Origin of the sequence: Sphingomonas horti, assembly GCF_009753715.1 — a bacterium.
Classification (GTDB): domain Bacteria; phylum Pseudomonadota; class Alphaproteobacteria; order Sphingomonadales; family Sphingomonadaceae; genus Sphingomonas_B; species Sphingomonas_B horti.
In genome coordinates this window covers 113765-169673 of record NZ_WQMS01000009.1, presented here as the reverse complement: position 1 = coordinate 169673, position 55909 = coordinate 113765, and the positions used below count along the sequence as shown (strand labels likewise).

The following is a 55909-nucleotide window of genomic DNA, read 5'->3' as shown; positions in this document are numbered from 1 at the left end:
CGTCGTGTGCGCGAACGAAGGCCTGGCCGAGGCGGAGCGGGCGCTCGGCTGGCCGGCGCGGTCCGGCAAATTGGTGCTCGGCCTCGCGCTCGACCGGCTGGCCGATTTCTACCGCATCCGCTGAGCGGCCCCATGCGTTGAGCAGGCGAGGAGAATGGACATGGCCGAACATCCCCGCACCGAATCCGCCCGCGCGCACGACGACCGCGACCTTATCGAAGGCGGCGAGCCGATGCCGTCGCAGAGCGGCACGTCGGGGGCAGGGCCGGCCGAGAATATCGGCACCCGCGACGAGCTGAAGCAGGCGACCGGCGGCGAGCCGACCAACACCCGCGTCAGGAAAAGCGACAAGGCGGATACGTTCGTGCCGACGCGGTCGGACCATGATGGAGGCTGATTTGGTGCGACCTTTGGTGAACTTTCGGCTCAGCACTCGACCACGTTGACGGCCAGGCCGCCCAGCGCGGTTTCCTTGTATTTGGCGCTCATGTCCGCGCCGGTCTTGCGCATCGTCTCGATGACCTGATCGAGGCTGACGCGATGGGTGCCGTCGCCGAGCAGTGACAGCCGCGCCGCCTCGATGGCCTTGACCGCGCCGACCGCGTTGCGCTCGATGCACGGCACCTGGACGAGGCCGCCGACGGGATCGCAGGTGAGGCCGAGATTATGCTCCATGCCGATCTCGGCGGCATTCTCGACCTGCGCGTTGGTGCCACCCAGCGCCGCGGTCAGCCCGGCCGCCGCCATCGAGCAGGCGACGCCGACCTCGCCCTGGCAGCCGACCTCGGCGCCCGAGATCGACGCATTCTCCTTGAACAGCGATCCGATCGCCGCCGCGGTCAGCAGGAAGCGGTCGGCGCCTTCGTCCGAAGCGCCCGCTACGAACCGCTCGTAATAGCGCAGCACCGCCGGCACGATGCCGGCCGCGCCATTGGTCGGGGCCGTGACCACGCGGCCGCCCGCCGCATTCTCCTCGTTGACGGCCAGCGCCCACAAATTGACCCAGTCGATCACCGTCAGCGGATCGGACAGCGCACGCTCCTGCCGTTCGACCAGCTTGCGGTGCACGTCGGGCGCGCGGCGGCGCACGTTCAGGCCGCCGGGAAGGATGCCGTGCTGCCCCATGCCGCGGTCGATGCAGGCGGACATGGTCTGGCGGATCGCCGCCAGCCGCTGGCGCACTTCTTCCTCGGGCATGCGCGCCAGCTCGTTGCGAAGCGCCAGGTCGGCGATGGAGAGCCCGGCCGCGGCGGCCCGCTCCAGCAATTGCTCGCCCGAATGAAACGGGTGCGGCACGTCCGCGACCAGCCCTTCGGGCGGCGCGTTGCCGGACACTTCGCTCTCCGCGAGGATCGCCCCGCCACCCACCGAATACCAGACGCCGGACGAGAGCTCCGCGCCGTCTGCGTCGAATGCCGTGAACCGCATGCCGTTCGAGTGGAAGGACAGCCGCTCGCGCTGGTGGAACAGCAGGTCGCGGTCTTCCTCGAATGCGATCTCGTGCGTGCCGCCCAGCATCAGCCGGTGGCTGGCGCGGATGCCGGTGACGATGCGGTCGGCCTCGTCGGGGCAGATGCCGTCCGGTCGCTTGCCCGCCAGGCCGAGCAGCACCGCCCGGTCGCTCGCATGGCCTTTGCCGGTCAGCGCGAGCGATCCGTACAGCTCCGCCAGCACCCGGCCGGTGCGGTCGAGCAGCCCGCGCGCGCGCAGCTGCTCGCCAAAGGCGCAGGCGGCCGACATCGGCCCCATCGTGTGAGACGAAGAGGGGCCGACGCCGATCTTGAACAGGTCGAAAACGCTATGAGGCATGGCTGGGCATCTAGGACCTGCGGAGCGAAAGCGCCACCGCGCCGTTGCGCCTTGATGCGCCCGACGCTGCACCCGCGCCTCGTCAACGGCCGCTTCGGCGACCCGGCGCTGTTCGTCGAGGCGCTGCACCGGCGCGAGGCCATCCTGTTCGACCTTGGCGACCTTTCGCCGCTGTCCGCGCGCGACCTGCTGCGTGTCGAGACCGTCTGTATCAGCCACATGCACATCGACCATTTCATCGGCTTCGACGCGCTGCTGCGCGTGAACGTCGGGCGCGAGAAGCGCATCGGGATGATCGGACCCGAAGGGCTGATCGAGGCCGTGGGTCACAAGCTCCACGGCTATACCTGGGATCTGACGCACAAATATGCCGAGGATCTGTGTTTTGACGTGCGGGAGACAAGCGGCGCCGCTGCGCGCTTCCGCTTCAAGGCGTCATTCGTGGCGGAGCCGTTTCACGAGCCATTCGCGCTTCCGGGGCTGACGCTCGATTGGGCCGTGCTGGAGCATCACGGGCCAAGCATCGGCTATGCGCTCGCCGAGCCCATGCACGTCAATGTCTGGCGCAACCGGCTGGAGGAGCGCGGCCTCGCTCCGGGGCAGTGGCTGCAGGCGTTGAAGGCGGCGGTGCGCGACGGGGCAGGGGACGAAACGCCGATCGCACTGCCGGGTGGGGAGGCGCCGCTCGGCAGCTTGCGCGATCTGGTCAGCGTCGAGCCGGGACAGAAGCTCGCTTATGTGACCGACGTCGCCGACACGTCCGCCAACCGTGCGGCGATCGCGAGCCTCGCCAGCGGCGCCGACCTGTTCTTCCTCGAATCCCGCTTTGCCGCGGCCGACGGAGCGCTTGCCCGGGAACGCGCGCATCTGACGACGCGAGCGGCAGGCGAGATCGGCTGCGCCGCCGGCGTCAGACGGCTGGAGCCGTTCCACTTCTCGCCGCGCTACGAAGGCGCGGAGGAGCGGATGCTCGCTGAAGTCCGTGAGGCTTTTCAACATCTTCCAAGCGCTGCCGGGCGCGGCTAAGAAGGGGCTCAACCGGGGGAGCATATGCGGGCATCGTTGATCGCTTTGGGGCTTGGGCTGGCATCGCCGGTGCTTGCGCAGACGCCGGTGGGCACAATCCAGCAACGGTTCGACGCCGCGCGGGCGAAGCTGGACGCGCACGACGCGGCAGGGGCGCTTGCGGAGCTGAAGTCGCTCGAAGCCTTCCTGGAGACGCAGACACCGGTCAATCCGACCAACCTCGCCGTCACGCGCGCGCAACAGGCCGAAGCGCTGGTGAAGCTGGGTCGCGGCGCGGAGGCGAAGCCGCTCCTTCGCGAGGCGCTGAACGGACCGGGCCTCGCCAAGCCTGCGCTCGCGCCGGTCCGGGACAATAGCCGGCTGATGCTTGCGAACGTGCTGGAGGCCGAGCTCGACCACGCCAGCGCCGACGCCGAATATCTGCGGCTCGCGACGCAGACCAACGAGCCGATCGCGCGCACGGTGGCGCTGATGGGTGCGGCACGCTCCGAGGTGTTCACGGACGCGGACGCGGCGCTCCGCCACGTCGACGAGGCGCTGGCGATTGCGGAGAAGGACCCGAGCGTCGGCAAGGAAGAGCTCGCCAACGTGCTGGGGTTGAAAGGGCGTATCCTGATCAATGGCGGGCGCTACGACGATGCGCGCGCACTGCTGGTCCGGGCAGTCTCATTGCGCGGAGGGCTGACGCAAAAGGTCGATCACCAGGATATCGCGCTACGCGCCGACGCTGCGATCGCGATGCTGAAGCTCGGCCAAAGCGAGAGCGCGCGCAAATATCTCGCCTATACCGGGGCGGGCCGCACAGAAGAACAGCTGAAGCCGCCGATCGAGATGCCGCTGCCGGCCTGCGGCGGGCTGGAAGGGCTGGAACCCGACGATTCGGCCGTCATCGAGTTCACGATCCTCAGCGACGGCCGGGTTGTGGCGCCGCGGCCGGTCTATGCCTCGAAGCAGGGCGAGATGGCGTACGCCTTCGCCCGCTCGGTCGGCGAGTGGTCATGGGACCCCGAGAATGCGGCAAAGGTGAAGCCGTTCTTCCGGATGGCGACGCGCGTGGAGCTGCGCTGCTCGAACAAGGCCAACCGGCCGCCGATGACCGTGCAGCTCGAAAGGACGGCCGGCGACTGGTTCAACGCGAAAGGCGTGAGGCCGCCGGCGGCAAAAAGCGATGCCGGTCGCGCGGCGGAGCTCAGGCCGCGGCTGGCGGCAGCGAACGCAGCGACGCCGGAGCGGCTTGCCATGCTGTGGCAGCTGGGGCGAAACGCGACCGTCGAGCGGCGCCTGCAGCTCGACTACGAGGCGGAGGCGATGAAGCTCGCCCGAACCCTCGACGCGCCGAAAGCGCTCCGTTTCCTGATCGCACTCGACCATGCCGCGACCTGGGCGGATGAAAACAGCGCGAGCTGGCGGGGTGAGGGAGCGAAGCGGGTGGAAGCCTACCGGGCCGTTCTTGCCGATGCCGATTTTGCCGATCCGCTGATGCAAGCCATTCTGCACCTGCAGATCGCGCAGGCGGCCGGCATTGCCGGCCAGCGCGACGAGGAGCGAGCGGCGCTCACGGCGCTGGCGCAGGACACGCGGTTGTCGGACAAGGATCCGCTGAAAGTCGCGGCTCTGGTCCAGCTCGCGAACATCTACGCCGCTTCGAAACGGGAGGAGGATGCCGCCGCGATGTACAAGCGGACCGGGCTTTCCGCCCAGCAATGCGCCCTGGTCGACGGCGGTCCCGTGTTGCTGAGCGCCGGAACCGGGACGTTCCCCGAAGAGGCGTTCAATTGGGGATTCGAAGGCTGGACCTCGCTGGAATATGACGTTGCGGCGGACGGAACGGCCCGCAACGCGCGCACGGTGGCGGCCTTTCCGCCGCAAGTCTTCGCCAAGGCCAGCCAGCAGATCGCCCGCACCGTGCGCTACCGGGTAAGCTACCGCCCCGAAGGCGACCTGGCGTGCACGGCGATGAGCCGCAAGGTCCGCTACTCTATTCCGTCCCGCTGAGCCGCTCGACCAGCTCCGCCGCGAACTGGCTGAGCGTGTCGTCACGCGCGCCCATCACGACGATCCGATCGCCGGGGCGGGCGAGGGCGGTCAGGCGATCCGCGATCGCGGGGCGGGCCGCAATGTGCTCGGCGTTGCGGCCGGCGGCGCGCACGCCCTCGACGATCGTCTCGCTGCCAATCGACCGGTCGACGGTGCCGCCGAAATAGACGGGGTCGCTCAGGATCAGCACGTCGTCGGGCGCCAGCTTCTCGGCCAAGGTCATGACCAGCTCGCGCCCCATCACGCGGAGCGGACCATAGCCGTGCGGCTGGAAGAAGATCAGCAGCCGGCCGGCAAAGGCGTGGAGCGCGTCGAGCGTGGCGGCGATCTTGTCCGGATTGTGCCCGAAATCGTCATAGACAGTGACGCCGTTACGTTCGCCGACCCGCTCCAGCCGGCGGCGCAGGCCCGCAAAGCCGGTGAGCGCTTCCGCGGCCTCGGCGAACGGCACGCCGGCGGCGACCGCAGCGCCGATCGCGGAGAGCGCATTCACCGCGTTGTGCCGGCCGAGCAACTGCAGCCGCACCTCCGCGGTGTCGCCGCTGGATCGCTCGGTGGCATGGAAGCTCACGCCTTCGGCGCGCTCCTCGATATCATGGCCGATCAGCTGCGCTTCCTGCTCGAAGCCGAAAGTGAGCAGCCGGTCCTGGTGCAGCTCGCCGGCGATCGCGGCGACTTCGGGGTGATCGATATTGACCACGGCCGTACGGGCCTTGAGCACGAAATCGGTGAACAGCGCGCGCAGCTCGTCCATCTCTTTGTGGTCGAGGCTGATATTGCCCAGCACCGCGACGGTCGGCTCGAACAGCGCGATCGAGCCGTCGCTCTCGTCGACTTCGCTGACGAACACATCGCCGCTGCCGATCAGCGCGCTCGCGAATGGGGTGTCGTCGCCGACGAAATTCTTCATCACCGCGCCGTTCATTACCGTCGGCGCGCGGCCGCAGGCGTGGAGAATCCAGCCGATCATGCCGGTGACGGTCGATTTGCCGCTGGTGCCTCCGATCGCGATCCGTTCGGACGCGGCGTTGAACAGCTCGGCGAGCAGGCCTGCCCGGCTCATCCGCGCGCAACCCAGCGCGTTCGCGGCCTGAACGTCAGGCACTGTCTCCTCGACCGCGGCGGAGGCGACCAGCACCTGATCGTGCGTGGTGACGCCGCTGCCGTCCTGCGGGAACAGATCGATGCCCTGGGCGCGGAGGAAGTCGAACTTGGGCGCGGTACGGCCCTGGTCGAGCGCACGGTCGGAGCCTGAGACCTCAGCCCCTTGCGCGCGCACGATACAAGCGAGCGGCAGCATGCCGCTGCCACCGATCCCGCAGAAGAAATAGGATTTGGAACCCGTCATCCGCGCGTTACTAGCCGGTTCCGGGCCGCCGACAAGGAGAAGAGGCATGCGGATCGGCATCGTCGCGCCGAGCTGCCGGATCGATGAGGACGTGGTGCAGCGCGTCGCCGCGCTGGCTGAGGGTCGGGCGGAGCTGGCGTGGCACCCGCAATGCCTCCTCTCCGACGGGCATTTTGCGGGGCCGGATGCCGTGCGGGCCGAAGCGCTGATCGCCTACGCCAATGATCCTGCAATCGATGCGATCTGGTTCGCGCGCGGCGGCTATGGCGCGTGCCGGATCGTGGCGCAGGTGATCGACGCGCTGCGGCCGATCGCGCGGGAGAAGACCTATCTCGGCTATTCCGACCCGGGCACTTTGCTCGGCGCACTCTACGCGCGCGGGATCGGCCGGGTCGCGCATGGGCCGATGCCGGCGGATGTCCGGCGCGCGGGCGGCGAAGCGGCAGTGAGCCGCGCGCTCGATTGGCTGGTGGACGGTTCGACGACGGCGCTGGAGCCTTCGCTCGGCGAAGTGCCGGCGGCGGCGTTCAACATCGTCATTCTCGCCCACCTGATCGGCACGCGTCACTTGCCGGACCTGTCCGGCCATGTGCTGATGATCGAGGAAGTTGCCGAGTATCTCTACCGCACCGACCGCGACCTCGCCCAGATCATCCAGCATCCCTCGATCCGCGGCGTTGCCGGAATCCGGATGGGCCGGATCAGCCAGGTGCCGGGCAACGACCCGGATTTCGGCGCCGAACCGGAAGCGGTGGTCCGCCACTGGTGCGCGCGTGCGGGCATCCCGTTCCTGGGCGCTGCCGATATCGGCCACGATGCCGGCAACAAGATCGTACCGTTCGGACCATCGTCATCCGGGGCTTGACCCGGGACCTGCCTGCGTTGCGCGGCAAGAAGGCGGGCCGGCTCAAGGCGGGGTGACGAAGTGGTTGTCCCAACGACAGGGACTCCTTACTTCGGGCCCGCATGGCGCGTTCTTCTCGATCCCTGGACTGGGGTTTTCCCCGCTGGCGTTCCTACGGCTCCGAGCGGGGGGCGGCGAAGGTGCGCATGTGCGACCGCGACGGCTGCGACCAGCCGGGCGACTGCCCCGCGCCCAAATCGCCGAACAGCCGCGAGCGCTGGCATTTCTGCGAAACGCATGCCGCCGAATACAATAAGGGCTGGAATTACTTCGAAGGGCTGAGCGCCGAGGAAGCGGCCGCTCGCGAGGCCGAGGAGCAGCGCGGCGCCGATGGCTACCGCAAGGCCTCGCATTACGCCTGGGGCGGCCCGGGCGACGGCAGCCGCTCGCGAGACGAGATGCGCGCCCTCGACGTGCTCGATCTGGAAGCGGATTCCGACTTCAACGCGGTGAAGGCAGCCTATCGCCGCCTCGCCAAGGCCAATCACCCGGACGTGAAGCCGGGTGACAAGGAAGCCGCCGAACGCTTCCGCCAGGTGCAGGCAGCCTATGACGTGCTGCGCCGGGCCGAGGAACGGCGCGCGGCCGTCTAGGCGTAACGCTCCGCCGTCGCGCGGATCAGGGCGATCATGTTCGGAATGCCCTGGGTGCGGTTCGAGCTGAGCTGGTTGCGCAGGTTGAAGGGCGCAAGCGCGCCTTCGATGTCGGTCGCGAGGATGTCGGCGGGCGTCCGGTCCTGCACGGTCAGCAACACCAGCGCGATGATGCCCTTGGTGATCGCGGCGTTGGAATCTGCGAGGAAATGGAGCCGATCGCCCTCCCGCGTCGGATAGACCCAGACCGCCGCCGAGCACCCGCGCACCAGCGTCGCGTCGGTCTTCAGCGCGTCGGGCATCAGTTCCAGGCCGCGGCCCAGGTCGATCAGCAGCCGGTAGCGGTCGTCTGAATCGAGCAGCTCGTAATCGGAGAGAACGTCGGAAAGGATGGGCATGAAGGCCAGATAGGGGGCTTGTACAGCTTCGTCATCCCGGCCTTGACCCGGGGCCTACCTTCTTCGGGAAGTGAAGGCAGGTCCGGCTCAAGGCCGGGATGACGAGTCTAATATCCACCCCGGCGGCGATCGCTTCCAGCTTCCGGATGCGTTCCTTCAGATCGGCAAGCTCGATGCGCGAGCTCATCGTCGAGGGCGGCGGCAGGTCGTTGTCGGCGCTGCGCGCCTGAATCTCCAGCCGCTTCAGCTCCAGCCAGCCGCGCCAGCCGCGCAGGGCGCCTGCGGTGATGACGCCGATCCCGGCCAGTCCCACCAAGCCCATTTCCAGATAGATGTTCGGTTCCATCCGTCTTCTCCTCCGGGCACCGCGATCAGTTGTCGCGGGACCGCAAAGCTTCGATTTCGCGTTCCAGGGCGCGGGGCCCCGCATCGTCGGTCGCGAGCCGTTCCAGCACCGCGATCCGTTCCTTCAGCGTCCGCACCTCGTCACGCAGACGCCGCGTTTCGGCATCGTCGTGGATCGGCTCCATCCCGCCGCCGCCGCGGCGCCGCTGGTAGCCGTAGCGCGCGGTCAGCACGCGTCCGATCGTGACGACGATGATGATGCCCAGCACCATTTCGAACGGGTTCATATTGCCTTACTCCCGGATTTCTCGTGTCAGTTCAGCGGTTGGTCGCGGAGGCGATCGATCTCGCCTGCAACATCGACGCCGCGATCTGTTATGATTCGCTCCAGCACCCGGACGCGCTGTTCCAGCCGTTCGGTGTGGGCCGCATATTGCGCTGCCTTTTCGGCCGTCTGGCCGGCCTGGATCTCCAACTGCTTCTCGCGAAGCCTCATCAACCTGGCAAACATACCGGCGAGGATTCCCAGAATGGGGATCGAAAGCGCGAGGTATGGAAAGGCGTTTTGCATCCTGACAGCTCCCCAGTGTCGGTTGGCCGCCGTTCCCTGTCAGCGGCCATGGTGTTTCGACGAAAGTGCGTTTCAGTTCGTCCGGCGTAGCGCCTCGATCTCGCCCGCGACGCGGTGCGCGTCGTCGGTTACGATCCGCTCCACATTGCCCAGCCGGTCCTTGATCGACCCGAGCTCGGCGCGCAGCTGCGCATTTTCCTGCGTCAGCAGCTTGATCCGCTCGATCGCCTCGGCGTCGGTCTTCGGATAGATCGCCTTGCCCCAGCTGTTCTCCAGCGGATAGCCGTTGCGGATCCGGAGCCAGGTCGTGAAAATCCAGCCGCCGATCGCCATGGCCCCGAGCAGCATGCCGCCGCCGATGATCCAGGGCAGGTTCGGCACGATGGTGGCGTCGGCAATATCCATTGTCTCTTCCCCGTTCTCGTCGGTTCTGTAGCGGTTGACGTTGCGTCAGCTGCAAGGGCTCAGCGAAGGCTGTCGATCTCGTCGGCCAGGCTGCGGTTGCGGCTGGTGTAGTAGAGCTCGACATCAGCCAGGCGGCGATCGATGTCGCGGAGCCGGCCCCGCACTTCGCGGGTGGTCCGCGCCGGCGACCGGCGCACGCCCTGCCAGAACTGCTCCTCGTCCTTGTCGCTGTAGAGGCCGTAGGGCTTCGGCTTGGCGACCCAGGCGGCGGCCCAATAGGCCAGCAGCGACCAGGGGAAGGCGCCGGCGAGGGTGATGACCACCATGCCGATGCGGACCAGGGTCACGTCCCATCCCATATAGTCGGCGATACCGGCGCAGACCCCGAGCCACTTCTTGTTCTGCTTGTCGAGGTAAAAGCGGGTGCGGCTGGCGCTCATCTCTTATTTCTCCCTGATCTGACGGACTTCGGAGCGGGGCAGTTCCGGCGCGGGGCGGCGGACTTCCAGTTCCGGGGTTTCGGCGGCGACGATGCGCTCGATCGAGTGCAGGCGGTCGTCCAGCCGGCGGGCGGTTTCGTAGAGGTCGTCGAGCAGACTCTCGTCCTCGCGGGTGATGCTGCCGGATTTCTTCCACTGCGTGATGTAATGGAGGATGATCCAGGGCATGCCGATGAACAGGAAGCCGCAGATGATGACTGGCAGGAGCACGTCTTCCATCACGCTCAGCCCTCCTTGTTGGCCAGGCGCGCCTTCAGCGCCTCAAGCTCGGCATCGACCTTGTCGCTGGAGCGCAGTTCGGAGAACTGGTCCTCCAGGGTCTTGGGCTCGCCCATGCCGGCGGCATCGGCGCGGCCCTCGGCCAGGTCGACGCGGCGCTCCAGCACCTCGAAGCGGCTGAACGCGTCCTCGACGCGAGCGCCGGAATAGGCCTCGCGCAGCCGCATCCGGTTGTGCGCGCTTTCCATCCGGGCGACGATCGCGTTCTGGCGGGCCCGCGCCTCGCGCAGCTTCTGCTGCAGCTTGGCGATATCGGCCTCGGACGCCTGCAGCGCATCGTCGAGCACCTCGATCTCGGCCTTCAGCTGGTCGGCCATGTCGGCCGCCTTCTGGCGCTCGATCAGCGCGGCCTTGGCGAGGTCCTCGCGGTCCTTCGACAGCGCCAGCTCGGCCTTCTCGGTCCAGTTGGCCTGGAGGTTCTCGAGCTTCGCGATGTGGCGGCGCATTTCCTTCTGGTCCGCGATCGTCCGCGCGGCGGAGGCGCGAACCTCGACCAGCGTCTCTTCCATCTCCAGGATGATCATGCGGATCATCTTCGCCGGGTCTTCGGCGCGATCCAGCAGATCGGTCATGTTGGCGGCTACGATGTCGCGGGTTCTGGAAAAAATACCCATCTGGGAGTGCTCCTGGATCGAAAGAGGGGGTGCCGGGGCGGGACAAGGGGGCCACCCGCCCCGGCGGTGAAGTCGTCAGGCGCGAACGCTGCTGGCGACGGAAGCGGGATGGACCTCCACGGCGCCGGCCGGGCCGACCGCGCTCAGCACGCAGGTGGCGCTGAACAGGATCGTGCAGAGGATGGCCGAGAAGGTCTTCCGGGTTTCGAACGAAGTGAACATGGCGTGCTCCTGTGAACCTTCGAGTTTGCGTTCGCCGGGTGTGTCCGGCTTCGTCCCAACTTTTGCAGGGGCCGTGCCAAGTCCTGAAAATGGCTGAAAACCGCGGTTTTCGACGTAGTAGTTATGGGGTTGAGCCAACGTACCTTGCCAAGGCTTGGGAAAATGCGCCATGTTCTGGCAATGGAACGCGAGAGCGCATTTATCGGCCAGTCGCTGGCCTTTCTGGATTCGGTGGAACGGGCCAGCCGCGCCGCGGCGCTGAACCGGACGGTGCTGGTGATCGGCGAGCGCGGCACCGGCAAGGAACTCGTCGCCGAACGCCTCCATCGCCTGTCGCCGCGTTGGGACGGGCCGCTGGTCGTGATGAATTGCGCCGCGCTGCCCGAGACACTGATCGAGGCGGAGCTGTTCGGGCACGAGGCCGGGGCCTTCACGGGGGCGACACGGGCGCGGGCTGGGCGCTTCGAGGAGGCCGACGGCGGCACCTTGTTCTTGGATGAGCTCGGCACGCTGTCCGCCGCGGCGCAGGAGCGGCTGTTGCGCGCGGTCGAATATGGCGAGGTGACGCGGATCGGTGCGTCCCGGCCCGTCCGGGTCGACGTCCGCATCGTCGCCGCCACCAACGAGAATTTGCCGGCCCTGGTCGATGCGAACCGGTTCCGGGCCGACCTGCTCGACCGGTTGAGCTTCGAAGTGATCACGCTGCCGCCGCTTCGCGCCCGCGAGGGCGACGTGCCGGTGCTCGCCGATCATTTCGGCCGGCGCATGGCGGCCGAGCTGGGATGGGAGCGCTGGCCGGGCTTTTCCAGAACGGCGATGGACACGCTGACGGGTTATGAATGGCCCGGCAACGTCCGTGAGCTCCGCAATGTGATCGAGCGGGCCGTGTATCGCTGGGAGGACCCGGCGCATCCGGTCGACTCGATTGAGTTCGACCCGTTTGCGTCGCCCTGGAAGCCTAAGGGCGACGCCGCGCGCTCGCTGACGCCGGCCCATGCACCTGCCCCGCCGGCAGCGCCGGCCCCTGCCAATGACGAGCTGGAGTGCGACGACTTCAAGGCCGCCTGCGATGCGTACGAGCGCCGGCTGCTCGAGGCGGCGCTCCGCCGCTGCCGTTTCAACCAGCGGCTGACCGCCAAGGCGCTGGCGCTGACCTACGACCAACTGCGGCACGCATTGCGGCGTCATGATTTGCTGCAGGCGGGGGGTGCGTGATATTCTCCCGGCCTTGAAGCTGTGGAGGGTGGAATGCGCTTGTTCCCCTGCCTCGCGGCCGCCGCACTGCTGATCCCCGGCGCCGCCTCAGCATCCAGCATGGTGATCGGCTCCGGCCTCGCGCGCATGTGCTTCGAGGCGGCGGATGCGGAGCGGGCGACGCCCGGCACCCTCGACGCCTGCAATCGCGCGCTGGCCGACGAACCGCTGTCGTTCGACGACCAGGTCGCCACCTATGTCAATCGCGGCATCATCCGCGCCCGGATGAGCGACTTCGCAGGCGCGCTGTCGGACTATGATCGCGCGATCCGCCTCGATCCGGGCCAGGCGGAAGCCTATCTCAACAAGGGCGCTCTGGTGCTGAAGGTCCAGCATGACTGGCGGCAGGCGCGCGACCTGTTCGACGCGGCGCTGGACAGGCATACGCGCCGGCCCGAGATCGCCTATTTCGGCCGGGCGATCAGCAATGAGTTGGCGGGCGATCTGGCCGGCGCGATGGCGGACTATCAGAAGGCCAGCGATCTCGCGCCCAATTGGGACGAGCCTAAGAAGGAGCTGACGCGCTTTTCGGTGCGCAAGCGCGGCTGATCGACCCCTTTAGCCTGTCTGAACGAGATTTCCGCAAGCAAGGCCCTTGGACAGCGCGCGCGCGTTGGCTAGGCCGACCGGAGCAACAAGGAGACCTGCAATGGCGTTCGAGCTTCCCCCGCTGCCTTACGACAAGTCCGCGTTCGGCGAGATCCTGTCGGCCGAGACTTTCGATTTCCATTGGGGCAAGCACCACCGCGCCTATGTGAACAAGACCAACGAGCTGGCGCCGCAGGCCGGGCTTGACGGCCGCCGCCTGTCGGAAGTGATCCGCGCGGCCAAGGAAAGCGGCAACAAGGGGTTGTTCAACAACTCGGCCCAGCTGTGGAACCACAGCTTCTACTGGCAATGCCTGAGCCCGGAGACGCAGCAGCCGACCGGCACGCTGAAACAGAAGATCGAGGAGGCGTTCGGCTCGACCGACGCGCTGCTCGACAAGCTGAAGACCGAGTCGGTCAACCATTTCGCCAGCGGCTGGGGCTGGCTGGTGCTCGACGGCGACCAGCTGAAGGTCACCTCTCTGCACGACGGCGACTCGCCAGTCGCCTATGACGGCATGAAGCCGCTGCTGACCATCGATGTGTGGGAGCACGCCTATTACATCGACTATCGCAACATGCGTGCGGACTATGTCGATGCGCTGCTGAGGCGCGCGATCAATTGGGACTTCGTGGCGCAGAACCTGGACGGCCAGGGCGTGTCGCGGGCGGATCAGTAGGCTGGTCGCTCCCCTCCCGCTTGCGGGAGGGGACTAACCCTCCGGCGGCAGCGGGGCTTCCTTGCCGTCGCTCAGCCCGTGCTTCATCAGCATCGGGATGTTGGCGACCGCGAACAGCAGGGTCAGCGGCACCGCCCCCCACAGCTTGAACCCGACCCAGAAGTCCCAGCTCTGGGTGCGCCACACCGCCTCGTTCAAAACCGCCATGAATGCGAAGAAGCCGACCCAGTTGACGGTCAGCTTGCGCCAGCCGGTGTCGTTCAGGCCCGGATAGGCCGCCTCCAGCAGGGTCTTCAGCAGCGGCTTGCCGGTCGCGAGGCCGTAGCCCAGGATCACCGCGAACATCGCATAGACGATCGTCGGCTTCATCTTGATGAAGGTGTCGTCGCGGAACCAGAGCGTCAATCCGCCGAAGAACACGACCAGCGCGCCGGTGATCCACAGCATCGGCGAGATGCGGCCGGCCTTCACGCGGCTGAGGATCATCGCCGCGACCGTCGCGATCATGAAGGCGGCGGTGGCCGCCATCACCTTCACCAGCTTCGGCCCGCCGGTCATCGCGTTCACGATGAAAAAGACCGCGAGCGGCCCGAAATCGATCGCCATGCGAAGGCCCGGCGAGAGTTCGCGGGGTTTGTCAGTCGAGTTCATGCTGTCGCTCATTCCTCCACCCCCGCGATCATCCGCGCCACTTCGCGGGCATCGAATGGGCGCAAATCGTCCATGCCTTCGCCGACGCCGATCGCGTGGATGGGCATCCCGAATTTCTCCGCCGCGGCGACCAGCACGCCCCCGCGCGCGGTGCCGTCCAGCTTGGTCATGACCAAGCCGGTGACGCCAGCGACCTCTTTGAACACCTCGATCTGGCTGAGCGCGTTCTGGCCGGTCGTCGCGTCGAGCACCAGCACCACGTCGTGCGGCGCCTGCGGATTGAGCCGGCCGAGCACGCGGCGGATCTTCGCCAGCTCGTCCATCAGCTCGCGCTTGTTCTGCAGCCGCCCGGCGGTGTCGACGATCAGCACGTCGATGCCGGTCGCGGTCGCCTGCTTGACCGCATCCCAGACGATGCCGGCCGCGTCGCCGCCTTCCGGCCCCGCCATGATCGGCACGCCGATCCGCTCCGCCCAGATGCGCAATTGCTCGATCGCCGCCGCGCGAAACGTGTCGCCGGCGGCGAGCATCACGCCATAATCCTGCTCCAGGAACAGCCGCGCGAGCTTGGCGATCGTCGTGGTCTTGCCGGAACCGTTGACGCCGATCACCAGGATCACCTGCGGGCGGGGAAAAGCGTCGATCTCCAGCGGCTCGGCGACGGGCGCGAGCACCTTCTCGATCTCCTCCGCCACGGTCTCCTTGACCTGCGCTTCGGAAAGCCCCCGCTCGAACCGGCCCTCCGACAGGCGCTCCCGCACGCGCGCGGCCGTCGCGGGCCCCAGATCGGACGCGATCAGCGCGTCCTCGATCTCGTCCAGCGTCTCGCGGTCCAGCGACGCCTTGGTGAACAGGCCGGTCAGGTTCTCCGACAGCCGGTCCGACGTGCGCCGAAAGCCGCCCAGCAATTTCTCGTGCCAGCGCGTATCGGTCATTCAGGGCTTCCGATCAGGGTGTCGCCGCGGCGGGCGGTGATGAGGGTGCGGAGGATTTCTCCCCTCCCGCTTGCGGGAGGGGCCGGGGGAGGGCCTGCGCGTGGGTCGCCGGGAGACGAATTCCCTCCCCTAGCCCCTCTCGCAAGCGGGAGGGGAACACCCAGCTCCACCTTCGCGAAATTCTCCGCGTGACCGGTCCGACCGTCCAGCTCGACCAGCACCTGCTGCCGGGTTCCGACCAGCCCATCCAGCCAGCGTGCCTGTCGCTCCGCGCACGCCTCCCGCAACCGCTTGGCCCGTGCGCGGACCACTTCGGGTTCGACTTGCGGCATGCGCGCGGCGGGGGTGCCGCGGCGGGGAGAGTAGGGGAAGATGTGGCCGAACACGATGTCGCACTCATCCACGATGCGGAGCGAGTTTGCGAACATCGCCTCGGTCTCGGTCGGGAAGCCGGCGATCAGGTCGGCTCCGATCGCGATTTCGGACCGTGCGGCCTTGATGCGCTCGACCAGCCGGATCGCGTCGGCGCGGAGGTGGCGGCGCTTCATCCGCTTCAGGATCATGTCGTCGCCGGCCTGCAGCGACAAATGCAGGTGCGGCATCAGCCGCGTCTCGCCGACGATCAGCGCGAACAGGCGGTCGTCGATCTCGATCGGGTCGAGCGACGAGAGGCGCAGGCGGGGCAGGGCGGGGACGGCCTTCAGCACGCGCTCGACCAGCAGGCCCAGGCTGTCACCGGTCAGGTCGCCATAGGAGGTCAGGTCGACGCCGGTCAGCACCACTTCCTGCGCGCCCTGATCTACCAGGAGGCGGATGCGCTCGATCACCGCGCCGGCGGGCGTGGAGCGGCTCGGGCCGCGTCCATAGGGGATGATGCAGAAGGTGCAGCGATGGTCGCACCCGTTCTGCACCTCCACGAAGGCGCGGGCGTGGGTTTGCACCTGTGATCCGTTCGTATCGAGCGAAGTCGAGATACGCTTCTCGACTTCGCTCGAAGCAAACGGGGAATAAGATCCGGATCGAAGCTTCTTCAGGTTCGATACCACCCTGCTCACCTCGGGCATCGCGGCGAAGGCCTCGCGCTCCACCTCTGCCGCGCAGCCGGTCACGACGATGCGCGCATCGGGCCGTTCGCGGTGGGCACGCCGGATCGCGCGGCGGGTCTGGCGCACGGCTTCCTCGGTGACCGCGCAGCTGTTGACGACGATCAGATCGTTGTCGGGCAGCATCGTGCGGATCGCCTCGCTTTCGGCGATATTCAGTCGGCAGCCGAGGGTGATGACGTCGCTCACCCGAACGCCTCCAGGTCCGCCTCGCCCGCGAAGACGTGCGTTGCCGGACCCGTCATGCGGATGGTGCCGCCCGGCGCCCAATCGACCTGCAGCTCGCCGCCGGGCAACGAGACCGTCACCGGCGATCGCGCCAGCCCGCGCCGGATCGCCGCCACCGCGGTCGCGCAGGCGCCCGTTCCACAGGCGCGCGTCAGCCCGGCGCCGCGTTCCCAGACGCGCAGCTTGACGGCCGCCGGTCCGGTGACTTGCGCCACATTCACATTCACCCGCTCCGGAAAAAGCGGGTCCTGCTCGACGATCGGGCCGATCCGCTCGAGCTCGACCGCATCGAGGGCGGGCACGAAGAACACGATGTGCGGATTGCCGACATTGATTGCTGTGCCGTGCTCCAGCCCTTCCCAGCCGACCGGCAGCGCGGCCGTGTCGAGCGGGTAGGCGAGCGGTATCTCGTCCCAGCCGAAGCGCGGCGTCCCCAGGTCGATGGTGATGCCGCCTCCGGTCGGCTCCGCCTCGACCGGGCCGCCGGCGGTCTCCATCCGGCGCGCGCCGGTCAGCTGGGCGACGCAGCGCAGCGCGTTGCCGCACTGCTCGACCTCGCCGCCGTCGGCGTTGAAGATGCGCATGCGCAGGTCCGCATCCTCAACCGGCTCCAGCAGGATCAGCTGATCGCAACCGATGCCCGTCCGCCGGTCGGCGATCGCGCGCGCGCGCGCTGCCGTGATCGCCACGCCCCGCGCACGCGCATCGATCACGACGAAATCATTGCCGAGCCCGTGCATCTTGTGGAAGGCGAAGCGCATGGCGGGCGATCTAGGGGCGCACACGCGCCAAGTCCATGCGGAGGCGGAGGCCGTGCTGCACTTCTGGCTGGAGGAGGTGCCGCCGGAAAAGCGCTTCGCGCGCGATGACGCGCTGGACGCGGAATGCGCGCGGCGTTTCAAGGCGCTGCGGGACCGGCTCGCCGCGACGGCGGCGGCGGGGTTGCGGGACGATCCCCGCCATCTGCTGGGGGCAGTGATCGCGCTCGATCAATTCTCCCGCAACATCTATCGCGGCTCGGCCGAAGCATTCGCCGCCGATCCCATCGCGCGGTCACTGAGCGAGCACGCCCTCCGCGAAGGCTGGGACCGCGGCATGAGCATCCCCGAGCGTCAGTTCCTCTACATGCCGTTCCAGCATTCGGAAGACGCGGCCGATCAGGATCGATCGGTCGCGCTGTTCACCGCGCTGGGGGACGGCAAGTCGCTGGATTATGCGACGCTGCACCGCGACGTGATCCGCCGCTTCGGGCGCTTCCCCGGCCGCAACGCCGCCCTCGGCCGGCCGAACACGTCGGACGAGGAAGCATTCCTGGCCGAGGACCAGGCCTTCTAGCCGGCCTTGCGCAGCTCGCGGATGCGCTCGCCCGCCGGGGCGGCAAGGTGCTTGACCGGCAGCAGGTTGCGCTCGGCCAGCAGCACGCGGACCTGGCCCACGTCCATCGGCTTGCCGAAATGCCAGCCCTGGCCTTGGTAGCAGCCGAGCGTCTTCAGCTTGGCCTCGATCTCCGGCGTCTCCACGCCTTCGGCCGTGACCGGCAGGCCCAGGCTGTCGCTGAGCCGCGTGATCGCGTTGACGACGGCGGTGCTCTCGGCATCGCTGCCCAGCGACGTAACGAAGCTGCGGTCGATCTTGACCCGGTCGAACGGCAGCGCGCGCAGGTTCGACAACGAGGAATAGCCGGTGCCGAAATCGTCGAGCGCAAGCCGGATGCCCTGGTTCTTCAGGCTGCCGACGACCGACTGGGCGACGCCCATATTCTCGGCGAGCGCGCTTTCGGTGATCTCGATCTCCAGCCGGTTGGCCGGAAAGCCGGTTTCGACCAGCAGCTTGACGATCTTGTGCGCGAACCAGGGATCGCGCAGCTGGCTGGGCGCGATGTTGACCGACAGCGTCAGCGACGAATCCCAGTTCTTCGCTTCCTCGAAGGCCTGGCGCATCACCGACATCGACAGGTCCGCGATCATGCCGGTCTCCTCGGCGATCGGGATGAAGATGTCGGGCGGGATGATGCCGCGCGTGGGATGCTCCCAGCGCGCGAGCATCTCGAAACCGTGGAGCTTGCCCGACGCAAGGTCGATCTGCTGCTCGTAATAGGGCACGAACTGGCCGAGCGGGATGCCTTCGCGCATGCCGCTTTCGATCGCGTTGCGCATGTTGAGCTCGCGCTCCATCGACTCATCGAACCAGTGATAGCGGTTCCGCCCGGCATTCTTCGAGGCGTACATCGCGATGTCGGCGCGGCGCAGCAGTTGCTCGATCGTGTCGCAGCCGGCCTCGGAGCGGGCGAGGCCGATCGAGGCGCCGGTGTGGATCATGGCGCCGGCGATATCCAGCCGCTGGCCGAGCTCGGCGACCAGCCGCTCCGCGACCGCGTCGACCAGGTCGGGCCGGCCGTCTTCGTAGGTGAAGAGCAGTGCGAACTCGTCCGCGCCGAGCCGCGCCGCCAGCGCACCGGCGGGCGCCGCCGCCTCGATCCGGTCCGCGGTCAGCTGCAGCGTGGCGTCGCCGATCGCGTGGCTGTTCACTTCGTTGACCGTCTTGAAATGGTCGAGGTCGAGCAGCAGCAGTGCCGTCTTGCGCCCGCGCTTGCTGTTCTTGCGGAGCAGGCGCGCCGTGTCCTCGAGGAAGGTCTGGCGGTTGGAGAGGCCGGTCAGCGCGTCTTCGCGCGTCAGCTGACCGATCCGCTCTTCGGCCGCCTTGCGGCGCCCGGTCTCCTGCCGCAGGCCGACATGCAGCCGCCAGCTGAACAGCACCAGCGCGACGTTCAGGATCACCGATACGGCCAGCGTGCCGTCGAGAGGGACGAAGCCGCGCATCGCGGTGAACATCGCCGGCCCGGCCGTTGCGACCAGCAGCATCGCTCCCGCCAAGGTGATGGCGCCTGCGGCCACGTCCCGCCGCACCCAGACCTGCTGACCCGATACGCTCATTTCTACCCGTCCCGATATTCGATGCGGGAAGGGCTATGCGGACTGGGTGTAGGAAGCCTTAAACGGCATCACGCTTTTAGAGTTTAGCGCCCGCTTACCATTTTGCGGGGAAGCTCGGAACGCGAGCGTATCGTTACGGGTTCAGCGGGGATGGCGCTCCGCCTTTCCAGGTCCGCGATGCTGCTGGCCATGCTCCTCGTCACGGGCTGTGGCCAGGCGAGCAGCGACCTTGCCGTCATCAAGACCGCGCGATCGCTCGCGGCGGAGCGGGCCTTGGTGGCCAAGCTTGACGAGGAAGGAAAGCTGCGGCGCGCCTATGCAGGCGGGATGCAGCGCGCGGGCGTGCAGCAGCTCCTGTCCGGGCGGAACGCATTGTCGCAGCCGGAAGGCGCCGCCGGCCAGGCGATCGGCGCGGCCGCGGCCGTGCGCGACGAAGCCGGCGCGCTCCGCGCCGCCGCGCTCCAGCTTGCCCGGATCGAGGCGCAGCGTGAAAATCACTGAGCTGACGCTCGGCATCCTGACCGCCGTCGGCGGCTTCGTCGATGTCAGCGAGCTGGTGTTCATGGCCCAGGCCGGCTCGCGCTTCCAATATGCGCTGGTCTGGGTGATCGTGGTGGCGACGGTCGGCATGATGGTGTTCGGCGAAATGAGCGGCCGCGTCGCCGCCATCGCCAAGCAGCCGGTGTTCAACATGATGCGCCACCGGCTGGGGCTGAACCTGGGGCTGGTGACGCTGATCGCGTCGCTGATCAGCAACACCATCACCTGCGCCGCGGAAATCGGCGGCGTCGGCATCGTGCTCCACCTGCTGACCGGCTTCGGCTTAGTCCCGATGGCGATCGCCGCCACTTTCGTGTTCGTCGCCACGATCTGGCTGCTGCCGTTCAAATGGATCGAGCGGACCTATGGCCTGCTGGGCCTGTTCATGGTCGTGTTTGCGGTCGCGCTAGTCGCGATCGAGCCGCCTTGGGGAGAGATCGTGAAAGGCCTGGTGCCGCAGGTGCCGGCCGGACTGAGCACGACCGAGCTGCTGACCTACGGCTATTTCGCGGTCGCGATCGTCAGCGCCGTGATGTTCCCTTACGAAAGCTATTTCTACTCCTCCGGGGCGATCGAGGAGAAATGGAGCGAGAAGGATCTGGGGCTCAACCGGCTGACGACGACGGTGGGGTTTGGCCTCGGGTCGCTTCTTGGCATCGCGATCCTGGCGAGTTCGGCCCAGCTGTTCGGCCCGCAAGGGATCAGCCCCGAACTTCCGGGCACCACGGCTCTGGAGGCGGCAATCCCCTTCGGCCGCGTCGGCCTGCTGCTGGCGCTGCTCGGCATGCTGTTCGCCATCGCAGGGGCCGCGATCGAAACCTGCCTTTCCAACGCCTACAGCATCTCGCAATTCTTCGGCTGGCGCTGGGGTCGGCATCTGAAGCCGCACCAGGCGCCGCGGTTCACTTTTGCCTGGCTCGCAGTGTTCGCGATCGCGCTGGCGATCGTGTTGACCGGGATCGAACCGGTCGCGCTGGCGGAATATGCCGTTGTCGCCTCGATCCTCGTGCTGCCGCTCACCTACCTTCCGATCCTGCTGCTGGCAGGCGACAGGAGCTATATGCGCGAGCATGCCAATGGCCGGATCGCGAAGACGCTCGGCTGGGCCTATTACGCGCTGATCGTCGTCGCCGCGCTCGGCGCCCTTCCGCTCTATCTGCTGACCGAAGGAGGGAAGCTGTGACGATCGGGCGCGTGAGGCTGCTGACGCAGTTGCGCGACGTGCAGATCGTCGATCGCGACGACCGGGATTGCGGCATCGTCGATGATGTCGAGCTCCAGGGCGGGCCGGGCGAGGGGTTGCGCGTCACCGCGATCCTGGTCGGCCCTGGCGCCTATCGCGCGCGGCTGCCGCGCTGGGCGATGCGGCTGGTGGCGCTGATCGCCGGCGACCGCATGGTGCGGGTGCCCTGGGGCGAGGTGGCGTATATCTCTTCCACCGTACAACTCGCGCAGACCGCGCAGGCCTATGGCCTAGCCGAAGCGGAGGAGCGGGCGCGCCGGCTGCTCCCCGGGATCGGAGGCATCGATGCGCCTCAGTGAGCTCTACGGCGTCCCGGTCCGGGACCTGGATGGACGCAGGCTCGGCCGGCTGTTCGAAATCTACGTGATCGAGGACGAGGTCGAGGCGATCGGCTGCGGCGCAGGCACGCTGTTCGAGCGGCTGACCGGCCGCAACCATGGCAAGCGCATCCCCTGGGTCGCCGTGCGCGCGATCGGCCCGCGCGGGATCGTCGTCGACCCAGCTATTCTCCCATCTGCCTGGCCGGAGGGCCCTGCTCCCGCCGGCGAATGACCAAGTTGCGGATCTCGGTCATGTCCTCCATCGCGAAGCGGATGCCTTCGCGGCCGAGGCCGGAATCCTTCACCCCGCCATAGGGCATGTTGTCGACGCGGTAGCTGGGCACGTCGTTCACCACCACGCCGCCGACCTCGAGATTGTCCCAGGCATCGAGCACCTGGAAGATGTCGCGCGTGAAGATGCCGGCCTGCAGCCCGAATTTGCTGTCGTTGACGATGTCGAGCGCCTGTTGCCAGGTCGAGAAGCGCTCGAAGAAGGCGACCGGACCGAACGCTTCCTCGCGGTTGAGCTTGGTGTCCGCGCCCACATCCTCCAGCAGCGTCGCTTCCAGCATCGCGCCCTCCCGCCTGCCGCCGCACAGCAGGGTCGCGCCGCCCGCCACGGCTTCCTTGATCCAGCGGTCGAGCCGTTCGGCTTCCTTCACGTCGATCATCGGGCCGACGAAGGTGCTTCGGTCGTGTGGATTTCCGGCAACCAGCGTCTTCGTCTTCGCGACGAGCTTGTCGCGGAACGCGTCGTACACATCGTCGTGCACGACGATGCGCTGCACGCCGATGCAGCTCTGGCCGGACTGGTAGAAGGCGCCGAACACGGTGCGCTCGACGGCGTCGTCCAGGTCGGCGTCGCGGTCGATCACCACCGCCGCATTGCCGCCCAGTTCCAGCACGACTTTCTTCTTGCCCGCCTTCGCCTTCAGCTCCCAGCCGACGCCGGGCGAGCCAGTGAAGCTCAAGAGCTTCAGCCGATCGTCCTCGGTGAACATGTCCGCGCCGTCGCGGTGCGCGGGCAGGATCGAGAAGGCGCCTTTGGGCAGGTTTGTTTCGGCCAGCACCTCGCCCATGATGATCGCGCCCAATGGTGTCCGGCTCGCCGGCTTCATCACGAACGGGCAGCCGACCGCGATCGCCGGCGCGATCTTGTGCGCGGCAAGGTTCAGCGGAAAATTGAACGGCGAAATGAACGAGCAGGGCCCGATCGGCACGCGCTTCCAGATGCCCTGATAGCCCCGGGCGCGCGGGGAAATGTCGAGCGGCTGGACCTCGCCGGTCATGCGCACGGCTTCTTCGGCGGCGATGCGAAAGGTGTCGATCAGCCGCGTGACTTCGCCCTCGGCATCCTTGATCGGCTTCCCCGCCTCGACGCACAGTGCAAAAGCGAGCTCGTCGAACCGCTCCTTGAAGCGCGCGACGCAGTGGTTGAGCACGTCCTGGCGCTCATAAGCCGCCATCCGCGCCATCGGCTCGGCCGCCTTCACCGCCGCCGCGATCCCCGCCTCGATCTGCTCCGGCCGCGCCAATGCGACGCGGAACGCGACTTCGCCAGTGTATTTGTCGGTGACTTCCAGGTCGGCGTTCCCAGCCCGGGCCTCGTTGGCAAGGTAGAGCGGGTAGGTGTCACGGAGTTTGGTCATATGCGTTTCCTGCCCCTCTCCCGCGAAGCGGGAGAGGGAAATGCGAGCGGAGCGAGCGAGGGTGAGGGCCTGTGCTCGCGTGTCTGCCCTCACCCTGGCGCTGCGCGCCTGCCCCTCTCCCGCTCCGCGGGAGAGGGGCTTAGATTTACAACGCCTTGCTGAGCTGTTTGATGTCCTGGTTCAGAATTTTGTCGTTCTCGCTGTAGTCGACCGGGCAGTCGATCAGGTGCACGCCGGGCGTGTCGAGGCAATCCCTCAGCAGCCCCGGCAGCATCTCCGCCGAGGTCACGCGGTGGCCTTTGGCGCCGTAGCTTTCGGCGTACTTGACGAAATCCGGGTTGCCGTAGGTCAGGCCCCAATCCTTGAAGCCCATGTTCGCCTGCTTCCAGCGGATCATGCCGTAGCTGTTGTCGTTGAGGATGAGCACCGTGATGTCGAGGCCGAGGCGAACCGCGGTCTCCATCTCCTGGCTGTTCATCATGAAGCCGCCATCGCCGCAGATCGCCATCACCTTGCGGTCGGGATAGACCATCGCCGAGGCCATCGCCGACGGCAGGCCCGCGCCCATCGTCGCCAGCGCATTGTCGAGCAGGACCGTGTTCTGCTGCCGCGCCGCATAATTGCGCGCGAACCAGATCTTATAGACGCCGTTATCCAGGCAGATGATGCCGTCGGCCGGCATGGCCTCGCGGACCGTTCGGACCAGATGGGGCGGAAAGATCGGGAAGCGCGCGTCGCCGTCCAGGCTGGCGGTGTGCTCCACCTCTGCCTTGCGGAAGCGCAGCATGTCGTCGAACTGCCACCGGCCGGACGGCACGATATCTTCGACGATCTGCCAGACCGCGTTGCCGATATCGCCGATCACTTCGATCTGCGGGAAATAGACCGGATCAACCTCGGCCGAACGCGCCGAGATGTGGATTACCTCGGCGCCGCCGCGCTTCATGAAGAAGGGCGGTTTTTCGATCACGTCATGGCCGACATTGACGATGACGTCGGCCGCCTCGATCGCGCGGTGGACATAGTCGCCCGCCGACAGTGCTGCGCAGCCGACGAAGCGCGGGTGCGTCTCGTCGATGACGCCCTTGCCCAGCTGGGTCGTGACGAACGGGATGCCGGTCTTTTCGACCAGCTTCAGCAGCATCCGCCCGGTCACCTTGCGGTTGGCGCCCGCACCGATCACGAGGATCGGGGACTTGGCGTCCTCCAGCTTCTTGACCGCCGCGCGCACCGCCTTCGCTTCCGCGAGCGGGCGGCGATGCAGGCTGGGCTTGATCGGTGTCGACTCGGTATGCTCGTCGGCCACGTCCTCGGGGAATTCGAGGTGCGTTGCGCCCGGCTTTTCCTCCTCGGCCAGGCGGAACGCCTCGCGCACGCGACTCGGGATATTGTCGGCGCTGGCGAGCTGGTGGGTGTATTTGGTGATCGGCCGCATCATGTCGACGACGTCGAGGATCTGGAACCGGCCCTGCTTCGATTTCTTGATCGGCTTCTGGCCCGTCACCATCAGGATCGGCATGCCGCCCAGCTGTGCATAGGCGGCGGCGGTGACGAAATTGGTGGCGCCAGGCCCCAATGTCGCCATGCACACGCCGGTCTTGCCCGTGTGGCGGCCATAGGTCGCGGCCATGAAGCCGGCGCCCTGCTCGTGTCGGGTCAGGATCAGCTTGATCTGCTTGGACCGCGACAGGCTGTCCAGCATGTCGAGATTTTCTTCGCCGGGCACGCCGAAGATATATTCGACGCCTTCCTCCTCCAGGCACTGGATGAAGAGGTCCGAAGCCTTTGTCATGAATATCCCCCGTTCACGGATGCCGATCGTGACGCGCCCGGCGGACGGCTCCGGCTTTGCCGATTCCCGTTCCGCCGCGATGGCTTATCGTTTCGGGGGCGGGGTGGCTAGTAGCCGAGGTCGAGGTCGACCTCGTTGATCAGCGGCTCGCCGGCCCGGTAGCGGGCGAGATTGTCGAGGAACAGCGCCGCCGCGCGCTGGAACATGCGGGTCTGGGCGCGGCCCGACAGGTGCATGGTGATGACCGCGTTCGGCGCCTCCCAGAGCGGATGGTCGGCCGGCAGCGACTCGGGGTCGGTCACGTCCAGATGCGCGCCCGCGATGCGCCGGCTCCTGAGGGCCTCGATCAGCGCGTCCTGGTCGATCAAAGTGCCGCGCGCGATGTTCACCAGATACGCGCTCGGCTTCATCGCGGCGAGCTCGGCCGGGCCGAGCAGGTGCGCGGTCTCCGCGGTCGACGGGGCGGCGACGATCACCCAGTCGAACGCGCCCAGCCTGCCGCGCCAGTCGTTTGGTCCCAGCATGTCAGGCTCGCCGGCGGGCGAGCGGCGGACGCCCGTCACGTGCACGCCGAAGCCGCGCAGGATCTCGCCGATCCGGCCGCCGATCGCGCCATAGCCGATGATTAGCGCGCGGCTGTCCTGCAGCTCGACCTTGCCCGGAGCATCGAGCAGCCATTCGTGCCGGTCCGCTGCGCGCACCACCTCGGCATAATTCTTCGCCAGCGCGAGCATCCCCATCACCGCATATTCAGCGACAGCGTTGGTGTTTATGCCGCTGCCGTTGGTCAGCCGCGTACCGCGCGCTTTCATCCGTTGCAGCGGAAACGCGTCGGTGCCGGCATAGATGGTGGTGACGAGCTTCAGGCTCTCGCCCAGCTCGATCGCACGCCCGGTGTTACGTGGCACCTGCATGTCGAGCCAGCCGACCTCCGCACCCGGCGCCATCGCATAGGCGTCCTCGGCGGAGGCGAACCAGCGGGTTTCGACGTCGGCGGGAAGGTGCGGCGCGAGGAGCGGACGCGCGAGAGCGGGGAGGACGAGGATCATGGCAAATCTCTACCTCTCCCGTAGGGACAGGTCGACTCGGGCCTGAGCCCGAGCGGATGAGGGGATCGGGAGCGAGCCGTTGCGCGCCAGAACCCTCACCCCGCTCGCGCCAGGGCGCGAGTCGCCATCTCCCTATGGGGAGAGGGTCAGATGTCGAGCTTCCAGTCCCAGCCCAACGGATCCCCATCCATCACCTCGATGCCTGCGGCCGCAAGCTCGTCGCGGATGCGGTCGGACGTCGCGAAGTCCTTGGCCGCACGCGCTTCCTTGCGCTGCGCAAGGCGCGCCTCGACCGTGGCTTTATCGATCGTCGCCTCCTCCGGCCGGACTCGCAGCCCAGCGCGTGACAGTTCCAGAACCGTCAGGCCCAGTACCGCATCCATCCGCGCCAATGCCGCACGGCGCTGTCCCGTCTCCAGTCCTTTCGTCGTCAGCACCGTCTCGAAATGCGTCAACGCCTTTGCGGTATTGAGGTCGTCCGACACGGCCTCGTCGAACGCCGAGAGCTCGGCGGCAATGCGCTTGTCCATCACCTCAGCGGGATCGGCTGCGGACAGCTTCTCCGCCGCCATCACCATCCGCTTCAGCCGCGTGAGCGCGGCCGCGAGGTTCTCGAAGGTGAACTCCAGCTCGCTGCGATAGTGCGCCTGCAGGCACATCAGGCGGTAGGCGAGGGGGTGGAAGCCGCGGTCGACCAGCGCCTGCAGCGTCAGGAACTCGCCTTTCGACTTCGACATCTTGCCGCCGCGGTCGATCAGGAAATTATTGTGCATCCAGATGCGCGCGCCGCTGTCGGCGGAGTGGCAGCGGGCCTGGTTCTGGGCGATCTCGTTCGGGTGGTGGATTTCGCGGTGGTCGATGCCGCCGGTGTGAATGTCGAACGGAAAGCCGAGCAAAGCCTCCGACATCACGGAGCATTCGAGGTGCCAGCCCGGCGCGCCGCGGCCCCAGGGCGAATCCCATTCCATCTGCCGTGTCTCGCCCGGCGGCGTCGTGCGCCAGATCGCGAAGTCGGTCGGGTGGCGCTTGCCCTCGACCGCCTCTATCCGGCTTTCCCCCTCGTCGGTCTTGGTGCGGGCGAGCCGGCCATATTCGGGCACGGTCGTCGTGTCGAAATAAAGGCCGCTTGGCAGCTGGTAGCAACTCGCTTCGATGGACTTCGCGAATTCGATCATCTGCGGGACGTATTCGGTCGCGATCGACCACGTTGCCGGCTGGCGGATGTTCAGCCGCGCGATGTCCCGCCAATAGGCGTCGGTGTAGAATTTCGCGATGTCCCAGGCCGACTTGCCGGCGCGCACCGCCGCCGTCTCCATTTTGTCCGCGCCTTCGTCAGCATCGGAGGTGAGATGGCCCACATCCGTGATGTTGATGACGTGCCGGAGCTTGTAGTCCTTGAAGCTCAGCACCCGCCCCAGCGTATCGGCGAACACATAGGCGCGCATGTTGCCGACATGCTGGTAGTTATAGACAGTCGGCCCGCAGGTATAGACGCGCGCCTCGCCTGGGTGGACGGGCTCGAACGTCTCGATCGAGCGGGTGAGGCTGTTGAACAGGCGCAGCGGGACCATGCGCGCCGCCTTGGCCTGCCGGCCGGCCCAGCGTCAACCGCGTGTCACGGCACCGGCGGGCTGGTCGACGGCACTGTCCACAGATCCTCGTTGCCGGCGCCGGTTACCGGCTGGTCGATCAGCGGGTCGAAGCGCGATCCCGGCACGTTCAGGATCTGGATTAGCGGGTCGGGCCGCGATTGCGACGCCTGCAGCGACTGCTCCTTTTCATCCTGCTTCTTGTCGTCCTCGATCTGGTCGCGCGCGACGCTCAGCACCGGCGCGAAGACGTCGGGGCCGGGTCCGGGCGGGGGCGGCGCAACGCCGCAGAGCGCGCCGGGCGTGCAGCCGTTGAAGCTCGATCCGGCATCGAAGCTTCCGCTGACGTTCACCGCATCGATCAGGCCCGCGCCGGTGATGCTGCCGACTCGTCCGTTCAGGACGAGCTGCGCCGGCTGCTCGCCGGTCGTCTCGATCCGCAGGTTGTTAGCGGAGAAGCCGCGCTTCGCATTCGGGTCGTCACCGTTGGCGCCGCTGTTCTGGATGAACGCGAGCCGGCTGATCCGCACCACGATTTGGCCGGCCTGGAAATAGCCGCCGTCATTTTCGAGCTGGTCGTTGGTGCCGAGCCGTTGCCGAACAGCGTTGAGGTCGAGCCCAGGTATCTCACTGCGCGCTTTCGTCGACAGCGCCTGCACCTGCTGCGCTTCGAGCCGGAGCGTGCCGGACAGGCCGCCGCCGGCGTCCTTCAGCGTCACAAGTCCGGATTCGGCCGCCAGCGCGATGTCGGTCGCGGAACGGAGCGTGACGGTCTGGCCGGAGCCGATATTCTTGAAGTGCATGTTGCCGACCACGCCGATCGCGCGCGGCGAGCTGATCAGCAGCGTCCCGTTGCTTCCCAGCTGGCTGCCGTCGAACGTCAGCGAGCCGAGCACCACGTTCGCTGCCGCCGGGTCGACGAAGCTGAACGCAGCGCCGCTCGCTCCGCCCGGAAGCGATGCGATGGTGATGTCGCCCCCGCTCGCGATCCGCGCCAGTTCGCCACTGTCGAGCCGATAGCCGCTGCCGTTCGGCGCCTCTCCGACGAACAGCCGGTCGGCGGTGCCGGTGAGCGTCAGCGCCGTGGTCTGGGTGCGGCTGCCGAGCTGCGCTTGCGACCCGATCGCGATATCGTTCGAAGTCAGCGCGATGGTGCCGCCGGACACATTGCCGTTGATGGTGATCAGCCCCGGCGTGGTCGCGGTGACCGCGCCGCTTGCATGGGTGTCGCCGATTTCAATCCCGCCATTGACGCTGCGAAGCCTCAGGTCGCCGGCCGTGGCGTCGCCCTCGGCCAGGGCGAGATCGCCACGCGCGTTCAGGTCCACGGACCGGCCGGTTGCCTGAGCCGGCCCGCCTGCGACGAGATCGGTCGATACCGTCACTGCGCCATTGCTGGAGGCAAGCGTCACCTCGCCGCCTGACGCGATCGTGCCGATCGTCACGCCCTGAGTGCCGGACACGATCGTTCCGTACCCGCTTTCGAGGGCATCGGCGACGGCGGCGCCGCCGCTGGTGAGCTGGATCGCGCCGGTGGCGGTCGACTTCCCAGCTGAAAGCTTGCCGGACACGGTCGTCAGCTTCAGGTCGCCCGCGGTGGCGTCGGCCTGCAGCACGTTCAGCCCGTTCTGAGCGGTGATGTCGATGCTGGGCGCCTGCAGCACAAGTCCGGCGCCAGCGACCAGATCGTCGGTGACGACCAAGGGGCCGCTCCCCGACTTGAGCGTTGCCGCGCCGCTCGCCGAGAGCCGTCCGGCGGTGATGCCGTTCTGCGCGGTCAAAGACAGGTCGCCGGCGTTGGCGACCGCGCTCGCGATGCGCAGCCCCGACGTGCCGCCGACCTCGATCGAGCCGCCAGCGGCCGTGATTGGGCCGGCGTTCGAGCCGTCGGCAAGCCGGATGTCGCCGGGCGTGGACAGGATTAGGGTGGTCGAGCTCACGGTCGAGCCGGTGATCGGCCCTTGCGCCGCAATATCCGCGCTGCGGCCGGCATTGATGCTACCGAACGAGACCGCGCCGCCGCCGATCATCGTCACGTCGCCACTTGCCGAGGACGATCCCGCGTCCAGCGTTCCCGCCGCCGTTGCGAGGACGAGGTCGCCTGCGGTTGCCTTGGCGCTCGTGACGTTCAGCCCGTCGGCGCCATGGAGGGACACCGACTTGGCAGTCGCCGTGATCCCGCCGCTCGCAGCGGCGTCCGTCGCCACGTCGATCGTGCCGTCGGCCGCCGTCAGCGTTGCGGCGCCGGTGACGGCGAAGCTGTCGAGCGCGATATCCTTGCCTGCGTTAAGGGCGAGCGGCGAGCCTGACGCGATGTGTCCGATCGCGATCGTCCCGGGGGCGGTGATGCCGCCGCCGTTCAGCACGGTGCCGTCGACGCCGACGGTGCGGATCGCGCCTGCGCTGGCCCTCGCCAGCCTGATGTCGCCGCCGGCGAACAAATCGAGCGTGTCCGGCGCGGCGATCGTCGCGCCCGCCCCGTCGATGGCGCGGAATGCGGCCACGCGCGCGACATCACTGCCGCCGGTGATCGTCAGCGGACCGTTCAGCGTCAGGGTCTCGCCAAGCGATTCGATCGTCAGACTGTCCGACGCGCGGATGGCATTGGCCACGCCGGCCTGGCCAAGCTCCACCGATCGGGCTCGCAGCAGCACGTCGGTGCCGTCGATGCCGCCGTTGAGGCGCAGGTTGATCGGTTCGAACTCGGTCTCTCCGATGCGGACGATGCCGTTCACATTGGCGGTGCCGAGGCAGATGCTGCCCTGCAGGCAGGCGCCGGTCAGCCGGCCGCCATCGTCCAGAGGCACCTGGTCGCCGGGCGGAATGTCGTTCAGACGGACGTAGAGGTTGCCTGCCGTAAGTTGCGTCGATGCGCTCGCCTGCACCGCCCCCGCGCTCATGAACAGCGTGCGGTTCGGCGATTCGAGCGTGCCGTCGATCAGGATCGAGGCGACATTGCCCTCGACCGGCTCACCGGTGTCAATGGCGCCGGCAAGCAGCCTCAGCTGCGAGAACTGATCGAGCGGATCGGTCCCGCCATAGCCGGACTCGTCCGGCGGACTGTTCGCGGCGCGAACCAGCGCGCCCGAGCCGATGATGATATCGTCGCCGCTTGCGATCGTCAGGAATTGGTCCGCCACCAATTGCGCGCCGGGAGCGATGGTGACGTCGCCGCCCGCATCGATCGTGATCCCGCCATTGGACGTGACGGTGCCGGTCACGGTCGCGTCGGTCGGGATGGCGCCTTCGCCGACGCCTGCCCGGATCGCGATCCGTCCGCCCGCGCGCGCGTTCGCCAGCCGGACGTCGCCGGAAAGCGCACTCAGGTCGATCGACCTGCTCGCGGCGAGCAGGGTGCCGGCCTCCGCCGCAATGTCGCCCTGGAAGGCCTGCAAGCTGATGTCCGGCGCCTCCAGCGACGCCGCCAGAGTGGGGGCGGGGTTGCCATTGGTGATACGGATCCCGCGCGTGCGCGACACGATGTCGAGCGACGTTCCCGAAGCTAGGCCGCCACTGCCCTGGAAGGCGAAGCGGACATCGCCGTTGGCGGTCAGGTTCACGTCGCCCTCCACCGCGATCGTGCGCGCGCTGGACTGGATGTCATAGTCCGAGCTGGACTCGCTCTCGTTCAGCGCGTTGGAGAAGCTGACTGAATAGAGCGCCCCCAGCCTGATCCCGCCGCTCGCAGCGCTGCCGGTGTCAACGATAAGCAACGAGCCGTCGATATCGCTGCCGCCCAGATCGGCCGAGAAATCGCCGGCCTGGAAGGCGCCTGCCTGGCCGGAGCTGCCGTCGGCGACGTTCAATACCAGCCGGCCGCCGAAGCCCTGGCCGTCGCTGCCGGAGGCGGCCACGGCCGACCCGCCGGCGCCGCCCGTGCCGCCAACGCCGCGCCGGGCGGTCGCCTCCGTGAACACATCGCCGAAGCTCGCGCGGCCTCCCTGGATGTCGAACGTTGCCAACCCCGCGGCCGCAGTTCCGCCGTCGCCGCCGATGCCGCCGGAGGCAGAACCGCTGCCGCCATTGCCGCCGCTGCCCGCTTCGGCCGAGACGATCAGCGTCGGCGGGCGGCTCTCCACGCCGCCGACGCCCGGGATCGCCGCCTGCGCGCCGCTCTGGATGAGCGCGCTGGCGCTGCCGCCGAAGGCCGAGCCGCCCGCGCCGCCCTTGCCGCCGAAGCCGCTCGCGGCCAGGCTGCCGCCATCGCCGCCGCTGCCGGCAAAAGCGCTCGCGTCCAGGTCGAACGGGTCGAACTGCTGGTCATCGGCGACATTGACGACGGCGCCGTTCGCGGCTCGGAACGTGGCGGTGCCGCCCGTGGCATTGCCGCCATTGCCGCCGTCGAGAAGGTTTCCGAACCCGCCGGAGCCCCCCTCGGCATAGGCGAAGGCGCGGATGCGGTAGAGGTCGGAAGTTCCGCCATCCAGCTGCACGAGCGCTGATCCGCCGGTGCCTGCGCCGCCGTTCCCGCCTTGCGGGCCGCTGCCGCCGCTCGCGCCGAAACCGTCGGCTTCCGCCGTCAGGGCCGGTCGATCGGCAACGGTTGCACCGGTGAAGATGATCGAGGCGCTGCCGCCATTGCCGTTGCCGCCATTGCCGCCGCGGCTGGTCCCCGCCGGATCGAAGCCCCCTTCGCCGGCGGTCAGGACCAGCCCGGCCATCCCGCCGAAGCCGCTCGCACTCGCGCCGACGCTTCCCAGGCTATGGCTGCCGCCCGTGATCGCGAGTTCCGCCGTGCCGCCGCTCCCGCCGCCGCCGCTCCCGGCGTTCGCGGATTGTGTCTGGCCGAACCCGTTGGAGTAATCGACCGTCCCGCCGCCGCCGCCATTGCCTCCGGCGCTGATCGACAGGTCCGCGACAGAGAAGTCGACGCCGCTGGTGGCGATCCGCGCCGTTCCGCCGATCGCATCGCCGCCCGATGCAGCGTCGGTCGGGGGCGAGCCGTACGCCTGGCCATCGCCGCCGAAGCCGCCGGTCGCATCGGCTGAGACCAGGACAGATTCTGCGCTAAGGCTGCCGCCGCTGCCGGTCAGATACGCGCCCGATCCGGCTCCGAACGGATTGACACCGACGCCGGCGGTGCCGCCCGCGCCCGCGCCCGACATGCCGTAGCCATTCTCGGCGAACGCGCCGTCGCCGCCCCGTGCTTCAGCGAGGATCGAGATCGAGCCCGCCTGCAGCATGCCCCCGTTCAACGCAAGCCCGGCGCGCCCGGCAAAGCCGGCGCCCGCCTGCACGCCAAAGTCGCTGTTGCCGCCCGTGCCGGTGGCGGAAAGCTCGATGTCACCGGCAAGGACCGGCCCGCCCGTCAGGTTCAGCAGAACGTTGCCGCCGACGCCGGTGCCGCTGTTGCCATGCGGGACAGCGACGCGCTCCTCGAGCGGACGCGACACGCTGCCATTGGCTGAAAGGCTGATGCCGGCGGCCGAGAAGCTGGCCTCCATGTCGTTCGGATCAACCGCATTGATGGTAACGCCGATTGTGCCGCCACGGCCGGTCGAGGGATTGAAGCTGTTGCTGAACCCGCCGCGGCCGTCGGCGTTCGCTTCCAGCCACCCTTCGCCGGTCGAGAAGGACGACGCGTCGATCGCGGTCGTGATCGTCCCGCCCGTGCCGTCGCCGACCGCGGCTTCGCTGTCGAAGGCAGCTCCGGCCTCCCCGATCGCGGACAGGTCGACGCCGTTCCCGGCAAAGAACGAGCTGCTGGCATTGGCGGCGATCGAAACCGCACCGCCTTGGCCCGCGCCCGATCCGGTGCTGCCGTCGCTCCCGAAGCCGTTCGCTTCGATCGAGACGCTGCTCGCGTCCAGCGATCCTCCGGTCAGCAGCAGGCTTGCCGAGCCGCCCATGCCGCTCCCGCCGCGGCCGAAGTCGGAATAGCCGCCAAGGCCGTCGACCGAAACGTCGACCTGCCCGAAATCGAGCTGCCCGCCGGTTGCGGCAATCTGGACGGAGCCGCCCTGTCCGCTACCGCCGATATCGCCATAGCCGGTATCGCCGCCGCGTCCGTCCGCGTCGACGTTCAGCGTCGATGCGCCGATGCTGCCGCCCGTCGCGCTGACCACGACGGTTCCCCCGAACCCGGCTGCGCCGTCGAACGACGAGCCGCGTCCGCCCGTGCCGGTGGCGCTGATTGAGATATCGTCGGCGATAGTGATGATCCCGCCGCTGGCCGCAGTCACCGAAAGGGCGCCCGCCTTTCCGTCGATCGCGCCATAGCCGAAATCGGCGGGGCCGAACGTATCGCTTTGCAACCTGAGATTCTGCGCCTGAAGCGTGCTGCCTTGCGATGCGGACGCGACGACCGACGATTGGCCGTTCGGATCCGGCGTCTCGTGGCGCAGCAGGATACCGCCCGTGACCGTCAGGTTCCGGCCGTTCTGGGCGGAAAGCGCGATCGGGCCGGCATGTGCCAGCGCTTGCAGGTCGCCGGCCACGTTCAGGGCGGATGTCGAGGTGTCGATCGTGACCGAAGCTGCGGAGGCCACGGTGCGGGCACCAAAATCACCGCCGGTCATGTGAATCGCGCCCTGCGTGCCAAGCGCCGGGGTGTCGTTCGAGACCGTGTCGCCGGTCGTCAGGTAGATCGCGCCGTTCGCCGCGAGTTGCGCCTGCACGGCGGGCGCATAGCCGAGGCTGCCGGACACGAGCATCGTTACGGCGTCGTTCTTCGGCACCGCCATCAGATAGACGCGGCGGGGTTCGCCGCTCTGCGCCCCATTTTTCGTTTCCGTGGTGCCGCTGTGCGTCAGCGTGGTTTCGCCGCCCGGATCGACGTTCGACCCGCTATGCACGGCGATGTCGAACAGGCCGCCGGAAATCGGGATCGTGATGTCCGCGCTCTCGGCCGCGACCAGCGCCGCGCTCCCGTCGACGCTGATCGTGCCGCCCTGGCTGATCCTGGGCGCCACCAGCGCGATGTAGTTGCCGGAGGCGTTGATCTGCGCACCCGGCATGATGGTGACGGCCGACCGGCTGTCGGCGGCGCCGCCGAACCGGATCGTGCCCGCCTGCGAGCTGCTGCTGTCGTCGCCGAACAGTCCGCCTGACGTGGCGATATCGCTTGCGCTCAGCACCAGGCTGCCGACATCGAACCGGCTGCTCGCCCCGGCAATGATGCCGCCGGGGGAATAGAACCAGATGTTGCCGCCCTGGGTCGCGCCGTAGCCCGAGTCGAACTGGCTGATCACGTGACCGTCGAACTGGATCGGGCGGCTCGGATCGTTGGGGATCACGCGGTTGAGCACGGTGTAGGAGCCGCCCAGCGCGTTCGGGTCGCCCTTGAAAACCAGCTCGTTGCCCTGCGGCAGTACAGCGATCGCGCCGCCGCCTGTTCCCGTGTCGTTCGGCGTCCAGTCGATCACCGACTGCCGGCTATAGACGCTGATGGTGTCGCGCAGGCCGCCGGTAATGCTTTCGCCCTGGGATATCTCAACCGCGCCGATGGTCACTTCCGGCGTCGCCTGGAACGCCTGTTGCGCCGCAGCGGGCGTGGCCAGCGCCGCCGCGAGCGCGCAGCCGGCGAGCAGCCGCGCACGGCGGCGGTGGGTGGGAGCGGCGGAGTTCAGATACGCTGACATGGCTCATCGCCTCCAGGGCAGGAGCTTGGTGGACAGGGTGACAAGCAGGCGAACGTCGCGCTCCTTCTGGAGCGGCGTGCGGTTGAGCGGCGCGGCGAGTGCGACGTCGAGGCGGGCGCGCTGGCCCCAGGCCGCGCGGACGCCGCCGCCGACGGACCAGAGTCGCTGCGGGCCGTCGACCAGGGATACACGGTTCCAGACAATGCCGAGATCGGCGAAGGCGTAGGGCTGGAACGCGAAGCCGTCGATCGTGCGCGGCAGCAGCGATCCGACCCGAACTTCGCTCTGGAAGCCGAGGCCGCTGTCGCCGGTGAGCGCGCCGGGATCATAGCCGCGCCCCGCGGTGAAGTTTCCGACCGAGAATTGTTCGTAGGAGACGAGGCTGTGCGGTGCATATTGCGCGCGCGGCGCGACGCTGAAGGTCAGGTTCGGCCGCGGCCGATACTCGACCAGCCCGGTCGCGCGCGCGACGAACGCCGTCGGGTCGGCCGCCGAGCGGCTGAGGAGGCAAAGCTGGCGCGGCTGGCAACGCTCGCTCGCGTTCAGGTCGATTCCCTGCCGCAGCTCGATCCCGCCCGCGACGCGCCAGTGCGGCTGCCCCAGCGAGAAGCCGTTGATGCTGGAGACGGACCGCGGGTCGACGCTGTCATAGTCGAGCCGCGCGTAGAGCACGCGGATATGGTCGCGGTTGAGCGCCTGGTCGTTGAAGTCGACATTCTGGTTGACGACGTTCAACCCAAAGCTTCCGAACAGGTTCTGCGTCTGGGCGCGAACGAGCGGGTAGCTGATTTCGGCGAACGCGGAGAGGGTGTGCGCGTCGATGTCCAGCGGCGGGGTGAGGCCCGGATGCGTCCAGGCATAGGTGAAATCGCCCGAGAAGGTCAGGCCCTCGCCGCCGATCTTGAAGCTGTGGCCGGCCTCGACCACCTGCTGCTCGTCGAAATCGGCGGTGGTGAAGAAGCTGAGGGTCGTCCGGTCGCCAAGCCCGGTGAGCCCGTTCAGCTGGATGCGGGCGAGCCCGCCCCAGCGTCCCGCAGAGCGCGAGCCCAGATTCTGCACGAAAGCGTCGGCCTCGATCGGCACGTGCGTGACCGTGACTTCGCCGATCACTTCGCCCGGAGCGGCGTTGGCCGGGCGCAGGATCAGGCGCACGTCGAGGCCCGGTATGTCGCGGGCGAGCAGCAGGTAACGCTCGGCCTGGCGGATGTTGAACACGTCCTGGTTCTGGACGTGCCGCAGATAGCCGGCGATCAATTCCTCGGACCGGCCGACTTCGCCACGCACCTGCACGCCGACCAGCTTCGCGATCAGCGCGTCGAAGCGGATGATGCCGTTCTCGATCCGCTGCGGCGGGACTTGCACGGCGGCGAGATAGCCCTCGCGGCGCAGGATGGTCGCCGCCCGGTCACGGATCGCGCAGATTTCGGCGACCGAGACGGTCTTGCCGACCATATCCGCATAGGCGGGGCGCAGCAGCTCAGGCGAGATCGAGCGCAGACCGCCGAACTGGACCTCGCGCAGCTCGAACGTGATGTCCTTGTACTTGGGATCGGCGAGCGGGCAGGGGGCCCGCTCGAAATCGCTTTCGACAGTCAGGCCCGGCGTCGCCGCACGCGGGGCCGGTCCAGGGCGTGCCCGCTCGATTTCCTCGCGTGTCGTGCCCGTGGGCGGGATTGTCTGCGCCATAGCCGGAAACCAGGCAGCCGACAGACTCAACGCCATTACAAGACTGCGCACCCGACGCATCGCGTTCCCCCACCTGCACGTGCCCGATCAGGCGCTGATTACGCTCTGCTGCGGGCGCGGCGTTCGCGACCCCCGGAATGCCGCATGCCTGGCGCGATTCGCCATGGCCTCTGTCAGGCTGCGGGCTAGCATCCGTGCCCTTTTGCTTCAACCATTTGCCCCTTCCACGCCGTCGCAGAAAAGGACAGTTTCGTCAGTCGCCGGAGCTGTTGGCCGCCGACGTGGTTGCGATCAGCAGGTCGAGCTGCGTGTTGCATCCCTTCGCGATCAGCTGCGACGCGGTATCCTCGATGCTCGCCTGCGCGGGCACGGTCACGACCTTGATCTTGGCCGGTGCCAGGCCCTCAGTCGTGATCGTGTATTCAGCACCATCGGTGACCGGCACCGATTTCGGCCATTCGCCGACGGTCGCGCCGACGGGCAGGGTGATCGTGCCGGTGCTGCCCGCGCCGCTGACCTTCACATCCGCGGCCTTGTCACCGGACATGCGCCAGACGCGGACCGCCTGCGGATCGGCGACGCACATGGTGCCGCTCTTGCTCAGGTCGAGGAACCACAGGTTGGGGCTGCGCGTGTCCATCGTCGGCAGGCCGCCCCGCACCGCTCCCCCGCGTCGTTCGGAGGTGCTGTTGGTGCGCAGGATCTGCGATGCCGTCTGCGTCGCGCCCGCACGGGTGCCGGTCGAGACTGCGGCGAAGGTGCCGGGGCCGCTGATCGTGCGCGTTCCCCTGGCGTCGAGCAGCACCAGCGTGTCGCCCGGCTTCAGTACCAATTGCGCGGAATCGGCCAGCTGCTTGCCGGCCGGATAGGCTTTTGCCGAGGGTCCGACCGCGCGGACCACGACGGGCCCGGCTATCGCGGTTCCGCCCAGGGCCGCGCCGAGCGCGGCGGCGGCGAGTGCTCGCGCCATCCTCTTGTTGCTAGCCCAGATCATAACTGCCTCCCGGTTCGATATGCTGCAGACGATACACCAAGTTCGCGAGCGCTGCATCGCGAACATTGGTTACCGCCAGGGACTCGAGTTCGTCGAAGGCCGCCTCGTCGCCCTGATCGATTCGCTCGAGAAGCTGTGCCAGATACGATCGCTCCTCGGCTGTGGCTTCCGGCACAGGCTCGAAAATCTCGACCGGGGTCGACCGGCCGCGCAAGGTGATACGGCCCAGCGGCCGCCACCAGTCGAGGCCGGAACGCTCGACTGCGGCCCTGCTGGCCAGCACCTTCGTATTGAGCGGCTTGTTGGCGGATTCGAGCCTGGCGGCGGTGTTCATGCTGTCGCCCAGCGCCGTGTATTGGATACGCCCTTCGCCGCCGAAATTGCCGACGATAGCTTCGCCCCAATGCAGGCCGACGCGGGTGCGGCCGATCGCCGGCACGCCTTCGGGCACGTCCTTGCGGAAGGCCTCGCCCGCTTCGTACATCGCCCAGGCGGCGCGGGCGGCGCGTTCGCCATCGTCGGGGCGGGAAATGGGGGCGCCCCAGAAAGCGACGACGGCGTCGCCGACGAATTTGTCGATCGTGCCGCCATAGCGCAGCACCGTCTCGCTCAGCGTATCAAGATATTTGTTGAGCAGGAACGCCACCGTTTCCGGCGGGATCGCGTGGCTGAGCTTGGTGAAGCCTTCGAGGTCGGTGAAGACGACGAAGATTTCGCGCTTCTCGCCGTGCAGTGCGAGGCGGTCGGGATCGCGCAGGATTTCGCTCGCGATGTCGCGCGGCAGGTACTTGCCGAGCGCCGACTGGGCGAAGCGGCGCTGCTGCGAGCCTACCGCCCGCGCCGCCGCGCTAACCGAGGAATAGGCGAGCAGCCAGCCTATGCCCCAGCCGAACGCCGGCAGATACTGCGTGTCGGTGCCTTGCCACTGCAGGTAGAAGGGCAGCAGGACGAAGAACACGGCCTGCCCGACCATCAGCACCGCCATCTTCCACGGCCGCGCGTCGAGCAGCGCCGTCAGCGTGCCGGCGACGATGACGAGCAGCGCCACCGCCCAGGTCGAACCGGGCGGGATGCCGCCATACTGGACGCCGTCGAGCAGCTGGGCGAGCATCGCGGCGTGCACTTCCAGCCCGATCGTCCGCTCCCCGGTAATCTTTTTCATCGGTGTCTCGAACAGGTCGAGGTCGAGCAGATCGCCGCCGATCAGCACGTACCGGCCCTTCACCTGCTCCGCCATCAGCGGGGCCGTCTCCGGATTGGCGAGCAGGTCGATCGGCAACTTCGCGAATACCGGCCGGTCTTGGAAGGCGGGCAGGCGGAAGCGGACGCCGCGATGATAGTCGTCGAAACTGTCATGCGCACCCGTCACGGCGCGGGCGAGCAGCGGTGGTAAGGTCTTCGGTTGCTTCGGCCAATTGCGCACCACGCCGTCATTGTCGGTCTCGATCTCGATGCTGGTCGGGTGGACGGAGGTGGTGCGGATCTTGTCCTGAAAGGCCCGCAGGAAATCCTCCTGCCGCTGCTCGATGAAGCGGCCGTTGGTGGCGGCGCTGGTGAAGGCCAGATAGGTGGGCGTCTTCATCGCCCGGAACGCGTCGACCAGATGGTCGTCATTGGGCGTCGGCTGGTCGACGATGACGTCGATCGCGATCGCCTTGGCGCCCATCGCATCGAGATTCCTGAGTGCGTCGGCCAGGATCCTGCGGTCGAGCGGGGATCGGACCTGCGTGTTGATCAGCGTGTCGTCGGTATAGGTGACGAGAAGGATCCGCGAATCCTGCTCCACGCGCGGTGTGGTCAGCATCAGCCGCACGTCGTAAAGCGCTCGCTCCGCGTCGGAAATCAGCGGCACCTGCCAGCTGAATCGCGCGATCAGCACCGCGACGAGCAGGATCAGGACGGTCGCGATCAGCCGCGGCGCGCCGACTTGGCCGATGATCCGGGCCGTGCGCTTTGAAAGGGGCTGGGCCGCTCTGGCGGCGGCTGGTTCGACGTCGCTCAAGGGCTGGTCACTTCGCCCGGATCAGCGGCTGGGCCCCGTCGCCGACCAGCACGAACCCTGCCCAGTAAAAGGGGTGGGAAGTGCGCGCATCGTCCATCAGCTTGACCTTGCCGGCCTGCAGCGCGTCGCCGATCGACGTGCCCGGCGCGGCCTGGAACAGCCCGCCGATCAGCCGTTCGGTGGCCTGAAACTCGTCAGGCGCCGGCCAGTGGCTGGCGAGCACCGATCGGGCGCCACCGCCGATGAAGGCGCGCACCAGCCCGTCGAGCGCGCTGCCGCCGCCGGTCGTCACCCCGGCCTCGCGGGTCGCGGCGACGGTCGCGCGCCCGGCGGTGTCACACGCCGACAGCAGCACCAGGTCCGCGTCCATGTGCAGGTCGTAGATTTCCTTGAACGAGAGCAGCCCGTCCGATTGCGCGTCGCCGAAGCTGGTGAGCAGTGCAGGACGCGCCGGGCATTGCGGCTGCGGTGCGGTGACAAAGCCATGGGTCGCGAAATGCAGGATGCGGTAATTGGCCAGGTCCGGGCGGGCCATCACCGCTTCGTCGGTGAACGCGGACCCAGTGACAATGTCGGACCCTTGGCCGAGTGCCGCCGCCGCCGTCCTCAGCTCCTGCGGAGAAATCGGCTTGTTCCATTCGCTGAGCGGCCATTGGCAGGGATCGGCGGCATTGGGCCCGCGTGCGAGCGAGATGCGGGTAAAGGCCGGCGCATTGTCGCCGAAGCCGAGATAGGGCCGCTGCGCCGCCGACGGCGCCGCCCTGCGTGCGTCGCGGAACCCCTTGGCCGAGACGGCGGTGCTGATCCGCGCCGTGCGGCCGAGCCACTGGACGCCCGTAAAGTCGAATTTGTCCGCGCCCGGCTTTGACGCGCGGGCGACATAGCGGTCGACGCTGGCTTGATCGGCGGGCAGCAGCGCCAGCGGCAGCCGCAGCATTGCGCCGTCCGGCTCGAAGATGATCGCCTTGGCTCGGGCAGCCCGGTCGGCAACCGGCCCGGTCAGCTCCACATACAGCTTGCGTGCGAGCGGCAGGTTGAACGGATAGGTGAAGACCTGCCCGTCCTCCACTGTCGAGATCGTTGCACGAAGCGCATCGACCTGCTCGTCCAGCTGGTCCGCCGTGATCGGCAGCCTGTAGATCGCGGCGTCGGCGGGCGTGACGTAGGTGCCATAGACCGTCTGCCCCACCACCGCGAGCTTCAGATAGACTTCGTCCGGCTTCAGCGCCGCGCGCAGGTCGGCGATCGACAAGGTATCGGTCGACAGCGCCCGGTATTGCGGGAAGGCGGAAAGCCTGGCCTGCATCGCAGCCTGTTCGCGTTCCAGCTTGTCGAGTTCGGCGGCGGCGGCCGCGATCGCAGCATCATCGGGCTGATCGGCGCCGCGGAGTCCCGTCAGGGCGATCCGGCTGCGCTCGACTTCGCGCTGCAGCACCGTCGCCTGGCGGAACAGGCTCGCCGCCTCGCCGGATCCCTGGCTCAGCTGGCGGGCGAGCTGCGTCTGAGTGTCCGCTACGCCCGGGCGGACCAGCGTCTGCGTTGCCAGGAAAAAGTCGTCGACCAGGGCCGGATTGGTCGGCGCGCGCTGGACCAGCGTCTCGAAATAGGGGGCCAGCAGATTGCTGAGGCCGGTGGTCGAGTTGCCGCGGCGGATCACATCGGCGACGACGCTTTTGTAAAGCGCCAAGGCATCGTCGGCCCGGCCCTGGCGGATCAGGAACGCCGCCAGCCGGCTCCGCGCCGCCGCCGCGACGTTGGTGTCCGGATAGCGCCGGTCGAGCAGGTCGATCGACTCGCGGAACCGGGCTTCAGCGCCGGCGGGATTGCCGCTCGCTTCCAGTGCGGCGCCGGTTTCGGCGAGGATCTGCGAGCGCAGCCGGATGATCGATATCACCCGGCCCTGCCGAACCGATTCGGCTTGGCGAAGCGACTCTTCGAGCGCCTTCAACGCGTTCGCGTTGCGGCCCTGCAGGCGATAGACGGTGCCGCGCAGCTGCAGCGCCTGCGCATCCAGGATGATCGCGCGCTCCTCCGGCGTCAGCTGCCCGGCCTCGGTGGTGCCGAGCCGCTCGCTCGCGGTTCCCGAGTTGATCTCGGCCGCCACGTCGTTGCCGATCTCGACGGCGCCACCAATCACCAGCATCGGCTGGCTGAGCGGCACGACCGGCCGGTCGAGCTCTTTCAAGGCTTCGTCCAGCTTGCGCTGGTTGATCAGGTGGAGCGCCACAAAATTGCGCCGCAGCCTGGTCTGGACCCTGTCCGTCGTCGGGATGCGGTCCGCTTCCGCGAACAGCCGGTCCGCTTCGGCGAACTGGCCCAGATTGGATTTCTGCAAGGCTTCGTTGATCAGATATTCGCCGGTCCTGTCCTCGCCGGTGTCCGCGCGCTGCTGCAGCGTGCCGAAGAATTCCGCCGCCTCGGCATAGGCGCCGGCATTGTTGCGGCGATAGCCCTCGGCGAGGGCACGGTCGGGGTCGAGCGATCCGGCCTGCACGCGCGCGAACGCGATCGGGTCGGTGCTGCCGGTGGTCGCCACCTCGATCTTGCCTGGAACGATCCGGTCGGCAATCACGGTGCGGAGGCCAAGCGTCAGTGCGTCGTCATAGCCCGCCAGTCCTTCGGCGACCCACACGGTGTCGCCGCGACGGATGCGATAGACGCGATAGCCGACGTCGGCGTCATTGAGCCGGCATTCGCTGCGGGCGACGCTGCCGAGATCCTCCACCGTCGCTTCGGCCGGAGCCTGGTCGCAACGTGCTTCCGCGGCGCGGATGGGGGCAAGGCGCCGGGCAATGGCCTCGTCGCTGCCGCGCAAACCGTAAAGATGCCCGATCGGGCGCGCGGCGTCGCGGCAGACGATCACCCATGCGCGGTCGAAGATTCCGGCAATCGCCGGCCCGCGGCCTTTCGATTCAACCTGGCACAGGCTTTCGCTGTCCGACCCGAGCGGAAAGCTGTCGCGAAGGCTCGGCCGGTCTGCCGCCGCCGTCGCGCTCGAACTCACGATGGCGGCCATCGCAGCGAATAACGTCAACGCGCGCACAATCCTGTTCCCCCACAAGCCGGCGCACCCCGCGATCGCGAGGGGCCGGTCAACCTGCCTGCGCCCGAGGTTCTTTTGGATAATCAATGGCGCTGGGCGCCGCGTTGCGCAAGGCAAATGCTGTTGCGCATACGGCGCACATTTAACACCGCGGTAAGCATGTCCGTTTAGGGTGCGGTGCGTGCAGGCGAGATTCTCAGCGAAATTCAGAACGGACCCGGTAGAGGCTGCCCTAGTAGGCCTGGCCTATGCGGTCCTGATGTGGCTCGCGCTGGCGACCGCCAGTTGGTCCAACGGCGTCGCGGCGATCTGGCCCTGCAATGCCGTTCTGGTCGCTTACCTGCTGAAGCGGCCCCAGCGCGCTTGGCCGCTGCCATGTGCCGTGGTTTTCCTGGTCTGCATGGGAACCAGCATGGCAATGGGCCGGCCGACGCCGCAATCGCCTTTCTTCGCGGCGGCCAACATTGCCGAAAGCGCGGCGCTCGCCTGGCTTGTCAGGCGCCGTTGCTCGCAGCGCGTCAACCTGGAGGCGGTGGATGACCTGCTTGCGTTCCTGGGCGCCGCTGTCAGCGCAGTCACGCTCTCCGCGACCATTGCGGCGCTGGCTCTCGCCGCGACCGGCCAGGCGTTCGGGCCGTCCTGGCTGTCCTGGTTTGCGCCAGACCTGCTCGGGCTTGTCATCGGCGTTCCGCTGCTGTTGATCGGGCTGGACGCACTTCGTTCGGGCGTGCGCTCCGGTCGGCGACGGGCAATCGAAGGCACGGCATCACTGATGCTGGTCGCTCTGGTGAGCGCCATCGTCTTCCTCCAATTCTCACGTCCGCTGCTGTTCCTGATCGCGCCGGCCATCCTGTTCGCGACCGTTAGGATGCGGGGTCTCGGCGCTATCCTCGCCACGCTGATCGTGGTGGCGATCGGTGGCTTGGGGCTGGCGTGGAACACCGGTCCGATGGCGATGATGCACGGCTCGGCCAGCGCCAAGGTCACGCTTCTGCAGATATTCTTCGCGGTCACCTTCCTGACGTCGCTGCCGATGGCGGCGATGCTAGCCGAACGCGACCGTTTCTCGCGCCGGCTCGCGGAGCGCGAGCGGCAATTCCGGACCGTGGTCGATGCGGTCAGCGACGTCATCTTCCAATGCGACGCCGAAGGCCGCTGGACCTATCTAAATCCTGCGTGGGAGACGCTCACAGGCTATCCCGTCGCCGAGGAACTCGGCACCTCATTCCTCACCCGCATGGTCGATGAGGATCGCGGGCCGTTTCTCGAGCGGCTGCGCGGACTGAACGACGGCTTGTTCGTGACGATGCGGCACCAATTCCGGTTCATGCACGCGTCCGGCGATCATCGCTGGGGCGAGGTTCAGGTCAGCCGCCTCAACGACCGGAATGGCGAGATCACCGGGTCGGCCGGGATCATCGTCGATATTTCCGACCGGCTCGCGCTGGCGGCGCTCGCTGAGGATGGGCGGCGCCGCGCCGAACAGGAAGCGCAAGCCGCCCTTCTGCTCGCGGCGACCGACGAGTTGACCGGCGTTGCGTCTCGCCGGGCGTTCCTGGCGATGCTCGATCAGTCGCTGGCGCGGGGCGAGCCGCTCGCCATCGCCTTGTTCGACGTGGATCATTTCAAGCGCGTCAACGACCGGCATGGTCATGCGGCCGGGGATGACGTGTTGCGGCGGATCGCGACGATTGCCGAAGGTTGCGTGCGTGATGGCGACATGGTCGGTCGGCTTGGCGGCGAGGAATTCGCGGTGCTGATGCCGGGCTCGTCGCTCGCCCAGGCCGCCGCGGTCGGCGAACGGCTGCGGAAAGCCTGTGCTGAGGCGCTGCATCCGCCCGGCCTGACGGTGACGGTGAGCGTCGGCGTGACAGCCGCCGGCCCGGCGAGCACGTCTGCCACGCTGCTCCGCGACGCCGACGCCGCGCTCTACCGCGCCAAATTCGAGGGCCGCAACTGCCTGAGGATGGCGGCTTAGCCTTCCAGCGCGAGCATCGCGAAGGTGGCGAGCCAGTGTTCGCCCATATAGTCGCCCGCGACGTGCGGCAGGCTGGCGGTGAGGTGACGGTCCGCCGCGTCGCGCGCGATCGCGGCAAGCTCCCCCGGCAGCGCCGGCGCAATCTGTCGCCAGCACCAGGCGCGGCTCAGATTGCAGCCATCCAGATGCGCGATCTTGCCGTCGCTGCGATCCGACACGAACACCGGTTCGAGCAGGCTCCGCGGCTCATCCTGCGCCAAGCGCGGCAGGAAGCCCGCGAACCAGCCGGCGAAGTCGGCACCCAGCACGCGGCGCATCAACAGCGCCTCGCTGAGCGCCGACGACAGGAACTCGTCGCCGCCCGGCTCCCACGCCTGGCAGTCGCGATCCTGCCCGAACCAGCCGCGCGCCTTGTCCGCGATCAGCCGGCGCAGGTCTTGGTCCGGCCATTCGAGCGCAAGCGTCAGCGCGAAGGCCGAGTTGAAGTGCGTGCCTACCCGGATCGGGTAGGTGAGGCGGGGCAGATAGCTCTTGAAGCGGCCGGCAAAGGCTTCGGCCAGCGGGTGCAACGCCTCGCCCCAGTCGCGGTCCGCGTGCCGCGCGGCCTCGACCTGCAGCGCGATCAGCCAGGCCCAGCCATAGGGCCGCTCGAAACCGCCCGAATAGGCACGGTCGAGATAGGCGAGCTCGCCCGCTACCTTGGCCGGCGTCAGCATCTCGTCCGCCAGCGCCTCGATCCGCTTGACCACCGGCAGGTCGGGAAACAGCCGCCGCACGCGCAGCAGCAGCCAATAGCCGTGCACGCACGAATGCCAGTCGAAACTGCCGTGGAAGATCGGATGCAGCCGCGCGGGCGACTGCACGTCCTCCGGACCGTCCATCACATGGTCCAGCTTGTGCGGATATTCGCGGGTGACGTGGCCCAGCGCGATCTCGGCAAAGCGCGCGGCAGTTTCGGGAGTGAGGGTGTGGGTCATGGGAAAGCGAGCCAATAGATCAGGATGATGTTGCAGGCGAGGAGAGGGAGGGCAGTGCCGACCTGCGCCTTCACCACCGCGTTGCGGTCTTTGAGCTCCAGCAGTGCGGCGGGGACGATGTTGAAGTTGGCCGCCATCGGCGTCATCAGCGTCCCGCAGAAGCCCGCGAGCATGCCGATCGCGCAGACGATCGCTGGATTGCCGCCAAAACCGTGGACCAGCAGCGGCAGGCCGATCGCAGCCGTCATCACCGGAAAGGCGGCAAAGGCATTGCCCATGATCATCGTGAACAGCGCCATGCCGATCGCATAGGCGAGAACCGCCGCGAACAGGCTGCCGTGGGGGATCACCTGGCCCGCGATCCCGCCGACAAGGTCGCCGACGCCTGCGACCGCGAACACCGCGCCCAGGCTTGCCAGCATCTGCGGCAGCAATGCCGCCCAGCCGACCGCATCAATCAGCCGACGTCCTTCCTCCAGCGCGGCCAGCGCGGGCGGCCGCAGCCAGGCGTAGAGGGCGATCAATGCAAGGATCACCCCCAGCCCGAGCGAGATCAGTGTGATCTGCTTGGGATCGATCAGGCCGGAGTTCGGCAGCAGGAACGTGCCCGCCAGCGCCGTCACCGGGATGATCAGCGCAGGCAGGAACAGCGCATTTCCACGGCGCGACCCGTCCTCTGCCTGATCGCCGACGTCCGGCTTGCGGAGCGCGCCGGTTCCTGCCAGCGCGACCAGCGCCAGGACGAGAAGGCCGTTGCCGAAGTTGCCGAACCGGTCCCCGGCCAGGAAGCTCGCCGCTAGCAGTCCCCAGAAGGCGGCATTGCCGAACCGCTTGCGCGCGACGCTCAGCGCCGCATAGGCCACGAAGATCAGCCCCGTGAACGTGTAGAGCGCGGGCAGGCCGATCATTTCTTCAGCGTCCGGTCCAGCCACAGCAGCCGCGCGCCGTGGATGAGGAAGGCGCAGATCGCGGTCGGGATCGCCCAGACCGACAGGTGCAGCGGCGCGACGTGGATGCCGTTCTGGTCGAGAAAGCCGACGATCAGCAGGATCGAGCCGATCGCGATGAAAATGTCCTCACCGAAGAACAGCCCGATATTGTCGGTCGCGGCGGACATTGCCTTGACCCGTTCGCGCGTGACTTCGTCCAGCTCGGTATCGCGTTCCGCTGCCGCCTCGGCCATCGGTGCGACCAGCGGGCGCACGGTCTGCGGGTGGCCGGCGATCGAGGTCAGGCCCAGCGCCGCGCTGAGCTGTCGGAACAGCATATAGCCGAGCAGCAAGCGCCCGGTGGTCGCGCGCCGGAATCGTGTGATCACCCGCCGCGCCTGCTGCTGCAGGCCATAGCGTTCCAGAAGGCCGATCACCGGCAGCGCGATCCAGACGATCGACACGTAGCGGCTGTCGTTGAACGCCTTGCCCAGGATCGCGATCACCTCGGCCAAGCCCTTGCCGGCCGCAAGCCCGGTCGCCAGCGCTGCGGCGGTGACGACGGCGAGCGGATTGAGCCGGAACAGGAACCCGACAACGACGATCGCTATGCCGATCAGCGGGAGATAGTTCATGCTCGCCCGTACCCGCCGCCGCCCGGTGTCTCGATCACGATCGCGTCCCCGGGTGCCATCGCGGTCGACGCCGTCGCGCTCAGCAATTCCTCCGAGCCATCCGCGCGCACCACGCGGTTCACGCCGGGCATAGCATCGCTCCCGCCGCAAATCCCACGCGGCGCTACGCGCCGGCGGTTGGACAGGATGCTCGCCTGCATCGGCGCGAGGAAGCGGATGCGTCGCTCGACGCCGTCGCCGCCGTGCCGCTCGCCGGCGCCGCCCGATCCGCGCCGGATTGTGAAGCGCTCCAGCAGCACCGGGTGGCGTTCCTCCAGCACTTCGGGGTCCGTCAGGCGCGAGTTGGTCATGTGCGTCTGCACCGCGCTCGCACCGTCGAAACCAGGACCAGCACCCGCGCCGCCGGCGATCGTCTCATAATATTGATAGCAGTCGTCGCCCCAGGTCAGGTTGTTCATCGTGCCCTGGCTGGGAGCGAGCGCGCCCAGCGCGGCGAAGATGGCATCGGTCACGACCTGGCTGGTCTCGACATTCCCGGCGACGACGGCGGCCGGATAGCGTGGCGCCAGCATCGATCCTTCGGGTATGATCAGTCGAATGGGACGGAGGCAGCCGTCGTTCATCGGGATCGCGTCGTCGACCAGCGTGCGGAACGCATAGAGCACCGCCGCCCGCACAATCGAGCTCGGCGCGTTGAAATTGTCGGGCAGCTGCGCGGAGGTGCCGCTGAAGTCGATGACCGCCGATCGTGCCTCACGATCGACCGACACGGCGACCGCCACCACCGCGCCATTGTCCATTTGGTACGCGAAGCTCCCGTCGGACAGGCGCCCGATCAGCTGCCGCACCGCTTCTTCGGCATTGGCGATGACATGGCCCATATAAGCATCGATCACTTCGCGCCCGTACTCGCCCGCGACGCGCTGCAGCTCCGCGCTCCCGCGCGCGCAGGCGGCGATCTGCGCCTTCAGGTCGGCGATGTTGCGGTCCGGGTTGCGCGCCGGCCAGCGGCCGGACGCCAGGATCGCGCGCATCTCTGCTTCGAGAAAGCGCCCTCCGTCCACCAGCAGGACGTTATCGAGCAGGATACCTTCCTCCTCGACCGACTTGCTGTCCGGCGGCATCGATCCCGGCGCGATCCCGCCGATATCGGCATGGTGTCCGCGCGCGGCGACGTACCAGGCGGGCGCCGGATCGGTATCGATGAAAACGGGCATGATGACGGTGACGTCGGGCAGGTGCGTGCCGCCGCGATAAGGGGCGTTCAGCACATAAACGTCGCCGCGCCGGATGCCGCGCCCGTCTCGCGCATCGCCGCGCGCCTCGATGATCGTGCGAATGCTGTCGCCCATCGATCCCAGGTGCACCGGGATGTGCGGCGCGTTCGCGATCAGCGCGCCTTCCCGGTCGAACAGAGCGCAGGAGAAATCGAGCCGCTCCTTGATGTTCACGCTGGTCGCCGTGTTCTGGAGCGCGACACCCATTTCCTCGGCAATCGCCATGAACAGGTTGTTGAAAATCTCCAGCATCACGGGATCGACGCTGGTGCCGATCGCAGGCGCGGATTCGCGCGGGGAGGTGCGTTCGAGGATCAGGTTCAGGTGCCGGTCGACGCGCCCGGTCCAGCCGGGCTCGACGACGGTGGTTGCGGACGCGTCGGTGATGATCGCGGGGCCGGGGATGGTGGCGCCGGCCTTCAGCTCATCACGAACCACAACCCCGCTCGTCCCGAGCGAAGTCGAGGGGCGCTGATCGGAAGTTTGGGGGGTACGCCCCTCGACTACGCTCGGGACGAGCGGGCTTTCGGATTGCGCGATCGCCTCTATCACCAAGGTCTCGACGATCACCGGCGTCTCCGGCGCGACGTAGCCGAACTGGGCCCGGTGCGCAGTCTCGAATGCCGCGCGCATCTCGGCCGGAGTTCCGGTCTCCACTTCGAGCGTGCTGTCGCTCCCCTCGTAGCGCAGCGCCGCCCGGCGCACGACCGTCACCTCCGTCACGCCCTGTGCGATCAAATCGGCACGTGCACTCGCTTCCAGCGCCTCGAACGGCAGCGCCTCTGCCAAAGGCTTCGCGAACGTCTGCTGCTTGATCAGCGATCGGTCCGCGATGCCGATGCCGTGCGCCGACAGCACGCCCGCCAGCGGATGGATCATCACCCGTTCCATGCCAAGCGCGTCGGCGACCAGGCACGCATGCTGCCCGCCTGCGCCGCCGAAGCAGGCGAGGGTGTAGCGCGTCACGTCGTGCCCGCGGGCGATCGAGATCGTCTTGATCGCGTTCGCCATGTTGTCGACCGCAATGCGCAGGAACCCTTCGGCCAGCGTTTCGGGGGTCATCCCCGCGTCCGCGCCCATTGCCGCGAATTTCTCGCGAACCACCGCCACGTCGATCGGCTCGCCCCCGTTCGGCCCGAACACGGCGGGAAAATGCTCGGGCCGGATCTTGCCCAGCAGGACATTGCAGTCGGTGACGGTCAGCGGCCCGCCGCGGCGATAGCAGGCGGGGCCCGGTACCGCGCCCGCGGACTCCGGCCCGACCCGCAGCCGCGCGCCGTCGAAGCGGCAGATCGATCCGCCGCCCGCCGCGACCGTGTGAATCTCCAGCATCGGCGCGCGCACGCGAGCGCCCGCAACCACGCGCTCGCTCGAACGCTCATAAGTGCCGGCATGGTGCGACACGTCGGTCGAGGTGCCGCCCATGTCGAAGCCGATAACCTTTTCGAAGCCCGCTTCCGCCGCCGTCTTCGCCATGCCGACGATGCCGCCGGCCGGCCCCGACAGGATCGCGTCCTTGCCGCTGAAGCTCGATGCCTCGACCAGCCCGCCGCTCGACTGCATGAAGAGGAGCGGCGCGCCTGCATCCAGGTTCGCGCGCACCCGCTCGACATAGCGGCGCAGCACCGGTGACAGGTACGCGTCGACCACCGTCGTATCGCCGCGTCCGACGAGCTTGATCAGCGGCCCGACCTGATGGCTGACCGAAATCTGCTCGAACCCGGCTTCGGCCGCCATCCCGACCAGCCGGGCCTCGTGCGCATGGTGTTTCCACCCATGCATCAGCACGATCGCAATGGCCTTGAAGCCGCGCGCGCGGGCGGCGGCGAAGTCTGCACGCGCCTGCGCCTCGTCGAGCGGCACCAGCACATCGCCGGCGGCGGTCACCCGCTCGGCGACTTCGATCACCGCGTCGTACAGCGGTTCCGGCATCTGGATGTCGCGCGCGAAGATATCGGGTCGCGCCTGGTATCCGATCCTCAGCGCATCCCCGAAGCCGCGCGTGATCGCCAGCGCCAGCTTTTCGCCCTTGCGCTCCAAGAGGGCGTTGGTGGCGACCGTCGTGCCCATCTTGACGCTGTCAATCGGGCCTGGCCCATGCTCGGCCATCAGCGCCGCGACGCCGGCGGTCGCGGCGTCGTCGTAGCGTTCCGGGTCTTCCGACAGCAGCTTTTTCGTGATCAGGCGGCCATCGGGAGCGCGGGCCACGATATCGGTGAACGTGCCGCCCCGGTCGATCGCAAAGCTCCAGCCCATCCGCGCGGCTTTGGGGGACTGGCTCGGCTTCGTCCACCCCCTCCGTCACCCAAGCCTTGAGCCGGGGCCTACCTTCTTCGCAAAGGCAGGTGCGTCCCCGGTCAGACCCGGGATGACGGCGCGGACCGCCACTCGAATGTCGGCGCCTGTTCCCGGTCCGCCGTCATGAAGGCATCGGCGACGATCCTCAGCGGCTCGTAGTCGACATGGCTCCGCCGCTCTGCGACCAGGTTCGCGAATTCGGCGTAGATGCCCGGATATTCGCCGGGGCCGGTCGGCGCATGCACCTGGCCGCCGATCTCGATCTCGGAGCCGCCATGGCGCAGCACCAGCTCCGGCGCGCCGGCCGGCTGGACGGTGATCGTCCATTCATCCTCGCTGGTCGGGCACCAGTCGAAGGTCGCGTCGATCGGCCCGTCAGCGATCGGGCTCGATAGCTTCAGCTTGGCGACGATCGGCTGCTGGCGGTTGGCGGGGACGCGCAGCATCGCGTCATCCAGGATCAGCTTGCCCGGCACGATTTTCACCGCGATCGACAGCGCGTTGATGCCGGGGTCGAACACGCCGAAGCCGCCCGCGTCCCATACCCAATCCTGGCCGGGATGGTATTTGTTGACATCCTCGTGCCAGCAGACGCGCATCGCGGCGATGCGCTTGCCCGCGAGCGCATCGCGCGCCTGCTCTACCGCTGCGGCGAACTGCGAGTGCCAGGTGGTGAACAGCACGCGGCCGGCCTTCTCGCACTCGGCGGCGAGCTCCTGGATTTGCCCGATCGTCGTGGTCGGCGGCTTTTCGAGGAGCATGTCGAGCCCGGCGTCCAGGCATTGGCGGGCGATGTCGTAGCGCGGCTCGGGCGGGGTGCTGATCGTGACCGCGTCGATTTCACCCTTCATCGCCTCCAGCATCGCCGCCGTATCGGCAAAGCAGCAAACCCCCTCGGGCGCGCCGCCGCTGCGCGTCACAACCGCCTTCAGCTGATAGCCGCCATGGTTGGTGAGGGCGGGAAGATGCTGGTCCCGCGCGATCTTGCCATAGCCGATGATCGCCAGCCGGATCATGCTCGCACTCCCGCGACATAGGCGCGCGCTGCGGCGGCCACTTCATCCGTGCTGCGGCCCGGCTTGAACAGCCCCGATCCGAGACCGAAGCCGGTTGCCCCGGCGTCGAGCCATGGTCGCATCGTGTCCGGCTTGACGCCGCCCACGACGACAAGCGGCACCTCGTGCGGCAGGACGGCCTTCGTCGCCTTCAGCACGGCGGGGGAGGCGGCTTCGGCGGGGAACAGCTTCAGCACATGCGCGCCGGCCTTTAGCGCGGCAAAACCTTCGCTGGGCGTGAAGAAGCCGGGCGCGGAGACCAGGCCTTCCTCCCAGGTTTCCTTGATCACCGCGGGGTCGGTCGATGGCGACACGATGATCCTCCCGCCGGCGCGCGCGACGCGCTTCACGTCGTCGGGATCGAGCACGGTGCCGCCGCCGATCAGCGCATGGTCGCCGAACCATTTTGCGAGCCGCTCTATGCTGGCGAACGGATCGGGCGAGTTCAGCGGCACCTCGACGATCCGGATGCCAGCGTCCACGATCGCGCCGCCGACCGCTTCGGCCTCGTCGGGCCGCACGCCGCGAATGATCGCGATCAGCGGGCATTCGGCAAGGTAACGCGTGAAATCGGCCAGGGCAGTCATGTCAGTCTCTCCGCAATTGCGCGCGCGCCGAGCAGGAAGGCGTGCTCGCCGTCGATTTGCGTCGCATCACGCCCGGCCAGCCTCAGCGCTTCGGCGTAGAGCGCGGTCAGGTCGGGACGCCCGATCAGCGCGATCGGCCCGGTCCCGCCGAACGCCAGCCCGATCCGTACGTCGGCACCGATCAGCAGGCCGCTCGCGTAGGACGCATTGTCGCACGCGCCGACGCCGAGCAGGTAACGCGCACGGATCGAGAAGAGTTCGGCGGTCAGGTCGTCATGAGCGAGTCCATGCTCCGCCCCGGCGCGGAAATCGTCGTTCGGGAACACGTCTTCCTGCAGCCGGTCGATCAGGATGCCGTGGCGCGACAGGGTGCTGAACAGCTCGCCGGTCATCACGCTGCGGAACGGCCCGATCGCGCCGCTCTCCATCCGCACCCATTTGGCGTGCGTTCCCGGGTGGCAGAGCAGCCCGTCACGGGGCGCCAGCTCTTCCGCGAGCGCGCCGAAAATCTGCACTTCCTCGCCGCGCATCACGTCCGCATCGCGGCCGCTCCGGTAGCTGACGCCGGGGACGATGCCGACCCCGTCCTGCGGCCAGCGGATCGCCGCCACGATAGCGTCCAACGACGCCGGGGCGGGAACGTACGGCGCCTCGATCCAGCCGCGATTGGATCCGATCATGCCGGCGAGCAGCACCGGCTCCTCGCCATGATGCTGCCTGATGCTCGCGATCTCGGCCGGGAAGCCGCCGTCCTCGATCTTCAGCACGCCAAGCGAATCATCCAGGATTTCATGCGCCTGGCCGCCCGCCGCCACCATCCATGCGCGGCGGTTGGTCGTGCCCCAATCGACCGCGATGAAGCCGTTCTGCCATCGGAAATCGCCCGCCATGGCCGGGGAACGGTCCAGCCGCCACTTCGTTTCGTGAAAGTGGCCGAACATTCCGTACCCGTACCGATCGCACCCGTGAACGCGGTGCTCGGCGAAGGACCCGTGTGGGTGGAGCGGGAACAGGCGCTCTGGTGGGTCGACATCAAGGGCCCGGCGGTGTTCCGCTGGAGCGAGGCGGACGGCGTCGAGCGCTGGACGCCGCCGCTGCGCATCGGCTCGCTCGGCCCCGCCGAGCAGGGCGGTTTCGTAGCGGGGACCGAGCGCGGCTTCTTTCGCGCGGACCCCCGCGCCGGGCTTTACGAAGCGATCGCCGATCCCGAAGCGCTGATGGCGGACAACCGCTTCAACGACGGCAAGCTCGATCGCGCCGGGCGCTTCTGGGCGGGCACGATGGACGATCGCGAGGAGCAGGCCCAGGGTAGCCTTTACCGCCTCGATCCCGATCTCGTCTGGCACCTGGTCGACGATGGCTACATGGTCACCAACGGCCCTGCCTTCAGCTCCGACGGGCGGACCATGTACCACACCGATTCCGCGAAACGGCTGATCTACGCGTTCGATCTGGACGCGGATGGCGGTGTCTCCAACCGCCGCGGCTTCGCCAGCTTCCGCGAGGAACACGGCCATCCCGACGGCATGACGGTCGACGCCGAAGGCTGTCTTTGGGTGGCCTTCTGGAACGGCTGGTGCCTGCGCCGCCTGTCGCCTAACGGCGAGGTGCTGCAGGTCGTCGACATGCCGGTTGAGCGGCCGACCAGCTGCGCCTTCGGCGGCCACGCGCTCGATCGCCTGTTCATCACGTCCGCGCGCATCGGCCTCAACGAAAATGCGCTGGCTGTGCAACCTTTGGCGGGCGCGCTCTTTATGTTGGAGGCGGGCGTGCGCGGCATCGCCGACCGCCCGTTCGGATAGGGTCAAGACCTGAAGGCTGGGAGGGCCGAGCCATCGCAAACTTCATGTTCTGCACCGGGATCGAGAACAGCGTCCCGACCATCAACAACGGCAAGACCCGCATCGACGAGATGGAGGTGTGCGGCCACTACAAGCATTGGCGCACCGATTTCGACCTGCTGGAGGATCTGGGCCTGCACTATGTGCGCTATGGCCCGCCGATCCACACCACTTTCCTCGGCCCCGGCAAGTATGATTGGGATTTTGCCGATCAGACCTTCGCCGACCTGCGGCGGCGCGACATCACGCCGATCGTGGACCTGTGCCATTTCGGCGTGCCCGACTGGATCGGCAATTTCCAGAATTCCGACTTCCCGGAGCTGTTCGCCGACTATGCGGCGGCATTCGCAGAGCGGTTTCCCTGGGTGCAGCTCTACACGCCGGTCAATGAGATGTTCATCTGCGCGACCTTCTCCGCGCGCTACGGATGGTGGAATGAGCAGCTGACCGGGGACAAATCCTTTGTCACGGCGCTGAAGAATATCGTCCGGGCCAATGTGCTGGCGATGCAGTGCATACTGAAGCGCCGGTCCAACGCGATCTTCATCCAGTCGGAATCCTCGGAGTATTTCCATGCCGAGAACCCGGCAGCGATCGGCCCGGCTGAAATCCTGAACTCGATGCGCTTCCTGTCGCTCGACCTGAACTACGGCCGCCGCGTCGATTCAGAGATGTACGAATATCTGTTCGACTGCGGCATGACCAAGGAGGAATATCACTTCTTCCTGGGCAACAGGATCAAGCAGCACTGCATCCTCGGCAACGATTACTACTGGACCAACGAGCACCGTGTGCATGCCGACGGCACGTCGGTCGCCTCTGGCGAGGTGTTCGGCTACACCGAGATCACGCGGCAATATTACGACCGTTACCGCTTGCCCGTGATGCACACCGAAACCAACCTGATCGAAGGGCCGAACGGCGACGAGGCCGTGCACTGGCTGTGGAAGGAATGGGCCAGCGTGCTGCGGCTCAGGAACGACGGCATCCCGACCGTCGGCTTCACCTGGTATTCGCTGACCGACCAGGTCGATTGGGATTGCGCCCTCCGCGAACAGCGCGGGACGGTAAACCCGCTCGGGCTCTACGATCTCGACCGCAACATCCGTGCAGTGGGCGAGGCCTATAAGCAGCTGATCCGCGACTGGCGCGACGTGCTGCCGGCCTCCAGCGTCTGCCTGGTCGTGCCGATCGTGCCCCCGTCGCACTACGACATCATGGAAGAGCGCGAAGCGGAGCGTCACCAGCGGGTCGTGAACCTGCGTCCGACCACGACCCAGTCCAACCCGCAGACCGGCTGACCCGATGAAGATCGGCCGGATCGAAACCTTCCTCGTGCCGCCGCGCTGGCTGTTCGTCCGGGTAGAGACCGACGACGGCGCCTTCGGCTGGGGCGAGGCGAGCCTGGAGGGTCATGCCGAGG

49 protein-coding genes and 1 pseudogene (2 of these 50 cut by a window edge) are annotated in these 55909 nt (G+C 67.8%); 18 read left to right on the top strand and 32 right to left on the bottom strand.

The features are described 5' to 3' along the window. Nucleotides 1-124, top strand: partial view of a DUF6456 domain-containing protein gene (locus GON01_RS09155; protein WP_157027068.1) — the final stretch only. The gene continues 329 nt to the left of window position 1, outside the view; the window shows 124 of its 453 coding nt (coding positions 330-453); its start codon lies beyond the left edge, outside the window; its stop codon occupies nucleotides 122-124. Nucleotides 125-160: 36 nt separating this feature from the next. Further along, nucleotides 161-397, top strand: coding sequence for a hypothetical protein (locus GON01_RS09150; RefSeq protein WP_157027067.1), 237 nt, complete (start codon nucleotides 161-163; stop codon nucleotides 395-397). A gap of 29 nt (nucleotides 398-426) precedes the next feature. Here GON01_RS09150 and GON01_RS09145 read toward each other — a convergent pair whose 3' ends face one another. Continuing rightward, nucleotides 427-1809 (bottom strand): L-serine ammonia-lyase, encoded by a 1383-nt coding sequence (locus tag GON01_RS09145; protein ID WP_157027066.1) that lies wholly within the window; start codon nucleotides 1807-1809, stop codon nucleotides 427-429. 54 nt (nucleotides 1810-1863) lie between these two features. Between GON01_RS09145 and GON01_RS09140 the strand changes: the two genes are divergently transcribed. Together GON01_RS09140 and GON01_RS09135 are read left to right on the top strand one after the other, a co-directional pair. Then, a complete protein-coding gene (locus tag GON01_RS09140; protein ID WP_157027065.1) occupies nucleotides 1864-2835 on the top strand; it encodes an MBL fold metallo-hydrolase in 972 nt (323 codons plus the stop codon). Between the two features lie 24 nt (nucleotides 2836-2859). After that, nucleotides 2860-4830 (top strand): hypothetical protein, encoded by a 1971-nt coding sequence (locus tag GON01_RS09135; protein WP_157027064.1) that lies wholly within the window; start codon nucleotides 2860-2862, stop codon nucleotides 4828-4830. Here the strand turns inward: GON01_RS09135 and GON01_RS09130 are convergent. Then, nucleotides 4814-6220, bottom strand: a complete 1407-nt coding sequence (locus GON01_RS09130; protein WP_157027063.1) for a UDP-N-acetylmuramate--L-alanine ligase — start codon at nucleotides 6218-6220, stop codon at nucleotides 4814-4816. The genes GON01_RS09135 and GON01_RS09130 overlap by 17 nt on opposite strands. 46 nt (nucleotides 6221-6266) lie before the next feature. Between GON01_RS09130 and GON01_RS09125 the strand changes: the two genes are divergently transcribed. After that, on the top strand, nucleotides 6267-7085 hold the full coding sequence (locus GON01_RS09125) for an LD-carboxypeptidase (protein ID WP_157027062.1): 819 nt from the start codon (nucleotides 6267-6269) through the stop codon (nucleotides 7083-7085). 101 nt (nucleotides 7086-7186) lie between these two features. Continuing rightward, complete coding sequence (locus GON01_RS09120) at nucleotides 7187-7717, top strand: J domain-containing protein (protein ID WP_157027061.1); 531 nt, start codon at nucleotides 7187-7189, stop codon at nucleotides 7715-7717. On the opposite strand, the gene GON01_RS09115 is transcribed toward GON01_RS09120, so the two are convergent. The 9 genes and pseudogenes from GON01_RS09115 to GON01_RS16670 form a co-directional block, all read right to left on the bottom strand. Then, the gene (locus GON01_RS09115) at nucleotides 7714-8115 is read right to left on the bottom strand and encodes a SufE family protein (protein ID WP_157027060.1); all 402 of its coding nucleotides are present in this window, start codon (nucleotides 8113-8115) and stop codon (nucleotides 7714-7716) included. The genes GON01_RS09120 and GON01_RS09115 overlap by 4 nt on opposite strands. A gap of 109 nt (nucleotides 8116-8224) precedes the next feature. Next, nucleotides 8225-8461 (bottom strand): annotated as a pseudogene (locus GON01_RS09110) (hypothetical protein); the annotation flags it as partial. Between the two features lie 25 nt (nucleotides 8462-8486). Further along, nucleotides 8487-8747: a hypothetical protein gene (locus GON01_RS09105; protein WP_157027059.1), complete on the bottom strand. Its 261-nt coding sequence runs from the start codon at nucleotides 8745-8747 to the stop codon at nucleotides 8487-8489. 26 nt (nucleotides 8748-8773) lie between these two features. Then, nucleotides 8774-8971: a hypothetical protein gene (locus GON01_RS09100; protein ID WP_408640914.1), complete on the bottom strand. Its 198-nt coding sequence runs from the start codon at nucleotides 8969-8971 to the stop codon at nucleotides 8774-8776. A gap of 132 nt (nucleotides 8972-9103) precedes the next feature. Continuing rightward, nucleotides 9104-9436, bottom strand: a complete 333-nt coding sequence (locus tag GON01_RS09095) for a hypothetical protein (protein ID WP_157027057.1) — start codon at nucleotides 9434-9436, stop codon at nucleotides 9104-9106. 59 nt (nucleotides 9437-9495) lie between these two features. Beyond that, complete coding sequence (gene pspC, locus GON01_RS09090) at nucleotides 9496-9876, bottom strand: envelope stress response membrane protein PspC (protein ID WP_157027056.1); 381 nt, start codon at nucleotides 9874-9876, stop codon at nucleotides 9496-9498. A 3-nt stretch (nucleotides 9877-9879) separates the two neighbouring features. Next, on the bottom strand, nucleotides 9880-10155 hold the full coding sequence (pspB, locus tag GON01_RS09085) for an envelope stress response membrane protein PspB (RefSeq protein ID WP_157027055.1): 276 nt from the start codon (nucleotides 10153-10155) through the stop codon (nucleotides 9880-9882). Between the two features lie 5 nt (nucleotides 10156-10160). Beyond that, a complete protein-coding gene (pspA, locus tag GON01_RS09080; protein ID WP_157027054.1) occupies nucleotides 10161-10829 on the bottom strand; it encodes a phage shock protein PspA in 669 nt (222 codons plus the stop codon). Between the two features lie 75 nt (nucleotides 10830-10904). Next, the gene (locus GON01_RS16670; RefSeq protein ID WP_181600104.1) at nucleotides 10905-11222 is read right to left on the bottom strand and encodes a hypothetical protein; all 318 of its coding nucleotides are present in this window, start codon (nucleotides 11220-11222) and stop codon (nucleotides 10905-10907) included. Nucleotides 11223-11231: 9 nt separating this feature from the next. Here GON01_RS16670 and pspF point away from each other — a divergent pair, with 9 nt between their 5' ends. The 3 genes from pspF to GON01_RS09065 all read left to right on the top strand — a co-directional run bounded on the left by pspF (nucleotide 11232) and on the right by GON01_RS09065 (nucleotide 13572). Then, on the top strand, nucleotides 11232-12266 hold the full coding sequence (gene pspF, locus GON01_RS09075) for a phage shock protein operon transcriptional activator (RefSeq protein WP_157027053.1): 1035 nt from the start codon (nucleotides 11232-11234) through the stop codon (nucleotides 12264-12266). A gap of 33 nt (nucleotides 12267-12299) precedes the next feature. Beyond that, the gene (locus GON01_RS09070; RefSeq protein ID WP_157027052.1) at nucleotides 12300-12854 is read left to right on the top strand and encodes a tetratricopeptide repeat protein; all 555 of its coding nucleotides are present in this window, start codon (nucleotides 12300-12302) and stop codon (nucleotides 12852-12854) included. 100 nt (nucleotides 12855-12954) lie between these two features. After that, complete coding sequence (locus GON01_RS09065) at nucleotides 12955-13572, top strand: superoxide dismutase (RefSeq protein ID WP_157027051.1); 618 nt, start codon at nucleotides 12955-12957, stop codon at nucleotides 13570-13572. 33 nt (nucleotides 13573-13605) lie between these two features. Here the strand turns inward: GON01_RS09065 and GON01_RS09060 are convergent, their stop codons facing one another. The 4 genes from GON01_RS09060 to dapF are packed head-to-tail and all read right to left on the bottom strand — an operon-like array spanning nucleotide 13606 to nucleotide 17250. Next, a complete protein-coding gene (locus GON01_RS09060) occupies nucleotides 13606-14223 on the bottom strand; it encodes a septation protein A (RefSeq protein WP_157027050.1) in 618 nt (205 codons plus the stop codon). An 8-nt stretch (nucleotides 14224-14231) separates the two neighbouring features. Beyond that, the gene (gene ftsY, locus GON01_RS09055; RefSeq protein WP_157027049.1) at nucleotides 14232-15158 is read right to left on the bottom strand and encodes a signal recognition particle-docking protein FtsY; all 927 of its coding nucleotides are present in this window, start codon (nucleotides 15156-15158) and stop codon (nucleotides 14232-14234) included. Next, the gene (gene mtaB, locus GON01_RS09050; protein WP_181600099.1) at nucleotides 15155-16450 is read right to left on the bottom strand and encodes a tRNA (N(6)-L-threonylcarbamoyladenosine(37)-C(2))-methylthiotransferase MtaB; all 1296 of its coding nucleotides are present in this window, start codon (nucleotides 16448-16450) and stop codon (nucleotides 15155-15157) included. The genes ftsY and mtaB overlap by 4 nt, the downstream gene beginning before the upstream one ends. Then, on the bottom strand, nucleotides 16447-17250 hold the full coding sequence (gene dapF / locus GON01_RS09045) for a diaminopimelate epimerase (RefSeq protein WP_157027047.1): 804 nt from the start codon (nucleotides 17248-17250) through the stop codon (nucleotides 16447-16449). Before dapF ends, mtaB begins: the two co-directional genes overlap by 4 nt. Here dapF and GON01_RS09040 point away from each other — a divergent pair. Continuing rightward, entirely contained in the window at nucleotides 17249-17824 is a 576-nt protein-coding gene (locus GON01_RS09040) for a DUF924 family protein (RefSeq protein WP_157027046.1), read from the top strand. The genes dapF and GON01_RS09040 overlap by 2 nt on opposite strands. On the opposite strand, the gene GON01_RS09035 is transcribed toward GON01_RS09040, so the two are convergent. Beyond that, nucleotides 17821-19422 carry a putative bifunctional diguanylate cyclase/phosphodiesterase gene (locus GON01_RS09035; protein ID WP_157027045.1) on the bottom strand — a complete coding sequence of 534 codons (1602 nt, stop codon included), beginning with the start codon at nucleotides 19420-19422 and terminating at the stop codon, nucleotides 17821-17823. The genes GON01_RS09040 and GON01_RS09035 overlap by 4 nt on opposite strands. Nucleotides 19423-19611: 189 nt before the next feature. Between GON01_RS09035 and GON01_RS16665 the strand changes: the two genes are divergently transcribed. From GON01_RS16665 to GON01_RS09020, 4 genes are read left to right on the top strand one after another with little or no spacing between them, the layout of a single operon-like run. Then, complete coding sequence (locus GON01_RS16665) at nucleotides 19612-19923, top strand: hypothetical protein (RefSeq protein WP_181600098.1); 312 nt, start codon at nucleotides 19612-19614, stop codon at nucleotides 19921-19923. After that, nucleotides 19910-21145, top strand: a complete 1236-nt coding sequence (locus tag GON01_RS09030) for an NRAMP family divalent metal transporter (protein WP_181600097.1) — start codon at nucleotides 19910-19912, stop codon at nucleotides 21143-21145. Before GON01_RS16665 ends, GON01_RS09030 begins: the two co-directional genes overlap by 14 nt. Further along, nucleotides 21142-21504 (top strand): hypothetical protein, encoded by a 363-nt coding sequence (locus GON01_RS09025; protein ID WP_157027043.1) that lies wholly within the window; start codon nucleotides 21142-21144, stop codon nucleotides 21502-21504. The genes GON01_RS09030 and GON01_RS09025 overlap by 4 nt, the downstream gene beginning before the upstream one ends. Continuing rightward, entirely contained in the window at nucleotides 21491-21757 is a 267-nt protein-coding gene (locus GON01_RS09020; RefSeq protein ID WP_157027042.1) for a PRC-barrel domain-containing protein, read from the top strand. Before GON01_RS09025 ends, GON01_RS09020 begins: the two co-directional genes overlap by 14 nt. Here the strand turns inward: GON01_RS09020 and GON01_RS09015 are convergent. The 9 genes from GON01_RS09015 to GON01_RS08975 form a co-directional block, all read right to left on the bottom strand. Beyond that, nucleotides 21708-23174 (bottom strand): aldehyde dehydrogenase family protein, encoded by a 1467-nt coding sequence (locus GON01_RS09015; protein WP_157027041.1) that lies wholly within the window; start codon nucleotides 23172-23174, stop codon nucleotides 21708-21710. The two genes, GON01_RS09020 and GON01_RS09015, sit on opposite strands and share 50 nt — an antisense overlap. A gap of 145 nt (nucleotides 23175-23319) precedes the next feature. After that, the gene (locus tag GON01_RS09010) at nucleotides 23320-24966 is read right to left on the bottom strand and encodes an acetolactate synthase large subunit (protein WP_157027040.1); all 1647 of its coding nucleotides are present in this window, start codon (nucleotides 24964-24966) and stop codon (nucleotides 23320-23322) included. A 107-nt stretch (nucleotides 24967-25073) separates the two neighbouring features. Next, on the bottom strand, nucleotides 25074-26015 hold the full coding sequence (locus tag GON01_RS09005) for a D-2-hydroxyacid dehydrogenase (protein ID WP_157027039.1): 942 nt from the start codon (nucleotides 26013-26015) through the stop codon (nucleotides 25074-25076). A 146-nt stretch (nucleotides 26016-26161) separates the two neighbouring features. Then, nucleotides 26162-27586 (bottom strand): cysteine--tRNA ligase, encoded by a 1425-nt coding sequence (gene cysS / locus GON01_RS09000; protein WP_157027038.1) that lies wholly within the window; start codon nucleotides 27584-27586, stop codon nucleotides 26162-26164. 44 nt (nucleotides 27587-27630) lie between these two features. Continuing rightward, the gene (locus tag GON01_RS08995; RefSeq protein ID WP_157027037.1) at nucleotides 27631-35184 is read right to left on the bottom strand and encodes a hypothetical protein; all 7554 of its coding nucleotides are present in this window, start codon (nucleotides 35182-35184) and stop codon (nucleotides 27631-27633) included. Between the two features lie 3 nt (nucleotides 35185-35187). Then, a complete protein-coding gene (locus tag GON01_RS08990; protein WP_232328745.1) occupies nucleotides 35188-36870 on the bottom strand; it encodes a ShlB/FhaC/HecB family hemolysin secretion/activation protein in 1683 nt (560 codons plus the stop codon). Nucleotides 36871-37123: 253 nt separating this feature from the next. Then, nucleotides 37124-37840, bottom strand: a complete 717-nt coding sequence (locus GON01_RS08985) for a hypothetical protein (protein ID WP_232328744.1) — start codon at nucleotides 37838-37840, stop codon at nucleotides 37124-37126. A 10-nt stretch (nucleotides 37841-37850) separates the two neighbouring features. After that, nucleotides 37851-39866: an adenylate/guanylate cyclase domain-containing protein gene (locus GON01_RS08980; protein WP_157027034.1), complete on the bottom strand. Its 2016-nt coding sequence runs from the start codon at nucleotides 39864-39866 to the stop codon at nucleotides 37851-37853. Nucleotides 39867-39873: 7 nt separating this feature from the next. Next, complete coding sequence (locus GON01_RS08975) at nucleotides 39874-42882, bottom strand: CHAT domain-containing protein (RefSeq protein WP_157027033.1); 3009 nt, start codon at nucleotides 42880-42882, stop codon at nucleotides 39874-39876. A gap of 199 nt (nucleotides 42883-43081) precedes the next feature. Here GON01_RS08975 and GON01_RS08970 point away from each other — a divergent pair, with 199 nt between their 5' ends. Continuing rightward, the gene (locus tag GON01_RS08970; RefSeq protein ID WP_309503571.1) at nucleotides 43082-44887 is read left to right on the top strand and encodes a sensor domain-containing diguanylate cyclase; all 1806 of its coding nucleotides are present in this window, start codon (nucleotides 43082-43084) and stop codon (nucleotides 44885-44887) included. Here GON01_RS08970 and GON01_RS08965 read toward each other — a convergent pair. The 7 genes from GON01_RS08965 to GON01_RS08935 all read right to left on the bottom strand — a co-directional run bounded on the left by GON01_RS08965 (nucleotide 44884) and on the right by GON01_RS08935 (nucleotide 53586). Then, nucleotides 44884-45864 (bottom strand): DUF2891 domain-containing protein, encoded by a 981-nt coding sequence (locus GON01_RS08965; RefSeq protein ID WP_157027031.1) that lies wholly within the window; start codon nucleotides 45862-45864, stop codon nucleotides 44884-44886. The two genes, GON01_RS08970 and GON01_RS08965, sit on opposite strands and share 4 nt — an antisense overlap. Continuing rightward, the gene (locus GON01_RS08960) at nucleotides 45861-46772 is read right to left on the bottom strand and encodes a DUF979 domain-containing protein (RefSeq protein ID WP_157027030.1); all 912 of its coding nucleotides are present in this window, start codon (nucleotides 46770-46772) and stop codon (nucleotides 45861-45863) included. Before GON01_RS08960 ends, GON01_RS08965 begins: the two co-directional genes overlap by 4 nt. Continuing rightward, entirely contained in the window at nucleotides 46769-47428 is a 660-nt protein-coding gene (locus GON01_RS08955; RefSeq protein WP_157027029.1) for a DUF969 domain-containing protein, read from the bottom strand. Before GON01_RS08955 ends, GON01_RS08960 begins: the two co-directional genes overlap by 4 nt. Continuing rightward, the gene (locus tag GON01_RS08950; RefSeq protein ID WP_157027028.1) at nucleotides 47425-50961 is read right to left on the bottom strand and encodes a hydantoinase B/oxoprolinase family protein; all 3537 of its coding nucleotides are present in this window, start codon (nucleotides 50959-50961) and stop codon (nucleotides 47425-47427) included. The genes GON01_RS08955 and GON01_RS08950 overlap by 4 nt, the downstream gene beginning before the upstream one ends. A 101-nt stretch (nucleotides 50962-51062) precedes the next feature. Further along, nucleotides 51063-52019 carry a Gfo/Idh/MocA family protein gene (locus GON01_RS08945; protein ID WP_157027027.1) on the bottom strand — a complete coding sequence of 319 codons (957 nt, stop codon included), beginning with the start codon at nucleotides 52017-52019 and terminating at the stop codon, nucleotides 51063-51065. Beyond that, on the bottom strand, nucleotides 52016-52645 hold the full coding sequence (locus tag GON01_RS08940) for a 2-dehydro-3-deoxy-6-phosphogalactonate aldolase (RefSeq protein WP_157027026.1): 630 nt from the start codon (nucleotides 52643-52645) through the stop codon (nucleotides 52016-52018). Before GON01_RS08940 ends, GON01_RS08945 begins: the two co-directional genes overlap by 4 nt. After that, nucleotides 52642-53586, bottom strand: a complete 945-nt coding sequence (locus tag GON01_RS08935; protein WP_157027025.1) for a 2-dehydro-3-deoxygalactonokinase — start codon at nucleotides 53584-53586, stop codon at nucleotides 52642-52644. The genes GON01_RS08940 and GON01_RS08935 overlap by 4 nt, the downstream gene beginning before the upstream one ends. Here GON01_RS08935 and GON01_RS08930 point away from each other — a divergent pair. The 3 genes in view from GON01_RS08930 to dgoD are tightly spaced (at most 44 nt apart) and all read left to right on the top strand, a layout consistent with a single transcriptional unit that may run on beyond the window. Next, on the top strand, nucleotides 53575-54447 hold the full coding sequence (locus GON01_RS08930) for an SMP-30/gluconolactonase/LRE family protein (protein ID WP_198159817.1): 873 nt from the start codon (nucleotides 53575-53577) through the stop codon (nucleotides 54445-54447). The genes GON01_RS08935 and GON01_RS08930 overlap by 12 nt on opposite strands. 44 nt (nucleotides 54448-54491) lie before the next feature. Next, a complete protein-coding gene (locus GON01_RS08925; RefSeq protein ID WP_157027023.1) occupies nucleotides 54492-55787 on the top strand; it encodes a family 1 glycosylhydrolase in 1296 nt (431 codons plus the stop codon). 4 nt (nucleotides 55788-55791) lie between these two features. Further along, a protein-coding gene (dgoD, locus tag GON01_RS08920; RefSeq protein ID WP_157027022.1) for a galactonate dehydratase crosses the window boundary here: on the top strand, nucleotides 55792-55909 show its beginning. The gene runs 1025 nt beyond the window's last position; the window shows 118 of its 1143 coding nt (coding positions 1-118); the start codon lies at nucleotides 55792-55794; the stop codon falls past the right edge of the window.

What these genes read in the sequence shown, in the direction of transcription:
- GON01_RS09150 (WP_157027067.1), top strand. Translation starts at nt 161, where the DNA reads ATGGCCGAACATCCCCGCACCGAATCCGCCCGCGCGCACGACGACCGC.
- GON01_RS09145 (WP_157027066.1), bottom strand. Translation starts at nt 1,809, where the DNA reads ATGCCTCATAGCGTTTTCGACCTGTTCAAGATCGGCGTCGGCCCCTCT.
- GON01_RS09140 (WP_157027065.1), top strand. Translation starts at nt 1,864, where the DNA reads ATGCGCCCGACGCTGCACCCGCGCCTCGTCAACGGCCGCTTCGGCGAC.
- GON01_RS09135 (WP_157027064.1), top strand. Translation starts at nt 2,860, where the DNA reads ATGCGGGCATCGTTGATCGCTTTGGGGCTTGGGCTGGCATCGCCGGTG.
- GON01_RS09130 (WP_157027063.1), bottom strand. Translation starts at nt 6,220, where the DNA reads ATGACGGGTTCCAAATCCTATTTCTTCTGCGGGATCGGTGGCAGCGGC.
- GON01_RS09125 (WP_157027062.1), top strand. Translation starts at nt 6,267, where the DNA reads ATGCGGATCGGCATCGTCGCGCCGAGCTGCCGGATCGATGAGGACGTG.
- GON01_RS09120 (WP_157027061.1), top strand. Translation starts at nt 7,187, where the DNA reads ATGGCGCGTTCTTCTCGATCCCTGGACTGGGGTTTTCCCCGCTGGCGT.
- GON01_RS09115 (WP_157027060.1), bottom strand. Translation starts at nt 8,115, where the DNA reads ATGCCCATCCTTTCCGACGTTCTCTCCGATTACGAGCTGCTCGATTCA.
- GON01_RS09105 (WP_157027059.1), bottom strand. Translation starts at nt 8,747, where the DNA reads ATGAACCCGTTCGAAATGGTGCTGGGCATCATCATCGTCGTCACGATC.
- GON01_RS09100 (WP_408640914.1), bottom strand. Translation starts at nt 8,971, where the DNA reads ATGTTTGCCAGGTTGATGAGGCTTCGCGAGAAGCAGTTGGAGATCCAG.
- GON01_RS09095 (WP_157027057.1), bottom strand. Translation starts at nt 9,436, where the DNA reads ATGGATATTGCCGACGCCACCATCGTGCCGAACCTGCCCTGGATCATC.
- pspC (WP_157027056.1), bottom strand. Translation starts at nt 9,876, where the DNA reads ATGAGCGCCAGCCGCACCCGCTTTTACCTCGACAAGCAGAACAAGAAG.
- pspB (WP_157027055.1), bottom strand. Translation starts at nt 10,155, where the DNA reads ATGGAAGACGTGCTCCTGCCAGTCATCATCTGCGGCTTCCTGTTCATC.
- pspA (WP_157027054.1), bottom strand. Translation starts at nt 10,829, where the DNA reads ATGGGTATTTTTTCCAGAACCCGCGACATCGTAGCCGCCAACATGACC.
- GON01_RS16670 (WP_181600104.1), bottom strand. Translation starts at nt 11,222, where the DNA reads ATGGCGCATTTTCCCAAGCCTTGGCAAGGTACGTTGGCTCAACCCCAT.
- pspF (WP_157027053.1), top strand. Translation starts at nt 11,232, where the DNA reads ATGGAACGCGAGAGCGCATTTATCGGCCAGTCGCTGGCCTTTCTGGAT.
- GON01_RS09070 (WP_157027052.1), top strand. Translation starts at nt 12,300, where the DNA reads ATGCGCTTGTTCCCCTGCCTCGCGGCCGCCGCACTGCTGATCCCCGGC.
- GON01_RS09065 (WP_157027051.1), top strand. Translation starts at nt 12,955, where the DNA reads ATGGCGTTCGAGCTTCCCCCGCTGCCTTACGACAAGTCCGCGTTCGGC.
- GON01_RS09060 (WP_157027050.1), bottom strand. Translation starts at nt 14,223, where the DNA reads ATGAACTCGACTGACAAACCCCGCGAACTCTCGCCGGGCCTTCGCATG.
- ftsY (WP_157027049.1), bottom strand. Translation starts at nt 15,158, where the DNA reads ATGACCGATACGCGCTGGCACGAGAAATTGCTGGGCGGCTTTCGGCGC.
- GON01_RS09040 (WP_157027046.1), top strand. Translation starts at nt 17,249, where the DNA reads ATGGCGGGCGATCTAGGGGCGCACACGCGCCAAGTCCATGCGGAGGCG.
- dapF (WP_157027047.1), bottom strand. Translation starts at nt 17,250, where the DNA reads ATGCGCTTCGCCTTCCACAAGATGCACGGGCTCGGCAATGATTTCGTC.
- GON01_RS09035 (WP_157027045.1), bottom strand. Translation starts at nt 19,422, where the DNA reads ATGAGCGTATCGGGTCAGCAGGTCTGGGTGCGGCGGGACGTGGCCGCA.
- GON01_RS16665 (WP_181600098.1), top strand. Translation starts at nt 19,612, where the DNA reads ATGCTCCTCGTCACGGGCTGTGGCCAGGCGAGCAGCGACCTTGCCGTC.
- GON01_RS09020 (WP_157027042.1), top strand. Translation starts at nt 21,491, where the DNA reads ATGCGCCTCAGTGAGCTCTACGGCGTCCCGGTCCGGGACCTGGATGGA.
- GON01_RS09015 (WP_157027041.1), bottom strand. Translation starts at nt 23,174, where the DNA reads ATGACCAAACTCCGTGACACCTACCCGCTCTACCTTGCCAACGAGGCC.
- GON01_RS09010 (WP_157027040.1), bottom strand. Translation starts at nt 24,966, where the DNA reads ATGACAAAGGCTTCGGACCTCTTCATCCAGTGCCTGGAGGAGGAAGGC.
- GON01_RS09005 (WP_157027039.1), bottom strand. Translation starts at nt 26,015, where the DNA reads ATGATCCTCGTCCTCCCCGCTCTCGCGCGTCCGCTCCTCGCGCCGCAC.
- cysS (WP_157027038.1), bottom strand. Translation starts at nt 27,586, where the DNA reads ATGGTCCCGCTGCGCCTGTTCAACAGCCTCACCCGCTCGATCGAGACG.
- GON01_RS08995 (WP_157027037.1), bottom strand. Translation starts at nt 35,184, where the DNA reads ATGTCAGCGTATCTGAACTCCGCCGCTCCCACCCACCGCCGCCGTGCG.
- GON01_RS08990 (WP_232328745.1), bottom strand. Translation starts at nt 36,870, where the DNA reads ATGGCGCAGACAATCCCGCCCACGGGCACGACACGCGAGGAAATCGAG.
- GON01_RS08985 (WP_232328744.1), bottom strand. Translation starts at nt 37,840, where the DNA reads ATGGCGCGAGCACTCGCCGCCGCCGCGCTCGGCGCGGCCCTGGGCGGA.
- GON01_RS08975 (WP_157027033.1), bottom strand. Translation starts at nt 42,882, where the DNA reads ATGGCCGCCATCGTGAGTTCGAGCGCGACGGCGGCGGCAGACCGGCCG.
- GON01_RS08965 (WP_157027031.1), bottom strand. Translation starts at nt 45,864, where the DNA reads ATGACCCACACCCTCACTCCCGAAACTGCCGCGCGCTTTGCCGAGATC.
- GON01_RS08960 (WP_157027030.1), bottom strand. Translation starts at nt 46,772, where the DNA reads ATGATCGGCCTGCCCGCGCTCTACACGTTCACGGGGCTGATCTTCGTG.
- GON01_RS08955 (WP_157027029.1), bottom strand. Translation starts at nt 47,428, where the DNA reads ATGAACTATCTCCCGCTGATCGGCATAGCGATCGTCGTTGTCGGGTTC.
- GON01_RS08950 (WP_157027028.1), bottom strand. Translation starts at nt 50,961, where the DNA reads ATGGGCTGGAGCTTTGCGATCGACCGGGGCGGCACGTTCACCGATATC.
- GON01_RS08945 (WP_157027027.1), bottom strand. Translation starts at nt 52,019, where the DNA reads ATGATCCGGCTGGCGATCATCGGCTATGGCAAGATCGCGCGGGACCAG.
- GON01_RS08940 (WP_157027026.1), bottom strand. Translation starts at nt 52,645, where the DNA reads ATGACTGCCCTGGCCGATTTCACGCGTTACCTTGCCGAATGCCCGCTG.
- GON01_RS08935 (WP_157027025.1), bottom strand. Translation starts at nt 53,586, where the DNA reads ATGTTCGGCCACTTTCACGAAACGAAGTGGCGGCTGGACCGTTCCCCG.
- GON01_RS08925 (WP_157027023.1), top strand. Translation starts at nt 54,492, where the DNA reads ATGTTCTGCACCGGGATCGAGAACAGCGTCCCGACCATCAACAACGGC.